Raw genomic sequence first — 51,413 nt, 5'->3', positions numbered from 1 at the left:
AGAACGCCCACTCATCGTCCGACATCAGGTCTCGTGCCAAGCTGGTCTCCATCGCAGATACCAGCTTGAATCATGATCAGGCGTCCGTGTGAATCCCTTTTGTCAACAGGCCCTAGACTTCGTTTGGCTGCATGACTGCTATGGGCTCGAACCCGCCCTTCCGACTTCGTCAAAGCCGATGCCGAAAAGCCCTCATTTGGGTTCGGCGGTCCCGAGCGGGCCGGCGTCGATTTGGTGGGGCGTGGCCGGTCTCGTCGGTGGCGCTCGCCGGGCGGCCGGGGCCGCGCGGGTGGGGCGGGGGTCAGACGCTCCTGGCTTGCGCGAGGTAGCGCCGGAGCGGCGCGAGGCTGTCCGAGTCGCCGGCCAGTTCGGCCCGCGCGTGGTCGATGATCGCCACCTCGTGCGCGACGAGCAGGTCGGCGTGGTGCCTGAGGGCTTCGGGCGCGCCGGCGCGGACCACCTCGAACTCCGCGACATAGGCGCCGTAGTCGTCGCGCATGTCGGTGAGGAGGTCGTGCCAGCTCTGGCCCGCGAGCTCTTGTGCCTCGGCGCGGCCTTCTTCGAGAAGCGCCGAACGGTCCGCGGGGCGCACATCCGCGGCTTCGAGCAGCGGCTCGAGCGCCCGCGCCGTCGCCCGCTCCATTTCCGCCATGAGCGTGAGGGCGTCGCGGGCGCGGCCCGATTGCATCGCGGCGAGTGCTGCGAAATAGGCTTCGCCCGACACCTCTTCTTCGTAGGCGGACAGCAGCGCTGCCGCATAGTCGGGAAACGCGCGGGCTTGCAGGGTCATGTGGTCCTCCGGCTCGTGACCCGCTCACTCTGCCGCGTCCGGTCTCGGTTCGGCAAGCGTCACGATGCCGGGCGTGGTCCGGTTCGGGGGGGCTATTCGGCGCCGCCCACCCGGTTCCAGCGCCCCTCGTCCCAGGTCAGCGCGACGACGCAGCGGTTGAGATTGGTCCCGCCGCATTCGGAGCCGTGGATCTGCGCCAGAAGCACCGGGCCGGTGTTCATCAAGGCGAGATCCCAGCCCTTGTTGAGGAGCGTCATGACGCTGTCGCCGACCTTGAAGGTCGTGGTGCAGCCGCCGGTGCCGCAAAAGAGGCTCGCCGCCGTCGAGCAACTGAGCAGGTATTCGTCGAGCGCCCAGTCGGGTTTGAAGTCACCGTCGAGATCGGGCCGCGACACCGCGCCCCAGTCGACCGAGAGCACGCCGTTGTCGAAGCCGGCGCAGTCGGCGCGCGCGGCCTCGATCCGGTCGCGGAATTCGGGCGGCAGGTCGGCGAGGTCCTGCGCGGTGGCGGGAAGGGCGCTGACAAGCGCGGCGAGGCAGGCAGCAGGGGCGGAAAACGAGCGCATGGAAACCTCCGGAGCAATGCAGTCGTTTTCCGTCAGGCCGCCGCCGAAGGCAATCCTCGCGTCGCGTCAGGCCGGGCTCGGCGTCACTCAGCCGCGACCGCCTTCGGCTCGGCGAGCGCCACGATGTCGAACATGATCCGGTTCAGCTCGAAGTCCTTCGGCGTATAGACCCGCGCAACGCCCATCTCGCGAAGCCGCGCGGCATCCTCCTCGGGGATGATCCCGCCGACGACGACCGGGACATGCGCGAGACCCGCCGCGCGCATCCGCTCCATCACCTCGGCCATCAGCGGCAGGTGCGAGCCCGAGAGCACTGACAGGCCGACCACATGCGCCTCGGCCTCGGCCGCCGCCGCGACGATCTCGGCGGGGGTGAGGCGGATGCCCTCGTAGCTGATGTCCATGCCGCAGTCGCGCGCCCGAGCCGCGATCTGCTCGGCGCCGTTCGAATGGCCGTCGAGCCCCGGCTTGCCGACGAGGAACTTCAGCCGCCGCCCGAGTTGCTTCGACACCGCATCCACCGCGTCGCGGATCTCGTCGAGGCCCTCGGTGCGGTTCGACGGGCTCTTCGAGACGCCGGTCGGGCCTCGGTACTCGCCGTGGACCTGGCGCATCACGCCGGCCCATTCGCCGGTGGTGACGCCGGCTTTCGCGCAGGCAACCGAGGCGGGCATGACGTTTTCCCCCACAGTCGCTGCGGCGCGGAGCGCGGCCAGCGCTGCGGCCACCGCGCCCGCGTCGCGCGCAGCGCGCCAGGCGTTCAGCCGCGCCACCTGGTCGACCTCGACCGCCGGGTCGACGGTCAGGATCGCGCCGTCGCCGGCCGTCAGCGGCGAGGCCTCGCCCTCGCGCCAGCGGTTGACGCCGACGACCACGGTCTCGCCCGCCTCGATCCGGGTGAGACGGGCGGCATTCGACTCCACCAGCCGCGACTTCATGTATTCGATCGCCGCGATCGCGCCGCCCATGCCGTCGAGCGTCTTCAGCTCGTCGCGCGCGCCGACCTTCAGCGCCTCGACCTTCGCGGTGATCGCCGGGTTGCCGTCGAAGAGGTCGCCGTATTCGAGAAGGTCGGTCTCGTAGGCGAGGATCTGCTGCATCCGCAAGGACCATTGCTGGTCCCAGGGGCGGGGCAGGCCGAGCGCCTCGTTCCAGGCGGGAAGCTGCACCGCGCGGGCGCGGGCGTTCTTCGAGAGCGTCACCGCGAGCATTTCGAGGAGGATGCGGTAGACGTTGTTCTCCGGCTGCTGCTCGGTGAGGCCGAGCGAGTTCACCTGCACGCCGTAGCGGAAGCGGCGGTATTTCTCCTCCGCGATGCCGTAGCGCTCGAGGCAGATCTCGTCCCAGAGCTCGGTGAAGGCGCGCATCTTGCACAGCTCGGTGACGAAGCGGATGCCGGCGTTGACGAAGAACGAGATGCGGCCGACCATCGCCGGGAAGGCGTCCGGTGCCACCTTGCCCTTGAGATCGTCGAGCACCGCGATGCCGGTCGCAAGCGCGAAGGCCAGCTCCTGCTCCGGCGTGGCACCCGCTTCCTGCAGGTGATAGGAGCAGACGTTCATCGGGTTCCACTTCGGCAGGTGCTCCGCCGTGTAGGCCGCGACATCGGTGATCATCTTCAAGGATGGCTTCGGCGGGCAGATGTAGGTGCCGCGCGAGAGGTATTCCTTGATGATGTCGTTCTGCACCGTGCCCTGCAGCGCGGCGACATCCGCCCCCTGCTCCTCGGCCACCGCGATATAAAGCGCAAGCAGCCACGGCGCGGTGGCGTTGATCGTCATCGAGGTGTTCATCTGGTCAAGGGGAATGTCCTCGAACAGGGTCCGCATGTCGCCGAGGTGGCAGACCGGCACGCCGACCTTGCCGACCTCGCCCTTCGCCAGCTCGTGGTCGCTGTCGTAGCCGGTCTGGGTCGGCAGGTCGAAGGCGACCGAGAGCCCGGTCTGGCCCTTGGCGAGATTCGCCCGGTAGAGCGCGTTCGACTTTTCCGCCGTCGAATGGCCGGCATAGGTGCGGAACAGCCAGGGCCGGTCGCGCTCGGGTTGGTCGGACATGGGCGTCACCTCGCGGGGTAATATAGTTCTTCGCCCGGCAACCTATGCGGAATAAAGTTGCGCGTCCAGATGCTGCAGTGCAAAAAAATCGGGCCGGAAAATGCTGCACCGGCCCAATCGGGGCTCAGTTCACGGCGAAGCAGTAGAGAAGCCCGTCGCCGCCGGTGCCGCGCAGCGCGTCGAGGCCGCAGCCGCCGCGCGAGGAATGCGACGAGTTCCACGACTTCGCCGCGTCCGAATCGTCGAGCCCCATCCGGTCGTGGTGCCCGACCATCCCGGCGGCGTCCTCGGCGTCCGAGGTCCAGTCGGCGCAGGTCATGCCCTCGGCGACCGTGCCGTCGGGCATCGAGCCGGTGAGGATGTCGTGCCGGTTCGGCTCGTCGCCGCGGCCGTTCACCACCGCGCCGGTCTCGTCGAGCCCGGTCTCCTTGGTGAGGTTGTTGGCGGCGCTGTGAAGCTCGTCGACGCTCGCGGCGATGGTGACGCCGGCGGCGTTGACCCAGGGGCCGGCGCCGATCCGGTCGCGGGCGTTCTCGGCGCTCGTGGAGAGATAGGCGTGCCAGGTCTTGCCGGTCACGCCGGCCGCCTCGGCGAGTGCGGCGCAATGGGCGTCCGCCCCCTCGATCCCGCCGAAATTGCCGCCGGTGCCGGGGTTCTGGCTGGTCACGAAGAAACTCATCGTGCCGTCCTGCGCGAAGGCCGCCGTCGCGGCGAGCGTGATGGCAATGGCGCCCGCTGTCTTTAAGAACATTCTGAATACCTCCCGTTGTCCCGCTCAAATATCGGCAAGAGCCAGAACGCTACCACGGTTCAGCGGCCCGGTCCCTCACGCATGCGTGATGGGGGGCGAGCCGGTGCTGCCGACGACCGGTGCGCCGCGATTGCCGGTTCGGTCGCACCGGTGTCGACGCACGCCCGGCCCGCGTGCGGAAACGCTTCCTTTCTATGGGCTTGCGGCTAAGCTCCTCTTGCGGAGCGGCGTGGATCCTCGCGCCGCGCGGGGAGGGCGACGGGGTGTTCAACCTTTTGGAACTGATGGCAAAGAGCCAAATCCTGTTCATGGTCATACTGACCGTATTTCTTGTGACGATGAACGAGTTCGGCAGGCGGGTCGGCAACCGCCAGCGCACGAGCGAAGCCGCAGGCGATGACACGACCGGCCTGGTCATCGGCAGCGTTCTCGGCCTGCTGGCCTTCGTTCTGGCCTTCAACCTTTCGGCGGCGACGTCGCGCAACGCGGACCGGCTCGCATCCGCGATGGGCGAGGCCAACGCGATCGGCACCGCCTGGCTTCAGGCGAAGGCGATTGGCGGGGCGGACGGGGAGGCCGTGGCGTCGGCGCTTGGCGATTATCTCGGGGCACGGCAGATCTTTGCGGGGTCGCGCAGGCACGATCCGGCCATCGATGAGGCAGACGCCCGCACCAACGAGCTTCAGACGGTGATCTGGGACCATGTGAGCACCATCGTCGCGGAGCGGAAGGACCCCGCGGCGGCCTCGCTCATGAATGCGGTCAACAACACGTTCGATGCGACAACCGAGATGCGGTTCGCGATGGGATTCATCATGCCGCCCCAGCTCGTCTGGCTGCTTCTGGGCATGAACCTCGTCGGCATGGGCGCGGTCGGTTACAAGTTCGGACTTGCCGGTCGCTCCAACCGGCTCGTTGCGGTGTCGCTCAGCATTCTCTGGTGTGTCGTCACCACCGAGATCATCGATCTCGGCTCGGGCCGCATCTGGTCTTTCCGCACCGATGTCCGCACGTATATATGGGCGCTCGAAAGTATCGGCCAGAAACCGACGGACCTGCCGGGCTGATGGCGCCGGCGCGGCGGAGCCGGACCGAAAGGCATGAACGGCATGATGGCGACCGTTGAAATTCCGATCTGGCTGCTGGTCGTGGTTCTCGTGTTCGCGTCCATGTCGTTCTTCTCGCATTTCCTCGTTCCGTCCGTTCGCTGGTTCTTCCGCAAACGGATGGAACGGGTGGTGGCGCGGCTGAACGCGAAGCTCGACCGGCCGATCCAGCCCTTCAAGCTGATGGCGCGGCCCGACATGATCGTGCGGCTCGTCCACGATCCCCAGGTCGCCGAGGCGATCGCCGCCGAGGCCGCCCTGACCGGCGAGCCGGAGACCGTCGTCCACCAGCGTGCCCGCCGCTATGCGCGCGAGATCGTTCCGGCCTTCTCGGCCACGGTCTATTTCGGTTTCGCCGCGCGGGCGACGAAATGGCTCGCCCGGCTCGTCTACCGTGTCCACATCGGCCGGTTCGACGAGGGCGCGTTCGGCGCGATCGACAAGAAGGCGACGGTGGTCTTCGTGATGAACCACCGCTCGAACATGGATTACATCCTCGTCACCCATCTCGCGGCGAGCCGCTCGGCGCTGTCCTACGCGGTCGGGGAATGGGCGCGGATCTGGCCCTTATCCGGGCTGATCCGGGCTTCGGGCGCCTATTTCATCCGCCGCCGCTCGGGCAACCTGCTCTACCGTCGGGTGCTCGCCCGCTATGTGCAGATGGCAACGGCCGAGGGCGTGACCCAGGCGATCTTCCCCGAGGGCGGGCTCAGCCTCGACGGGCGCGTCGGGCGGCCGAAGCTCGGCCTGCTCGGTTACATCGTCTCGGGCTATGAGGAGGGCGGGCCGGATGTGGTCTTCGTGCCGGTCTCGCTCGCCTATGACCGGATCATCGAGGACCGCGTGCTGGTCGCCGCCCATGCCGCCGGCGTGCGCCGGTTCCGTGGCTCGGTCTGGTCGGGCGCGCAGTTTGTCGGCCGCCAGCTCCGGCGCATGCTGACCCGGCGGTTCCGCAAATACGGCATCGCCTCCGTCAGCTTCGGCGCGCCCCTGTCGCTGGCCGAGTTCCTGAAGGCGCCGCACGAGGACGCCACCGCCGAGATCGCCGAGGCGCTGATGGCGCGGATCGCCCGCAACGTCCCGGTGCTGCCGGTGCCGCTCGTTACCGCGGCGCTTGGCGAGGAGACCGAGATCGCCCGGGACGCGCTTATGCACCGCGCCGAGGCGCTCGCGGCCGAATTGCGCGCCATCGACGTCCATCTCGAGCTTCCGGACGGCTCGGTGCCCAAGGCCGTCGAGACCGCGCTGGCGATCCTTTCGCTGCGCAAGATCGTCCGCAGTGCCAAGGGCAGGGTCACCGTGCTGCCGAAGGACCGCGCGCTCATCGGCTTCTACGCCGCCCCGGTCCGACAGCATCTTGCTGCAAGTGCGGCATCGGAAATGGGCGACTTTCGCCCATCGGCCCGGATTCGAAATCGGTCGGGACATAAAATTACAAAATAGGGCTGCGCGACTATTGCAATGTTGCTGCGCCAATCATATTCCATGACGTGAGCACGCGTTGATTCTGCAATGCGGCGAGAGCATCAGGAGAGGTAGATGGCCTTGGATACGCAGACCGAAATCGCGCCCTACGACGCGCCCGAAAAAGACCTCTACGAGATCGGAGAGATGCCGCCGCTCGGCCATGTGCCGAAGCAGATGTATGCCTGGGCGATCCGCCGCGAGCGTCACGGCGAGCCTGAAACCGCGATGCAGGTCGAGGTGGTCGATACCTGGAAGCTGGACAGCAACGAGGTGCTGGTTCTGGTGATGGCCGCCGGCGTCAACTACAACGGCGTCTGGGCGAGCCGCGGTGAGCCGATCAGCCCCTTTGACGTCCACAAGCAGGACTACCACATCGCCGGATCGGATGCCTCGGGCATCGTCTGGGCCGTGGGCGAGAAGGTCAAGCGCTGGAAGGTCGGCGACGAGGTCGTGGTGCATTGCAACCAGGACGATGGCGACGACGAATACTGCAATGGCGGCGACCCGATGTATTCGCCCAGCCAGCGGATCTGGGGCTACGAGACCGGCGACGGGTCGTTTGCCCAGTTCGCCCGTGTGCAGGCGCAGCAGTTGATGCCGCGGCCGAAGCATCTGACCTGGGAAGAGGCCGCCTGCTACACGCTGACGCTGGCCACGGCCTACCGGATGCTGTTCGGCCATGCGCCGCACGATCTGCAGCCGGGCCAGAACGTGCTGGTCTGGGGGGCTTCTGGCGGTCTGGGCTCCTACGCGATCCAGCTCATCAACACCGCGGGCGGCAACGCGATCGGGGTGATCAGCGACGAATCCAAGCGCGACTTCGTCATGGGGCTGGGCGCCAAAGGCGTTATCAACCGCAACGATTTCAAGTGCTGGGGCCAGCTGCCCAAGGTCAACAGCGAGGAATATAATGCCTGGCTGAAAGAGGCGCGCAAGTTCGGCAAGGCGATCTGGGACATCACCGGCAAGGGCGTCAATGTCGACATGGTGTTCGAGCATCCCGGCGAGGCGACCTTCCCGGTCTCGTCGCTGGTGTGCAAGAAGGGCGGCATGGTCGTGATCTGCGCCGGCACCACGGGCTTCAACTGCACCTTCGACGTGCGCTACATGTGGATGCACCAGAAGCGCCTGCAGGGCTCGCATTTCGCGCATCTGGCGCAAGCCTCTGCCGCGAACAAGCTGATGCTCGAGCGCCGGCTCGATCCCTGCATGTCCGAGGTCTTCCCCTGGGCCGAGATCCCGGCCGCGCATATGAAGATGCGCCGCAACGAGCACAAGCCGGGCAACATGGCGGTGCTGGTCCAGGCGCCGCGGACGGGCCTGCGCACCTTCGAGGACGCGCTCGAGGCCGGCCGCAAGGCCTGAGCCCGGCGCAAGACGTGATCCGCGCCCGCGCCGTGACACCACGGCGCGGGCGTTTCCGATTCGTCCCAAGCGAAATCAACGGGTTGCCCGAATCACCCCCGTCAATATCGGGGAGTTGATCGTAAGGATTCGATAAGGAAGACTCTGCATGCTGTGGTTGAGTGTCCGCCAGTAAATCCGCTTGCGCGAGAGTGAAAATGCAATACGAATGGATCCTAGACGTGCTGACCGATCTCAAGGCCTTCGCCAAGGGCAACGGGTTGTCGGCCCTGGCCGAGCAGCTTGACGACGCATCGCTTGTGGCAGCCGCCGAGATCGCTCAGGTCGCGGGCAACATGGCCGGAGGCGTGGCTCTGGATGCAAACAAGGCTGGCAGGCGGTATTGCGGCGCTTCAGCAAGCGACAACGCTTGAGGAGCTGCGCGCCGCCGTCAGCGGCCTGCGCGACCAGTACGAGGTCGAGCATTTCGTCTACCACTCGGTCAATTCGACCGGCCAGCAATACGCGGTCCTGACCTACGCGGCCGATTGGGTCGACCGCTACATCGAGCAGGACTACGCCCGCATCGACCCGGTGGTCCAGGGCTGTTTCCGCCGCTTTCACCCCGTCGACTGGAAGCTTCTCGACTGGTCGGGGCGCCCGGCCCGCGCCTTCCTCTCCGAGGCGATCGACGCGGGCGTTGGCAACCAGGGCTTCTCGGTGCCGATCCGCGGCCCGAACGGCCAGTTCGCCATGTTCACGGTTTCCGACCGCTCCGGCGATGCCCGCTGGCGAAACTTCACCGCCGAACATGTCGCGGACCTGATCCTCATCGCGCATTTCATCAACCTGAAGGCGCTCGAGATCGAACGCGGGACCGACTACCGCGCCCTGCACAGCCTCAGCCCGCGCGAGGTCGACGCCCTGACCAAGCTCGCGATGGGGCTGAACCGCGCCCAGGCCGCCGACAGCCTCGCGATCTCGGAACATACCTTGCGCGCCTATGTCGAGAGCGCGCGGTTCAAGCTCGGCGCGGCCAACACCACCCAGGCGGTCGCGCGGGCGATCGCCGAGGGCTTCGTGCTGATCTGAGATCCGTCCGGCTAGGCCGGTATTAACCAAGCTTCGCTAAGCCGTTCTCCATCTTGATGGAGGGCAGAATGCTACGATTCCTGACTGGCGAAGAACTTACCGACTATCCGCTCCTGCGCGACACGATGTTTGCAGACCGCGCGAAACAGTTCCGGGAACGGCTCGGCTGGGCCGTGCGCGTGGACGCCCAGGGCTTCGAGCGGGACGAATACGACGCGCTCAACCCGACCTACGTGCTCTGGCAAAGGCCGGACGGCCGCCACGGCGGCTCGATGCGGTTCATGCCGACGCTCGGCCGCTGCATGGTGAACGAGCATTTCTCGGCCCTCGCGGGCGGGCGGCGCTTCGCGCATCCGAAGGTCTGGGAATGCACCCGCTTCTGTCTGGGAGAACAGGCGCCGGCGATGGTGTCGGCCGCGCTGATGCTCGGCGGCGCGCAGCTCGGCGTCGGGCTCGGCCTCTCGCGCGCGGTCGGCGTCTTCGACGCGCGCATGGTCCGCATCTACCGCCTGCTCGGCTGGCAGCCGACGGTGCTCGGCTCGACGGGCGAGGGGTCGGACGCGATCAGCCTCGGCCTGTGGGAGTTCTCCGAGGAGGTCCGCCGCCGGGTGGCGCGCAAGGCCGGCATCGCGCCGGAGCTGGCGCAGGCCTGGTTCGAGCGCGACACCGATGGCCGCAGGGCGCTGCCGGCCGCGATCTAAACCTGCTGGCGTCGGCGGGGGCGGGACGCTAGGGTCGCGCCGATGTCGGCGCCCGCGCTCACCTTTTCCGATGACCAGGCTGAGGCCTGGGACCGCGTCGCCGAACTTCTCGGCGGCGCGGGGATCGACCTCATCGAGGGAACGCTCACCGCGGCGGCGGCGGGAAGGCCCTCGGTCCTCGCGGTGATCGGCAAGGCCGGCTCGGGCAAGACCATGCTGCTCGCGGCGCTGACGAAGGCGCTGGCCGAGGCCGGGGTCGACACGATCTCGGGCGATTACGAGGGCAAGCGCCGCAAGGAGCGGCGCACGCTCGCGATCCTTGCGCCAACCAACAAGGCGGCGAGCGTGCTGCGCAATCGCGGCGTGCCGGCGACGACGATCCACCGTATCCTCTACACCCCGGTCTACGACCCCGAATATGAGAAGATCGCCGAATGGCTGATCGGCAACGGCGAGCGCCCGGTGATCGAGGGGCTGACCGACACCGCGCTCGACCGCGCCAAGGCGTTCCACGACCAGGTGAAGTCGATCCCCGGCGCGCTCGCTGCCGCGGGCCTGCGCGGCTCCGACTTCATCCGTGGCTGGAAGCGGCGCGAGGATGCGCTCGACATCGGCTTCGTCGACGAGGCCTCGATGCTCGACGAACGCCAGCTAGAGGATCTGAAGGAGATCTTCCCGACGCTCGTGCTCTTCGGCGATCCCGCCCAGCTCGCCCCGGTCGGCCAGTCCGGCGAGATGGTCTTCGACAAGCTGCCGGAGCGGAAGAAGCTGACGCTGCACCGGATTCACCGCCAGGCGGACGACAACCCGATCCTCGACCTCGCCCATGCGCTCGCCGACCCCGACCTGACCTTCGAGAGCTTCGAGCGTATGGTCGCCGAGGCCGCCCGCCGCGACGACCGCGTGCGCTGGGCGGAGCGGGTGGACTCGGGGCTTATGGCGCGCTCGCCGGTGCTCGTCTGGCGCAACCAGACCCGGATCCGGCTGATCCAGGCCTTCCGCGCCGCGTATGGCGCGCCGCCCGACGCGCTCCTGCCCGGCGAGCCGCTGATCTGCGACGGCATCGAACTACCCTTGAAGCACCGCAAGAAGCGCATCGACCTCGAGGCGCGCGGGCTGATCAAGGGCGCGCAGGTGATCTATCTCGGCCCCGGCAAGAAACCGGGATTCGCGAAGCTCCATGTCATCGGCGCCGAGGATCCGCAGGTCTCCGCCGCCTCGATCATCAAGATCGAGCTGCCCGACGAGGAGGAGCCCTTCATCCCCGCCGCCGCGACGATGGGCGCGGCCTTCCTGCACGGCGCGGCGGTCACGATCCACAAGGCGCAGGGCTCGCAATGGCCCGAGGTCCAGGTCTTCGCCCCCGACCTCTTCGTCGCCGCCCGCACCGGGCGGATGGAGGCCGGCATTCCGCTCTGGAAACGCCTCGCCTATGTCGCCATCACCCGTGCCGAGACGCGGCTCCACTGGGTGGTCCGCAACCGCCTCGCCCGCCCGGCCGACCCCCTGACGACCGCCGACCTGCCGAAGGCCGCGACGCCGCTCTCGCTGGTCTCCGAGAGCGACAGCTGACCCCTTCATCGTGCCAAAAATATCCCCGCCGGAGGCATCCGCCGCTTTCGGCGCGCGACCGGCCGCCGTCCGCTTCCCATCGCGCATCCCCGCCGCTAGTGTCACAGCAAAGAGAGGTGAGCCCATGCGCTGCGTTTTCGTCCAGTTCCGCTGCCAACCCGGCAAGACCTACGAGGTCGCCAACGAGATCTACGACCGCGAGGTTGTGTCCGAGCTCTATTCCACCTCGGGCGACTACGATCTCATCGCCAAGATCTACATCCCCGAGACCGAGGATGTCGGCCACTGGCTGACCGAGAAGCTCTTCGACATTCCCGGCATCAGCCGCACGCTGACCACGATGACCTTCCGGGCGTTCTGACATGGCCGCCACGCTCGTCGTCACCGGCGCCTCGGCGGGGATCGGCCGGGCGGTCGCGGAACGCTTTCTCGACGGCGGCTGGAATGTTGCGATGCTCGCCCGCCGCAAGGCGGTGCTCGACGGGATCGCGAAAGGACGCGGCAACGCGCTGGCGCTCGGCTGCGACGTCAGGGATGCCGCGGCCGTCGATGCTGCCTTCGATGCCGCCGCCGCGCGGTTCGGGCGGATCGACGTGCTCTTCAACAACGCGGGCATCATGCGGCAAGGCGGCCTCATCGACGAGATTCCGCTCGAAACCTGGTCGGACATGCTCGCGGTGAACCTTACCGGCATGTTCCTCTCCGCTCGCGCAGCGTTCCGGCAGATGCGGGCCCAGATGCCGCAGGGCGGACGGATCATCAACAACGGCTCGATCTCGGCCCATGCGCCGCGGCCGGGCTCGGTCTGCTACACGACAACGAAGCACGCGGTTACGGGGCTCACGAAGACGCTGGCGCTCGACGGGCGGTCCTATGGTATCGCCTGCGGCCAGATCGACATCGGCAACGCCGCGACCGAGCTCGCGGCAAAGATCGCCGAGGGCGTGCCGCAGGCCGACGGCTCGGTCCGGGCCGAACCTATGATGGCGGTCGCGGACGTGGCCGAGACGGTCTGGTCGATGGCGACGCTGCCCCCTGGCACGAACATGCTCTCGGTGACGGTGATGGCGACGAACATGCCGTTCGTCGGCCGCGGATAGCGGTCCGCACAGCCCGCCGTCAGCCCTTGAAGTACCGGAACACCGCCGACGCGATCCAGCCCGCGGCGATGGCGATGACGATCGACAGTATCCCGTAGATCAGCGGCTGCTGGTGCGCGAGGTTGTAGAGCCAGCGTTCCATCCCGACCTTCTGCACCGCGAGATTGGTCGTGTAGCTCGTCACCACCTGCTTGTTGCGGGTCAGGTAGAGCGTCACCTTGTAGGTGCCCTCGGTCAGGTTGGCGGGCAGCGTGACCGAGGTCTTGAACAGCGTCTGGTCGAAGAAGGCGATGGTGTTCGGCCGGAACTGGTAGTCGCCCCGGTTGGCGCGGATGCGGATCAGTGCCTCGGTGAAGGACGGGGCGTCCTGGATCGTCATCGGCGCCCCGACCGATCGGATCGCCTGCGGAATCGAGATCTTGTAGCGCAGATCCTCGGTCGCAGACAGGATCTGGTTGAACGGCCGCGAAGTGGCGACCGCGTAGAACGAGGGCGCGAGGTCGACCTCCACCGCGTCGGTGTTCACCCAGATCCCCGCCACCCGCTCCTTGCGGCGCACGACGATCGGCCGCGATGGACCGGCGACGGTGATGATGACCGACAGCGGCTCGGTGATCGAGATCGGCGTCTCGCGCTTGACCGCGCCGAAGAGGATCAGCTCCGACCCGTCGAAATCGGCGGTGATCGGCACCTGGCGCTGGCTCAGATCGGCGACGATCTGTTCTTCGGCGGCAGCCGCCGGGCGCAGGAAGGCCGCGAGCAGGGCGGCGAGGAGGGCGAACCGGGCGATCATGCGTGCCCCACCGGTCCGAGCGAGTAGATCTCGGACGGCGTCAGCAGGAGATCGAGCGCCAGCTTGGCGCAGACCGCAAGCACCATCACCGCGAGCAGGATCCGAAGCTGTTCGGCCTTGAGCCTTGTGCCGATCATCGCACCGAACTGCGCGCCGACCACGCCACCGACGAGCAGAAGCACGGCGAGCGGAAGATCGACCGTGTAGTTCATCGTCGCATGGAGAAGCGTCGTGAAGCCGGTGACGAAGATGATCTGGAAGAGCGAGGTGCCGACCACGACCTTGGTCGGCATGCCGAGGAGGTAGATCATCGCCGGCACCATGATGAAGCCGCCGCCCACGCCCATGATTGCCGCGAGGACGCCCACGAGCACGCCGACGATGAGCGGCGGGATGACCGAGATATAAAGGCCCGAGGTGCGGAACTTCATCTTCAGCGGCAGGTTATGAATCCAGTTGTGCTTCTTGCGCGCCGGCGCGGTGCCGGTCTTCTTGGCACGGCGGATCGCGCGCAGGCTCTCGACGAACATCAGAAGCCCGATGATGCCGAGGAAGACGACGTAGCAGAGCTTCACCAGGAGATCGACCTGGCCGAGGCTACGCAGCATCGCGAAGACCTGTACCCCAACGGCCGCGCCGACAAGGCCGCCGACGAGGAGCACGGTACCCATCCTCAGGTCCACCGTCTTGCGCTTGAGATGCGCGAGCACGCCGGAAAACGAGGAGGCGACGATCTGGTTCGCCTCGGTCGCCACCGCGACGGCGGGCGGGATGCCGATGAAGAACAGGAGCGGCGTCATCAGGAAGCCGCCGCCGACCCCGAACATGCCCGACAGCATGCCGACAATGCCGCCCAGCCCCAGAAGCAGGAACGCGTTGACGGATACCTCGGCGATGGGCAGATAGATCTGCATTGGGATGCCGCTGTTGCCGGTGAAAACCCTAGTCAAGTCATGCCCCTATGCGGGGGCGGTGTCAAACCCTCGAAGACCCTCGGTTCGCGCCAGATCGCACGCTCCGGTAAGTCCAGCGCCCCGGCGCCCTAGCGTTCCTTGACATAGGGCTCGCCGCCCGCGCGTGGCGGGATGGCGCGGCCGACGAAACCGGCGAGGATCACCACGGTCAGGATATAGGGCAGGGCCTGCATGAACTGGACCGGCAGCACGACGGCGCCGAGGTCGATGTTCTGGTAGCGGTTGGCGATGGCTTCGAGGAGGCCGAAGAGCATCGTGGCGCCGAGCGCGTACCACGGCCGCCACTTCGCGAAGATGAGCGCGGCAAGCGCGATGTAGCCGCGCCCCGCCGTCATCTCCTTCACGAAGCCGGCCGAGAGCCCGGTCGCGAGATAGGCGCCGGCGAGCCCGCAGAGAAGCCCGCAGATCGCCACCGCCGCGTAGCGCATCCTGACGACCGAGATCCCGGCGGTGTCGACCGCCGCCGGGTTCTCGCCCACCGCCCGGAGCCTGAGGCCGAAGCGCGAGCGGTAGAGCACCCACCAGGCGGCTGGCACCGCGGCGAAGGCGACGTAGACGAGGACCGAATGGCCGGAGATGAGCTCGCGGTAGAGGGGGCCGGCCACGGGGACGGGCAGCAGCACCTCGGCGAACGGCAACTCGATGGGCGCGAAGCGCGCGGCGCCTTCGAGGGAGGGCGTCCGCCCGCCAAGCGCGAACCACTTCTGGCCGATGAGCACGGTGAGCCCCGAGGCGAGGAAGTTGATCGCGACGCCCGAGATGAGCTGGTTGCCGCGGAAGGTGATGGAGGCAAGCCCGTGCAAAAGCGCCAGCGCGAGGGAGGCGCAGAGCCCCGCCGCGACGCCGATCCAGACCGAGCCGCTCACCGCCGCGATGGCGGCGGCGGCGAAGCCCGCCATCAGCATCTTGCCCTCGAGCCCGATGTCGAAGATGCCCGCGCGCTCGGAAAAAAGCCCGGCGAGGCAGGCCAGGAGCAGGGGCGTGCCGAGCCGCACCGTGGAGTCGAGGATCTGGAGGATGGTGGCGTAGTCCATGGCTCAGCTCCTCGACGTGGCCAGCGTGAAGGCGGCGAAGGTGAAGACGCCGCCGAGCCCGGCCTCGATCCAGCGGCGGGCGCGCCCATAGGCGGCGCGGACCGGGCGGGAGGACAGAAGGAGCGCATAGGCGGCGTGGCCGGCGAAGGAATTGACGAAGGTTCCGACCACGAAGAAGGCGATGACGGGCAGGGGCGCGTCGCCGACGCCGCCGGCGGAGGCGATCGCGAGCCAGAAGAGGATCGCCTTGGGGTTCGAGACCTGAAGCAGGAACCCCGCGAGCGCGGTGCGGGTGAGGCTTTTCGGCGGGGTCGCCGTGAGATCGAGCGGCACGGGGTTCAGCGCCTTGCCGAAGGCGCGCCAGGCGAGCCAGAGGAGGTAGCCCGCGCCGATCGCGCGGATGAGCGTCATCAGCTCCGCCACCTGCGCAAAGAGGGCCGCAATCCCGATCACGGTCGCGAGCGACAGGATGATCGAGCCGCAGGCGACGCCGAAGGCGGTGGTGACGGCGGGCATCCGGCCGCGGCTGGTCGCGACGCCGAGGATCAGCGCGACCGACGGGCCGGGGGAGGCGATGCCGACGGCCTGGATCGACCAGGCGAGGAGAAGCTGCGGCAGGTACTCGGTCATCGCCGCGCCTCCCCGTCGGGGCGCCTGAGCGCGAGGAAGAGGCGTTCGAGCGGCATCCGCACCATGTTGTCGAGCGCGCCGGTGAAGAGGATCACCAGCGCCTGGATCACGGTGATGAGCTCGCGCGGGATCGTCGTCCAGAGCGCGAGCTCGGCCCCGCCCTGGAAGAGGAAGCCGAAGAGAAGGGCGGCGAGGAACACTCCGAACGGATGCGAGCGGCCCATCAGCGCAACCGCGATGCCGATGAAGCCCGCGCCCTCGACCGCGTTGAGGATGAGCCGCTTCTGCTCGCCCATCGTCGCGTTGATCGCCATCATCCCCGCGAGCGCGCCGGAGATGAGGAGCGCGTACATGGTGATCTTGACCGGCGAGATCCCGGCGTAGACGGCGGCCGGCTCCGACCGGCCGAAGGCGCGGATCATGTAGCCGAGCCGCGTGCGCCAGATGAGAAGCCAGACCGCGACGCAGGCGGCGAGCGCGATGAAGAGCGTGACGTTGACGGGCGTGCTCTTGAAGAGGGGCATGCCGAGGGCCGAGGTCATGTCGAAGAGCGTGGGCAGCTTCGCGCCCGCCGGGAACCGCGCGGTCGCGGGATCCATCGAGCCCACCGGCCGCATCACGTTGACCAGGAGGTAGTTCAGCAGTGAGGCGCCGATGAAGTTGAACATGATCGTGGTGATCACGATATGGCTGCCGCGCTTGGCCTGAAGCCAGGCTGGCACCGCCGCCCAGGCGGCGCCGAAAACCGCCGCGCCCACCGTCGCTGCGGCGAGCGCCAGCGTCCAGTGCGGCCAGTCGAAGGCGAGGCAGACCACCGCGACGCCGAGGCCGCCCAAGGTCGCCTGCCCCTCGCCGCCGATGTTGAACTGGCTGGCGTGGAAGGCGACCGCCACGGCGAGCCCGGTGAACATGAAGTTGGTGGCATAGTAGAGCGTGTAGCCCCAGCCATAGGCCGAGCCGAGCGCGCCGGTGAGCATGATCTGCAAGGCTTCCACCGGGTTTTCGCCGATGGCGAGGATCACGAGCGCCGAGATCACGAAGGCGAGGACCACGCTGATCAGGGGCACGAGGACCACATCGGCCCAGTCGGGAAGTCGCTTCATGTCGCCTCCGTCTTCACGATCTCGGATTTCCTGTAGCTGCCCTTCCAGAGCGCGAGAACCAGCGCGGCGCTGTCGTCGGTATCCATCGAATGGGTCTCGTAGGGCGCGTGATGGCGGAGCGCACCCGGGCCGAGCCGGGTGCGGGGCGAGCGGTCGGAACTGAAGACGGCGTTGCCGGCCAGCACGGCATATAGCTCCTCGGGCTCGTGGCGGTGAGGCGGGTAGTGCAGGCGCGGCCCGATATGCATGATGCAGACCAGGCCGGATGGAATGACAAGCGGCCCGTCCGGCGCGGCGATCGGCGCCCAGGCATAGCCGGTGGCGAAGGCGCCGACATCGGCGGTCGTGTAGCTCGACCGCCAGCTCAGGCGCGCCGCCTCTGCGGCTATGGCGGCGCAGAGCGCGCGGGTCTCGGCCGGGGCGGTATCGGCGAGCCGGTCGAGCTCGTTGGGCACAGGGCGAGCGAACCCGTCGGCCGGCGGCGGCGCCGGGCGCTCCTGCGGTTCCCGTGGCAGCCCGTCGAGAAACTCCGCCGCCGGGGCGTCGCAGCCGCGCAGATGGGCGAGGACCGCCGGCCAGAGGTCCCTTGCGCTCATGCCGCTGCCCCGCTCACGCCGGCCATCAGGAGGCCAAGTTCGCGCTCGTCGGTCTTTTCGGGCAGGCGCTCGCCCATGATGCGGCCGTCGAACATGACGGCGATGCGGTCACTGAGGCTCATGATCTCGTCGAGCTCGACGCTGACCAAGAGCACCGCCTTGCCCGCATCGCGCAGCTCCACGATGCGCTTGTGGATGAACTCGATGGCGCCGATGTCGACGCCGCGGGTCGGCTGGCCGACGAGGAGGAGGTCGGGGTTCCGCTCGATCTCGCGGGCGAGGATGATCTTCTGCTGGTTGCCGCCGGAAAAGCTCTTGGCGGCAAGCGTCGGGATCGGCGGGCGGACGTCGAAGCGTTCCATCTTGCCCGCCGTGTCGGCGAGGATCGCGTCGTTGTCCATCAGAAGGCCGTTCTTCTGGTAGGCCGGGTCGTGGTGGTAGCCGAAGGCCACGTTCTCCCACGCGGTGAAATCCATGATCATGCCGAGATGCTGGCGATCCTCCGGCACATGGGCGATGCTGTTCGCGCGCCGTGACTGACCGTCGGAATGGTTGCCGGTGAGGTCAAGCTCCTTGCCGTTCAGCCGGACCGAGCCGGTGCCGCGGGCGATGCCGCCGAGGACGGCCAGAAGCTCGGACTGGCCGTTGCCGGCGACCCCGGCGATGCCGAGGATCTCGCCCGCGTGGATCTTGAGCGAGATGCCCTTGAGCCGCTCCACCCCGTCCTCGTCGGTGACGCGCAGGTTGTCGATCTCCAGCACCGTCTGGCCGGGATGCGCCGGTCCCTTGGGCACGTTGAGGAGCACCTTGCGCCCGACCATCAGCTCGGCGAGCTGCTCGGGATTGGTGTCGGCGGTCATCACCGTCGCGGTCATCTCGCCGCGGCGCATCACGCTGACGGTGTCGGTGATCTCCATGATCTCACGGAGCTTGTGGGTGATCAGGATGATCGTCTTGCCCTGCTCCTTGAGGTTTTTCAGGATGCGGAAGAGGTGATCGGCCTCGGCGGGGGTCAGGACCCCGGTCGGTTCGTCGAGGATGAGGATGTCGGCGTGGCGGTAGAGCGCCTTGAGGATCTCCACCCGCTGCTGGTGGCCGACGCTCAGTTCCTCGATCATCGCATCGGGGTCGACGTCGAGCTCGTATTCCTCGGCAAGTTCGCCAAGCACCTTGCGCGCCTTGGCGAGCGAGGGGGTCAGGAGCGCCCCGTCCTCGGCGCCGAGGATGACATTTTCAAGGACGGTGAAGTTCTGCACCAGCTTGAAATGCTGGAAGACCATGCCGATCCCGGCGCGGATCGCGGCCTGGCTGTCGGGGATCTGCGTCGCGCGGCCGTCGATGAGAATCTCGCCGCGATCGGCTTTGTAGAAGCCGTAGAGGATCGACATCAGCGTCGACTTGCCGGCGCCGTTCTCGCCGATGATGCCGTGGATCGTGCCCTTCTCGACGCGGATCGAGATGTCCCTGTTCGCCTGGACCGGGCCGAAGGCCTTCGAGATCCCGCGAAGCTCGATGGCGGGAGCGGCAGTCGCCTGCCGCTCCGTCTGGAGGCGCTGAGCCATGCCGGGGCTCAGCTCACCGGGCAGGTGTTGTCGGACATGTAGTCGTGGACCGAGATCTCGCCCGACTTGATCTTCTCGGCCGCCGCATCCACGGCCGCCTTCATCTCGTCGGTGACGAGGGCCGCGTTGTTGTCGTCGAGCGAGTAGCCGACGCCCTCGGCGGTGAGGTCCATCACGTTGATCCCGGTTTCAAGGTCGGGACCGGCCTTGAAGGCCTCGTAGACCGCGTTGTCGACGCGTTTCATCATGGAGGTCAGCACCTTGCCCGGATGCAGGTGGTTCTGGTTCGAGTCGACGCCGATCGAGAGGATGCCCTCGTCGGCGGCGGCCTGCAGCACGCCGATCCCGGTGCCGCCGGCGGCGGCGTAGATCACGTCGGCACCTTGCGCCTTCTGCGCCTTGGCGAGCTCGGCGCCCTTCACCGGGTCGTTCCAGGCGGCGGGCGTGGTGCCGGTCATGTTCTCGATCACGGTGGCGTCCGGGTTGGCGGCCTTCACGCCCTGCACATAGCCGCAGGCGAACTTGCGAATGAGCGGGATGTCCATGCCGCCGATGAAGCCCACGGTGCCGGTCTTCGAGGCCATCGCCGCCATCATGCCGACGAGGTAGGATCCCTGCTCCTCGGTGAAGACGACGGAGCGGACGTTGGGCTGCTCGACCACCATGTCGATGATCGCGAACTTGGTGTCGGGGAAGTCGGGGGCCACGGTGTTGAGGACGTCGCCAAAGGCGAAGCCGGTCATAACCACCGGGTTGGCGCCGGTCTCGGCGAGCCGGCGCAGCGCCTGTTCGCGCTGGGCCTCGGACTGCATCTCGAGTTCCTTGTAGGTGCCGCCGGTCTCTTCCTTCCAGCGTTCGGCGCCGGCGAAGGCGGCCTCGTTGAACGACTTGTCGAACTTGCCGCCGAGATCGAAGATCAGGGCCGGGTCGGCCAGCGCGGCGCCGGAGGTCAGCGCCAGCGTCGCGGCCGCGCCGAGGAATGTCTGCTTGAGGGTCATGGATCGCTCCCGGTTATTGCTTTGCGCATCCGCGTCCGCGGTCGCGTCCCGATGACGGCCGGTCACGCGCGGATTGCATCGATTAGGGCGAATGCACCGAAGCCGGTCAATAGCTATTTGGGGCTGACGGGGCGGAAGTTTGACTCTTTGGTCAAGGTCGCGCCGCCATCAGCACCGCATCGACGCGGCTGCCGCCCGGCGTGAGGTAGTAGCCGCGCCGCCGCGCGGTTTCGGCGAAGCCATGCCCCGCGTAAAGCGCGAGCGCGGCCGCATTGTCGGCGGCAACCTCGAGGAAGGCGGTCTCGGCGCCCGCCGCGCGGGCGGCGTCGAGGAACCCGGCAAGCAGCCTTGCGCCGATGCCCTGCCGCCGCGCGGCGGGGGCGACGGCGACGGTGAGCAGTTCGGCCTCGCCGGCGATGGCGCGACCGATGAGGAAACCCCTGTCCTCGACGATCAGGAAGGCGCCCGGCGTGGTCAGGAGCGCGGCGATCTCGGTGGCCGACCACGGCCGGGGATGGGAAAAGGCGGCCCTGTGGATCGCGGCCAGCCGCTCGGGATCGGCGGTCACGGCAGGATCGCGGGGCCGGTGTCGCGCGCGGGCGCGGCATCGGCGGGGCGGAGGTAGAGCGGGGCGGGGCGCGGCGTCGCGCCCTGCCAGCGGGTTGCGGCAACGCGGGCGATGTGGACGGCAAGCCGGTCTGCCGGCACGGCATCGAGCCGCAGGACCGGCGCGTCGAGCGATGCGAGCGCGGTGTCGGGCAGGATTTCCGGTGCGCTTGGCGCATCCCCGCGGCGCTGGGCGTAGACCGTGCCGCGCGGTCCGGGGATCACCGCCCAGAACGGCGCCGCGCGGTCCGGGTCGGCGGCCTCGAAGCCGGAGACGCCCACCGCGGGGATGCCGAGCGCGAGTGCCAGCCCGCGCGCGGCGGCGACGGAGATGCGGATGCCGGTGAAGTTGCCCGGCCCGATGCCGACGCCGAGCGCGTCGAGGTCGCGCCAGCCGTGGCCCGCCGCCGCGAGAAGTTCCTCGAGCATCGGCATCAGCCGCTCGGCCTGGCCGCGGCCCATCTCCTCGGCGCGGGCAGCGAGAACCGTGTCGCCGGAAACGAGCGCGGCCGCGCAATGCGCGGCCGAGGTGTCGAAAGCCAGGATCAGCGGGCCGGCCATGCGTCAGGCGGCGACCGGACGGACCTCGGTCACTTCCGGGATGTAGTGGCGCAGAAGGTTCTCGATCCCCATTTTCAGGGTCAGCGTCGAGGACGGGCAGCCGGCGCAGGCGCCCTGCATGTGCAGGTAGACGACGCCGCGGTCGAAGCCGTGGAAGGTGATGTCGCCGCCGTCCTGCGCCACGGCCGGGCGCACACGGGTGTCGAGCAGCTCCTTGATCTGGCGCACGATCTCGGCATCCGGGCCGTCATGGGCGGCATGGCCCGAGGCCACCTGCTCGCCCTCGATCACCGGTTGGCCGGACTGGAAATGCTCCATGATCGCGCCGAGGATCGCCGGCTTGACATGTTCCCAGAGCACCGCCTCGGCCTTGGTCACGGTGACGAAATCTGTGCCGAGGAAGACCCCGGTCACGCCCTCGACCGCGAAGATCCGCCGCGCGAGCGGCGAGTTCGCCGCGGCATCGGGCTGCGGGAAGTCCGCGGTGCCGGTCTCCAGCACCGTCTGGCCCGGCAGGAACTTGAGCGTGGCGGGGTTCGGCGTGGATTCGGTCTGGATGAACATGTCGGGGCCTCCGTTGCGCATTGGATATGCGCCCGGGGCCGGGGCGAGTCAAGGAATGGAACGATTCTAAGATGAGCCGCCGTCCGGCTTGGGATAGTGCGAACGCCAGTCTTGGCGTCGAGGCTCAGGAGCGGGTGTGATGATACGCATAAGACGCAGGCGGTCAGCGGTTCGCGTTGCAATGGTTACTCGACAAAGCCTTCGCGCTTGAAACGTACCTTTGCCTCGGGGCCGCGTTCGTCGAGATCATAGAGCGCTGTCCGCTTCGACAGGTATGCACGCCATGTACGCTCAGGTGCTTGGCTGATGCGCACACCATGCATAATGTGCATCTTTGGTCCAAGCTCGGTAATGCGCATGCCGCTGCCGTTTGTGCTGTTGGCGGCGATCAACTTCCTGATGTTGCGGTCAAGCTCCGTGACGCCGGGTGAGGTCGGTGAGGTTGTCGGGACGGGAGCGCTGATCGCGCTACGGAGCAGCGCAAAGGTGGTGCAGGCCGAACGAAACCCCGGGGGCGCCTTCGTCTCGCCCGCGCCGACGACTTTGAGGCCGCGCTCGCGCAGGCGGGTGGCCAGATGGGTGAAGTCGCCGTCCGAACTGGCAATGACGAATGTCGTGAAAGATTGGGTCAGCGCGATTTCCATCGCGTCTATTGAAAGCAGGAGGTCGGCCGCGTTCTTGCCGGTGCCGGCGTGGATGAGACGGTAGCCCCGAGCCTGGTGCCAGTCGCTGTTGCGGCTCGCGTCCGTATAGACCCGCATGACATCCACAACGCCCGAACGCTCCGCAACTTCGCGGATGGGAAGGGCAAATGTCGCATTGATATTGTCGCCATCAACAAACACCGCGACGCGGTCACCCATGACGAACTCCGTTCAAATAGCTGACAAACAACGAAAACGAACATTGCCGTGAACGAACGCTGCGTCAATATCGTAGAGCGATTGCCTGCCCGGATTAAGCAACCATTAATTGTGTTCATTGCGCCGGATGAGCCCGGCGTTTCAGTCGTGAAAGCCCGGACGCCCGTATTCGGGGATGAACTGCTGGGCGATGCCGGCGAGGAGGAGGTAGAGCGAGGTGATCGCGAGGCCCCAGTGCGCCAGTTCCCCGGGCGCGAAGTCGACCCAGGCGGCGCGGGCGGCAAAGCCCACCCAGGCGAGCGCCATCGGTAGGGTGATCCAGCGCCAGCGTTCGGTGCGGACCGGGTGGACGAATTTCAAGTTGGTGAACATCGAGACGGCGAGCGCGACGATGATCGCGGTCATCAGGTAGAAGTTCGGCTCCAGCGCGAAGAGGACGAGCACGACCATGTTCCAGCAGGCCGGGAAGCCCGCGAAGGAATTGTCCTTGGTCTTCATCCTCGTGTCGACGAAGTAGATCGCGCTCCCGTAGGTGATGACGATGATCGCGAGCCAGCCGGTCCAGCCCGGCAGGAGCCCGGACTGGAAGAGCGCGAAGGCCGGGATGAAGACGTAGGTCAGGTAGTCGATGATGAGGTCGAGAAGCACCCCGTCATAGGTCGGCCAGTTGGTCTTGACGTGGTAGTGGCGCGCGAGCGGGCCGTCGATGCCGTCGACGATGAAGGCGACGACGAGCCAGAGGAACATCAGGCTCCACTTGCCCTGGACGGCGGCGAGCATGGCCAGCATCGACAGGACCGCGCCAGTGGCGGTGAAGAGGTGGACGGCAAGGGCCTTGATCTGCGGCGTCATCGGGTCACCCCTTCGATTGGACGGTGGCGGCGCGGGGGTGCGCCCGGTCATAGATCTCCATCAGCCGGGCCGTGTCGACCGCCGTATAGGTCTGGGTCGTGGAGAGCGAGGCGTGGCCGAGCAGTTCCTGGATGGCGCGGAGATCGCCGCCGGCGGCCAGGAGATGGGTGGCGAAGCTGTGGCGCAGCGCGTGCGGCGTCGCGGTGGCGGGCAGGCCGAGCCCGGCGCGGGCCGATTCCATCGCCCGCGAGATCAGCCGCGGGTTCAAGGGGCCGCCGCGGGCGCCGCGGAAGAGCGCCGCCCCGGGCTCGTCGGCGACCGGGAAGGGGCAGAGCCGGACGTAATCGGCCACCGCCCGCCGCGCCACCGGCAGCGTCGGCACGACGCGCTCCTTGCCGCCCTTGCCGAGGATCCGGAGCGTCTCGGGCAGCGGGCTTGCGGCGCCGGTGAGGCCGAGCGCCTCGGAGATCCGGAGCCCGCAGCCGTAAAGCAGCGTCACCACCGCCGCGTCGCGGGCGGCGATCCATTCCTCGCGCGGCTGGGTGCCGATCTGGCCGATCACCTCGCGCGCCGCGTCCTCGGACAGCGGGCGCGGCAGCTTGCGCTGGAACTTGGGGCTGCGCGCGGCGAGGATCGCGGTCGGGTCGAAGCCCTCGCGCTCGGCGAGCCAGCGGGTGAAGCTCTTGACCGCCGAGAGGTTGCGGGCGAGCGAGCGGGCCTGGGTGCCGCGGGAGCGTTCATGCGCCATCCAGGCGCGCATGTCGGTCTGGGTCACGCGGCCAAGCCGCGCGGGGCCGATGCTTTCGCCCCCGTGGGCGGCGAGGAAGCCGAGGAAGCCCGCGACATCGGTGCGGTAGGCGCGCAAGGTGTTCTCCGCCGCGCCTTCGAGGGCCGAGAGATGGTCGAGCCACGTCGACAGCGCGTCGCGCAGGGCGTCAGAAAGCGCCAGGCTCATCGCCCCGCGCTCAGCCCAGCCAGCGCCGCATCGCGCGTTCGAAGACTGCCGCGAGGAAGGCGAGAAGGTCGGTGCCCTGGTTGGCGCGGAACTGGTGCGGATCCTCGGCGCCAAGCGCCAGCATGCCGGGCAGGCGGCCCGGCCCGAGATCGAGCCGCAGCGCCGCCTCGGAGCGGATCCAGTCGCCGGACTTGCCGTAGATCGTCGCAAGCTCCGGCAAGGCCGGGCGCAGCACGACGGGGCGGCTCGCGGTCGGCCGGCCGCCGGCGAGATAGTTGTCGACGAAGCCCGGTTCGGCGACGCAGAGCACGTCGCCCAGCCGGTCGAGCGCCTGTTCGCGCTCGGCCTGCCTGGTCTCGAGCACGAGCCGCACGGAATCGACGCGCAGGATCTGCGCCACCTCGCCGCCGAGGTCGCGGACGAACTCCTCGAAATTGATCGGATCGAGTATACGCAGGATCGCGCGGTGGATCTGGTTGGTGCCGGCGAGGTTCTCGTAAGCGGCGGCAATGACCGAGCGGTGCGTGTCCTCGAGCCGGTCGAGCCGGGCCTCGAGCCTCTCCATCGCGATGCCGCGGAGGTCGACGATATTGGCGCCCATCGCGCGTTCGTTGGCCCCGATCAGGGCCCGCATCAGGTCGCGATCCTCAAGGATGACCTCGGGTTCGGCGAGGAGCCGGTCCCTGACTTCTGCCGCGATGTTTGCCCTCTCGCCCATCTCCGCCCTCATCTCGATTTCTGGTTTTGAAGGAACTCTAACAGGCCCTTAGCCGGATTGCCTCAACTTTTTGTCGTCACGGCGACGCGGCGGATCAACCGTGCCGGTCGGGTCCGCCGCGCGCTGCGAAGGTTCAGAGAATCTTCTGCCCGGTCTTGGCCCAGTCCTTGAGGAACTGATCGAGGCCCTTGTCGGTCAGGACATGGTTGGCCATCGCCTTGATCACCGCGGGCGGGGCGGTCATCACGTCGGCGCCGATCTTGGCGCATTCGATGACATGGTTCACCGAGCGGATCGAGGCGGCTAGGATCTCGGTCTTGAAGTCGTAGTTGTCGTAGATCGTACGGATGTCGTGAATCAGCTCCACCCCGTCGAGATGGATGTCGTCGAGCCGGCCGATGAAGGGCGAGATGAAGCTCGCGCCGGCCTTCGCCGCGAGGATCGCCTGCGCGGACGAGAAGCAGAGTGTCACGTTGACCATGTGGCCTTCGGATGCGAAAGCCTTGCAGGCGGTTAGGCCGTCCCAGGTGAGCGGCACCTTGATCGCGATGTTCGGGGCGATCTTGGCAAGCTTCATGCCTTCGGCAATCATCTCCTTGGCCTCGGTGGCCACGACTTCGGCGGAAACGGGGCCCGAGACCATGTCGCAGATCTCTTTCGTGACCTCGACGATGTCACGGCCCGCCTTGAGGATGAGCGAGGGGTTGGTGGTGACCCCGTCGACCATGCCGAGATCGGCGAGTTCACGGATGGCGGCGGTGTCGGCGGTATCGACGAAAAATTTCATGGGCGGCGTTCCCGGATTGAGGCTTGCGTTCGGGCGTCCTTCTAGCGCAAGCGCGGCCGGGCCGGAACCCGTCATCGGGGGGCGGCTTGGCTGATCTCTCCTTCTTTGACGGCGGCGCGCTGGTTTCGGTGCTGACGACCGAGCCTTTGGGCCGCGCGCTCGACTACCGCGCGCCGGAGGGGGGCTGCTTTCTCGGCGCCTTCGTCGAGGTGCCTTTGGGCCCGCGCCGGGTTCTCGGCGTGGTCTGGGGGGCGGGCGAGGGCGGCTATGACCTAGCCAAGGTGCGCCCGGTGACGCGGGTTCTCGATGCGGCGCCGATGAGCGAGGCGATGCGAGCCTTCCTGGTCCGCGTGGCCGACTACACGCTGACGCCGATGCCGGCGATGCTGCGGCTCGCGACCCGTGCGCCCGGTCTTGCCGATCCGCCGGGGCCGCGCCGGGTCTACCGCAAGGGCTGGGCCGAGCCCGACCGGATGACCGAGGCGCGGGGGCGGGTGCTCGATGTGCTCGACGAATATGGTGGGGCGGCCTTCACGCTCGGCGAGTTGGCCGGGCTTGCCGGGGTGTCCTCGGGCGTTGTGAAGGGGCTGGTGAAGCAGGGTGCGGTGGCTGAGGAAGAGGCGCCGCGCGACCTGCCCTATCCGTCTCTCGATCCCGATCTTCAGGGCAAGGCGCTGGCGGACGATCAGGCGGCGGCGGCGGGGCGGCTCTGCGCGGGCATCCGTGCCGGGCGCTACGGGACGACGCTCCTGAAGGGCGTGACCGGCTCGGGCAAGACCGAGGTCTATCTGGAGGCGGTGGCCGAATGCCTGCGGGCGGGCCGGCAGGCGCTGGTGCTGCTGCCGGAAATCGCGCTGACGGCGGAGTTCCTGACGCGCGTCGAGGCGCGGTTCGGCGCGATGCCCGGCGAGTGGCATTCCGGCGTGACCCAGACCGAGCGGCGGCGGCTCTGGCGGATGGCGGGCGAGGGCGGTGTCGGTCTGGTCGTCGGCGCGCGCTCGGCGCTCTTTCTGCCCTTCCGTGATCTCGGGCTCATCGTCGTCGATGAGGAGCACGACACCTCCTACAAGCAGGAGGACGGGGTGCTCTACAATGCCCGCGACATGGCGGTGCTGAGGGCATCCTTTTGCGACGCGCAGGTGGTGCTGGCCTCGGCGACGCCCTGTCTCGAGACCTGGGCCAATGCCGAGGCGGGCAAGTATGCGCGCATCGACCTCACCTCGCGCTTCGGCGTGGCGGAGATGCCGGAACTCATGGCGGTCGACATGCGCGCCGAGGCGCTGGAGCCCAACCGCTGGATCGGGCCGACGCTGGTCCGGGCGGTGACGGCGCGGATCGCGGCCGGGGAGCAGGCATTGCTGTTCCTCAACCGACGCGGCTATGCGCCGGTCACGATCTGCCGCGCCTGCGGCCACCAGATCGGTTGCGAGCATTGCGACGCGCGGATGGTCGAGCACCGGTTCCTGAAGCGCCTCGTCTGCCACCAGTGCGGCGAGACGAAGCCGATGCCCGCGGCCTGCCCCTCCTGCGGCGTCGAGGGGCGGCTCGCGCCGGTGGGGCCGGGGGTGGAGCGGCTCGCCGAGGAGGTGGCGGAACGAATCCCGGAGGCGCGGGTGGCGGTGCTCTCGTCGGACCTCTTCGGCTCGGCCCGCGCGCTGAAGGAGAAGATCGCCGAGATCGCGGGCGGCGGGGCCGACATCATCATCGGAACGCAACTGGTGGCCAAGGGTCACAACTTTCCCTTGCTGACGCTTGTCGGCGTGATCGATGCCGATCTCGGGCTGCAAGGGTCGGATCTGAGGGCGGCGGAGCGGACCTTCCAGCTCATGCGCCAGGTCTCGGGCCGGGCGGGCCGGGGGGCGCGGCCGGGCGTGGCGATGCTGCAGACCTGCCAGCCGGACCACGCGGTGATCCGGGCGATCCTCTCGGGTGACGAGGAGGCGTTCTGGCAGGCCGAGGCGGGCGAGCGGCAGGCGGCGGGGATGCCGCCCTATGGCAGGCTCGCCGGGATCGTGCTGTCGTCGCCCGACGTTCAGACGGTCTTCGACTTCGGCGCCGAGCTTGCGCGCCGTGACGCGCCGCTGAGGCGGATCGGGGCGCAGGTCTTCGGCCCGGCGCCGGCGCCGGTGGCGCGGGTCAGGGGGCGGCACAGGGTGCGGCTTCTGGTGAAGGCGGCGAAGGGGGTGGCGTTGCAGGCGGCTTTGGCGGAGTGGGTCGGGCAGTTGCGGGTGCCGAACAATCTCAGGCTCGCGATCGATATCGACCCGCAGAGCTTCTACTGAGGCGCCGGGGGCGCTGCCCCCGGACCCCCGGGATATTTGTGAAAAGAAGAAGCCGGATGCGTGTGTCGCGGCCAGTTCAGATCAGCTGGTCGTAGGCAGCGAGCGCGATGGCGCGGAGCCGGTCGCGGTCGATGTCGCCGATCACGGCGTAGCTGAGACCGGCATCGTGCCAGTAGAAGCCCTGCGCGGCGCCGGAGGAGAGGAACTGGAAGGCGCTGTTCTCCGCGCCGCCCTCGGGCAGGACATGGAGGGTGAGGCGGCGCCCGGTGTCGTCCTCGTACATGAAGAGGGCCGCGGGGCTCGTGTCGCCGGGCAGGAGCCGGCCGCCCATCAGGCGGAAGCCCTCGGCGGCGAAATCGGGGGCCTTGACCGGGTGGCCGAGGCGTTTGGAGAGCCATTGCACGAGGTGGTCGGCCTGGTCGGAGGCAACCTCGACCGGATGCGCGATCTCGGCGACAAAGGTGACATGGGCGCGAAGCGCGCTGTCGGCGAGGCGGAAGGCGGGGGCGTCGGGCTGGGTGGAGCGGGCGGCGAACCAGCCGGAGGCGGCGCCGATGGCGAGGAGCGCGAGGGCGGCGGCGAGCGCATGGGCGGGGTGGCGGCGCGCCGGCGTCTCGGCGGCGGCGGCGGCGTCTCGGCGGCGGCGGCGAGCCGGGCGCGGAGCGGCGCGGGCAAGGGCTCCTCGGCCACGGGGCCGTAGAGGGCCGCGAGGGCCGCGTCCTGGCGGTCCCATTCGGCGAGCGTTGCCTGTGCCGCGGGATCGGCGGCGATGCGGGCGGCGAGCGCGCTGCGGGCCGCGTCGGTCAGGGCACCGGAGTGGAAGGCGATGAGGTCTTCCTCGCGGATCGGTTCCGGACCGGTCATGTCCTGCCCTCCTTCTTCGCGGGTCGCGGCCCGGCGCGGCCGGTCATCTCGCGCAACGTGGCCCGTGCCCGGCCGAGCCGCGAGACGAGCGTGCCTTCGGGGATGTCGAGGATACTGGCGGCCTCGACGAGGCTCATGCCCTCGAGCGCGACGAGAAGAAGCGCCCGGCGCTGGTCGGCGGGCAGGCGGGCGATCGCCGCCTGCACTTCGCGCAAGTCCATGTGCGCCTCCTGCCGGGCAGGGCCCGAGGGCTCCGCCGGCAGCGTCTCCACCGCGACGAGGTGGCGGCCCTGTGACCGCCGGACCCCGTCGCGGTGGATGTTCAGGAGGATGCGGAACATCCAGGCCCGGACCGGGCCGTCGCCGCGCCAGTGGTGGCGCCGGGCGAGCGCCCGTTCGAGACAGTCCTGGACGAGATCCTCGGCCGCGTCGCGGTCCCGCATCAGCGCATGCGCGTAGCGGCGCAAGCCCGGGATGGCGGCCTCGATCTCGTCCAGAAGGCTCATCGCGTGTCCGATCAGGGTTTGGCGGCGTGCCAGACTTCCTTGACGCCGTCGCCGGTCACGTCGCCCGGGGCGGCATCCTTGACCCAGGTGTAGAGCGGCATGCCCTTGTAGGTCCACTGCATCGTGCCGTCGGTCCGTTCAGTCAGGCCGTAGTCGCCCTCGGCGGCGGCACCTTCGGCGGCCATCAGCGGCGGCCAGTTGGTGGCGCAGTCGTCGTAGCAGGCCGAGGCGCCGCCCTCGTCCTTGTCGAAGGTGTAGAGCGTCATGCCATCGGCATTGGTCAGGACCGCGCCGAGTGTGCTCTCGCCGGTCTTGATGCCGGTCTCGGCGACGGCGGCGGTGCCGGCGATCAGCAGGGCGGCGAGGGTGAGGGGGAAGCGGGGCGAACGGATGGTCATCGGTCTCTCCTCTAGGCCCGGGGATCGGGCCTGGTTGGGGCGCCCGTCGCGGGGACACCTGAGGCAATGACGCGGCGGGGGCGAAATCCATCCCGTGCCGCCGGTACGATCACGGAGACGTGAAGGACGGGTGTCCGCGTAGGTGCACAGGGGCCGCGCGCCGCGGTACTTTTCTTTTCGCCTGGGCGCGCGTATTGGCGGGTCATGAAGCTCGTCCCGCTCGTCGAGGCCAAGTCCCTGCCACGCTGGCGCCAGCCGGCGTTCCTGCTGTTCCTGATGGCGGCGGCGATGCCGATCGCGTTTTCGACCTGGTCGGCGCTTCTCAACAATTTCGTCAAGGAGGCGGCAGGTTTCTCCGGGGTCGAGATCGGCTGGCTACACACGGTGCGCGAGATCCCGGGATTTCTCGCCATCGGCGTGATCGTCCTTTTGTGGGTGCTGCGCGAGCAGGTGCTGGCGCTTCTGGCGCTCGGGCTCCTCGGCGCGGCGACGGCGGTGACCGCCTGGTTCCCGACCTTGGGCGGGATCCTGACGATCACGCTCCTGTCCTCGATCGGGTTCCACTATTTCGAGACGGTCAACCAGTCGCTGCAGCTCCAGTGGATCGACAAGAAGCGGGCGCCGCAGACGATCGGCTGGATCGTGGCTATCGGCTCGGGCGCCTCGATGGTGGCCTACGGGCTGATCGTGGTGACCTGGAAGGCCTTCGATCTGAGCTACAACCTCGTCTACCTCGCCTCCGGCGGGCTGACGCTCGCCATCGCGGTCTTCGCCGCCTTCGCCTATCCGCAGTTCGAGGCGCCGGACCCGCAGCTCAAGCATTTCGTGCTGAGGAAGCGCTACTGGCTCTACTACGTCATGCAGTTCATGGCCGGCGCCCGGCGGCAGATCTTCGTCGTCTTCGCCGCCTTCATGATGGTCGAGCGCTTCGGCTTCGAGGTGCATGAGGTCACGGCACTCTTCCTCATCAACTACCTCGTCAACATGATTGCGGCGCCCTTCATGGGCCATGCGGTGGCGAAGTTCGGGGAGCGCGCGGCGCTGGTCGTCGAGCATGGCGGGCTGATGCTCGTCTTTCTCGCCTACGGCGGGCTCTATTGGTTCGGCTGGGGCGTCGTGCTGGCGGCGGCGCTCTATGTCATCGACCACCTCTTCTTCTCGCTCGCCTTCGCGCTGAAGACCTATTTCCAGAAGATCGCCGATCCCGGCGACATCGCGCCGACGGCGGCCGTTGCCTTCACCATCAACCATATCGCGGCGGTCTTCCTGCCGGCGGCCTTGGGCTACCTCTGGGTGATCTCGCCCGGCGCGGTCTTCGGCCTCGCGGCGGCGATGGCCGGCATCTCGCTCCTGCTCGCGCTCCTGATCCCGCGTCACCCGGAGCCGGGCAACGAGACGATCTTTTCGCGCGGCCTGCCGCTGGTGGCGGAATGAGGGTGGAGCGCGGCAGGTTCGTCACCGGCAGCCTGATGCGGCATGTCGTGGTAATGGCGCTTTCCGGGGCGCTGGGGCTGTCCTTCACTTTCCTCATCGACTTTCTGGCACTCTGGTGGATCTCGCGGCTCGGCGACGAGGCGATGATCGCGGCCGTGGGCATGGCCGGGACGATCCAGTTCGTGGTGATCTCGGTCGGCATCGGCATGATGATCGGGGCCGTGGCGCTGGTGTCGCGCACGATCGGGCAGGGCGAGGCTTCTCGTGCGCGGCGGATCGCGACGGTCGCGGTCCTCCTGACCGTGGCGGTGCAGGCGACGCTGGCGGCCCTGATCTGGGTCTTCCGGGAACCGCTTCTCGCGGCGACCGGGGCCGAGGGCGCGGTCATGGACCACGCGCGGACCTTCCTCGGCATCACGCTGCCGTCGATGCCGCTGATGGCGGCGGGGATCGTGTCGTCGTCGATCCTGCGCGCGGCGGGCGATGCCTGGCGCTCGATGGCGGTGACGATGGTCGCCGGGGCGGTCGCGGCGGTGCTCGATCCGGTGCTCATCGTCTGGTCAGGCTGGGGTGTGGCCGGGGCGGGCGCGTCGATCTTCGCGGCGAGGGCCGCGATGTGCGGCCTCGGGCTATTCTTCGTGATCCGGGTCCACGACCTGCTGGCGCGCCCGGCGCGCGAGGATATCCGGACCTTCCTGCGCCCCTATCTCGCGATCGCGCTGCCGGCCGTCGCCACCCAGGTCTCGGCCCCCTTCGGCAGCTGGATCCTGACCCGCGAGGTGGCCGAGTTCGGCGAGAGCGCGGTGGCCGGCTGGGGCGTCGTCATGCGGCTCACGATCCTCGCCTTCGGTGGCATCTTCGCACTTTCGGGCGCAATTGGCGGCATCATCGGCCAGAATTACGGCGCCGGGCGGCCGGACCGGGTGGCGGGCGCCTACTGGGCGGCGCTGAAGTTCTGTGCCGTCTACACGATGGTCACCTGGGCGCTGATGGCGGGGCTGACGGGACCGATCGTCGCGTCGTTCGGCCTCTCGTCGGAGGGCGAGGCGATCGTGCGCGCCTTCACACATTACGCCGCCGGCGCCTTCATCTTCACCGGGGCGCTCTTCGTCGCCAACGCGACCTTCAACAACCTCGCGCGGCCGCTGTGGTCCACCGGCGCCAACTGGTTTCGCGACGGCGTGCTGATGCTGCCCCTGGGCGTGGCCTTCACGGCCGCCACCGGCGCGGTCGGCGTGATCTGGGCGAACGCGCTCGCCAATGTGATCGCCGGCGGCGTGGCGGCTTTCCTCGCCTGGCGCTATATTCGGTCGCTGAACCGGACGGAGGCCGTCGCCGCCGCTGCGGAATAGGAGTGTCCCATGCTGCGCGCCCATTTCGGACGGAATCTGAACGCGACGATTGCGACTGCGGCCTGAGCATGGCCCGGTCGCCGCGCGAGATCATGGCAAGCGGGGAATGGTATTCGTGCCTCGGCGCGGAATATGCGGAACTGCGCCGTGCCGCGCGGCGGGCCTGCCATGAACACGCGACGATGGAGCCGGATGGACGCGGTGCCTGCGGGCCGCTGTTGGCGAGGTTGATCGCGATGGGCCGGGATTGCTGGATCGAGGCGCCGTTCCATTGCTCCTACGGGTTCAATATCCGCCTCGGCGAACGGGCCTATCTCAATGCCGGCTGCGTGGTGCTGGATTCGGCGCCGGTTTCCATCGGGGCGCATTCGATGCTCGGGCCGGGCGTGCAGATCTACTGCGCCGATCACCACCGCGACCCTTCAAAGCGGCGGGAGGGGATCGAGCGGGCGCTGCCGGTCAGCATCGGGGCCGATGTCTGGATCGGCGGCGGCGCGATCCTCCTGCCCGGCGTCACTATCGGCGACGGCGCGATCGTCGCGGCGGGGGCGGTCGTGGCGCGCGACGTTCCGGCCGGTGTGCGGGTCGCGGGCGTCCCGGCGCGCCCGATCTGAGCCTGAGGGTCACTCTCGGGCGCGTGTCCTGTGCTGCGCCTCGGCCTCTTCCTCCATCCGGTCAAGGAGGACATTGAGGCCGTGGTCGTACATCGCCTTGTGATGTTCCGCCCCGAAGTAGCGGCCCACTGCCATGATCGCAGGGTAGGCCGCGCGCGCCTCGTCGGGCGGAACCGGCTCGACGGCGCTCGGGCCATGCGCGTAGCCGAGCGCCTCGTCGATTCCCGCGCCCATGAGGTAGTAGCCGATGGTACGGAAATGCCGGGCGCAGGCCTCGGTGTCGAGGCCGCTGGCCTCGAACACCCGCACGATCCCGTCTATGTGCCGCAGGCCCGAGGCGTTGTTCATGCGGAAGGTGACGAAGTAGAGGAAGAAGCCGGGATGGCGCAGCGCCGTCCGGCGATAGGCCTGCCCGATCTCGTAGATACGGTCCCGCCAGTTGAGGCCCGGATCCGGTAGCGGCGTCTCGGCGATGCAGAGGTCGATCAGTGCCTCGAAGAGATGCGCCTTGGACGGATAGTAATGGTAAAGGCTCATTGCCTGGCAGCCGAGCCGGGCTGCGAGATTGCGGAAGCTGAACCCGTCGAGCCCGGCCTCGTCGATGAGTTTCATCGCCTCCTCGGCGATCCGCTCGGCGCTGAGCGGCTGGCGCTTGCCGCGCGGCTTTTTCGCGGTCGGCTCGGTCATGTCGTCATCCCGAATGGCAATGGACCCGGCGCACCCCTGGGAACGCCGGGTCGGGCGGCGGGGCGGTCAGCTGCCGCCAAGCTCTTTCTTGAACGTGTCGAAGTCAACCTGCAGCCCGTGAAAGATCGTGCTCCAGTTGCGGGTCATACCGGCCATCGCGACGGCCTCGCCGATCTCCTGGTCGGTGGCGCCGGCCTGTCGCGCGGTGTTGGTGTCCATCCAGATGCAGTAATCGCAGGGGATCTGCGAGGCCACGGCGAGCGAGATCAGCGCCTTGGTCTTGGTGTCGAGCGCTGTCTCATCCGACATTTCGAGCATCTTGAGCTCGGTCCAAAGGCCGGGCAGAGCCGCGTCCGGCACCTGGTTGATGAAGGTCGGCACCGCGCCGAAGGCGGCGGCGATCTCGTCGCGCGCCGTCTGGGCGGCATCCTCGGCACGCAGCGACGCCGGGAGTGCCGCGGCAACGGCACTGATCGAAAGCGAAAGGAAAAGGCACTTGAGGGCGGGCATTGTCATCTCCTTCGAAACGTTAGCCTTACATTGTAAGTCATATAATATTTCTAATCTTACTATGTACGAAATCAAGTCACGAACGCGTGAAGAGGTGCTTGCAGCCGATGCGGCGGGAAACCTCCCGGCGCTTCGGCCGTGCCTTGACGCCGGTTCCGGCCCGGACTAAGGCCCGCCCGACCGCGATGCGCCCCGGGAGGACGCCATGCCCACCTATTCCGCCCTCACGACCCTGCCGGCCAAAGAACCCGCCGAGGCGCTCGCTGAAGCGATGGAGAACTTTCTGCCGGAACCGACCGGAATCGGCGTGTTCGAGATCGAGGACGGTTCGGGCGATTTCGAGGTCGGCGTCTATTTCGAGGAAGAGCCGGACGCGATCGAGCTGGCGCTGCTGGCGGCGATCTACGGCGCCAAGCCCTTCGTCGTGTCGGAAGTGCCGCAGACCGACTGGGTCGCCCACGTGAAGCGTGAACTGCAGCCCGTGGAAGCCGGGCGCTTCTTCGTCTACGGCAGCCACGACGCCGAGCGCGTGCCGGCGGACCGCGTGGCGCTTCTGATCGAGGCCGCGATGGCCTTCGGCACCGGCCATCACGGCACCACCAAGGGCTGCCTCCTGGCGCTCGACCGGCTCGACCGGGCCGGATTCCGCGGCCGCCGCGTTGCCGATATCGGCTGCGGCACCGCGGTCCTCGCCATGGCCGCGGCGTCGATCTGGCCGGAGCCGGTCATCGCCTCCGACATCGATGCCGTCGCGGTCGAGGTCGCAAAGGCCAATGTCGAGGCGAACGGCCTCGGCGATCGCGTCACCTGCGTCGAGGCGGCGGGATTCGATCACCCCGAGCTCGCGGCAAGGGCGCCCTACGATCTGGTCTTCGCCAATATCCTCAAGGGGCCGCTGATCCAGCTGGCGCCGGAGATGGCGTCGGCGATCGCTCCGGACGGCTATGCGATTCTGTCGGGACTGCTGACGACACAGGCCGACGAGGTCATCGCCGCCTACAAAACCGCCGGCTTTGTTCTCGTTTCGCGCGACGAAATCGCCGAATGGGCGACATTGGTTCTAAAACGGCGACAAATTAAATAGACGCGCGCCCCGCCGCATTTACGCCGCATTTTTTCCCAATCCTTGTCGGATCGGGGGCGCGCAAGTGTTGGAGGATCGGCATGGTCGATCGGAACATGGCGAATTTCAACGGCCGTCTCGGGCGCATCGAACGTATCCGCCAGGCGGGCGGCGGGTTCGAAGCCCAGGGAACGCTTGGACGATCTTTTTTCAGCGAGCAGCAGCGCCCGCGCCGGCTTCGGCGCGGACTATTCGCGCCGTTCGTGCTCGTGCTGCTTACAATCGTCGCGCTGAAGTCGACCGTCTATGCCTCGATCGGGGCGGAGGCCTACGGCGAACGCATCGCGGCCCTCAAGGCGGGCGGGATTGCGGACCAGATCGGCGCCTATGTCCTACAGGCCGATCCGCTCACGATCACCACGGCCGCACAAATCGGCAAGTATCTTAACTGAGCAGGAACGACAAAAGTCGTCAAAAAAAGAAAGGCCGTGTCGGGAGCTTCCCGGCACGGCCTTTGGCGACATCCGTCGCACGCAGAACGTCAGGCGGCGGTTCAGCCGCGCATCGCGATCGCGTCGATGTCACCGCGGCAGAGGCCGATATCGTCCAGCTCGCGGTCCGAGAGCTTGGACAGCGCATTGCGGGTGACGCGCGCGTCGTTCCACGCCGCGACGGTCGCGACGAAGAGGTTGAAGATGCCGGACGTGCCGGTGACGGGGCGATGGGCTTCGTAGACAGCCATGGTCGTTTCCTCGATATCGCGGACCTCACCGTGAGGATCCCGCGTTCGAGACTGGAAATAGACCTCGTGTGCGGGTGCAGCAATAGACGCCGCTGCAGGGCCGACATGCACGCATTGCATGGGTCGAAACTCTCATAACATCCTGTAAAGAAACCGTTTCTGCAAGTGCAAAATGCGTCGATTCCGGTCGACATCATGTCGATTTTGAGCCACGGCGCGGGTGCGTCCGGTGCGGGCAGGGTCGCGACATTCTCCCTTTGCGATGTTCGCGTTTCGTGCTAGTCGTGGGAAAAAAGCAACAGATGAGGGGCAGATGCGCGTTCTCGGGATCGATCCGGGCCTACGGAACCTCGGCTGGGGGGTGATCGAGGCGGTGGGATCGCGACTCAGCCACGTCGCCAACGGCGTCATCCATTCCGAAGGCACGGACCTCGCGGCACGGCTTCTCTCGCTGCACGCGGCGTTGACCCGGATCGTCGCGGAGCATGCCCCGGACGCCGCGGCGGTGGAGCAGACCTTCGTCAACAAGGACGGCGCGGGCACGCTGAAGCTCGGCCAGGCGCGCGGCATCGCCATGCTGGTGCCGGCGCAGGCGGGGCTCGCGGTCGGTGAGTATTCCCCGAACGCGGTGAAGAAGGCGGTGGTCGGTGTCGGCCATGCCGACAAGGGCCAGATCGCCCATATGGTGCGCTACCAGCTGCCGAGGGTGGAGCTTGCGGGCGCCGATGCGGCAGACGCGCTGGCGATCGCGATCTGCCATGCCCACCACCTCCAGAGCGCGGGCCGCATGGCCGCGGCGATGCGGGGCGTGGCATGATCGGGCGGATTGCCGGGGTGATCCTGCACCGGGCGTCCGACCACGTCCTGATCGACGTGCGCGGCGTCGGCTATGTCGTCCATGTCTCGCAACGCACCGCCGCCGCGCTGCCGCCCGCGGGCGAGGCTTGCGCGCTCTATACCGAGCTTCTGGTGCGCGAGGACCTCCTGCAGCTTTTCGGCTTCCCGACGCTTCTGGAGAAGGAGTGGCACCGGCTCTTGACCACGGTGCAGGGGGTCGGCGCCAAGGCCTCGATGGCGATCCTCGGCACGCTCGGAGCCGAGGGCGTCGGCCGCGCCATCGCGCTCGGCGACTGGTCGGCGATCAAGGCCGCGCCCGGCGTCGGTCCGAAGCTCGCGCAACGCGTGGTGATGGAGCTGAAGGACAAGGCGCCGGCGGTCATGGCGCTCGGCGGCGCGCTGACCGTCGATGTCGGGACCGCAGCACCCGATGACGCGGTGATCGAGGCGCCTGCTGCGCGTAAGGTGGCACAACCGGCGCCGGCCCAAACGGCAAGCGCGACCGCCGACGCCCTCTCGGCGCTGATCAATCTCGGCTACGGCCAGGGCGAGGCCGCGGCCGCCGTCGCCGAGGCGGCGGGTGCAGACGGCTCGGCCGCCGCTCCGGCGCTTATCCGGGCGAGCCTACGGCTCCTCGCACCGAAAGGGTAAGGCATGGATCCCGATCCCACGCTCCGTGCCGCGCCCCAGCCCGGGGATGCTGACCGCGCGATGCGGCCCCAGGCGCTGACCGAGTTCGTCGGCCAGGCCGAGGCGCGGGCCAACCTGCGCGTCTTTATCGAAAGCGCCCGGATGCGCGGCGAGGCGATGGACCACACGCTCTTCCACGGCCCTCCCGGCCTCGGCAAGACGACGCTCGCGCAGATCATGGCCAAGGAGCTCGGCGTCAATTTCCGCATGACCTCCGGCCCGGTCCTCGCGCGCGCCGGCGACCTCGCCGCGATCCTCACCAACCTCGAGGCGCGCGACGTCCTCTTCATCGACGAGATCCACCGGCTCAACCCGGTCGTCGAGGAGGTGCTCTACCCGGCGATGGAGGATTTCGAGCTTGACCTCGTGATCGGCGAGGGGCCGGCGGCCCGGACGGTCCGGATCGAGCTTCAACCCTTCACGCTCGTCGGCGCCACGACCCGGCTCGGGTTGCTGACGACGCCGCTGCGGGATCGTTTCGGCATCCCGACGCGGCTCCAGTTCTACACGGTCGACGAGCTCGACCATATCGTGTCGCGGGGCGCGCGCCTCATGGGCATTTCCGCCGAATCCGAGGGCACGCGCGAGATCGCGAAACGCGCGCGCGGCACGCCGCGGATCGCCGGGCGGCTCCTGCGTCGCGTGGTCGATTTCGCGCTCGTCGAGGGCGACGGACGGCTCACGCGGGAGATTGCGGACGGCGCGCTGACCCGGCTCGGGGTCGACCACCTCGGGCTCGACGGGGCGGACCGGCGCTATCTCGGGCTGATCGCCGAGAACTACGGCGGCGGCCCGGTCGGGGTCGAGACGATCTCGGCCGCGCTCAGCGAAAGCCGTGATGCGATCGAGGAGGTGATCGAGCCCTATCTCCTGCAGCAGGGGCTGATCCAGCGCACCCCGCGCGGCCGGATGTTGGCGGCGAAAGCCTGGGCGCATCTCGGCCTCGCGGTGCCAAAAGCGCCTGGCCAGGGCGAGCTTTTCGGCAAGTGAACCGCCACCCGGAGGCTGCCTTTCACGGACGGGCGGAGAGCCGGCGAGGGTTGAGGGCCGCGGTCAAACCTCTTAAGCCTTCCGCCACGACATAGGCAGCAAGACGAAGGCGGGACCGTGCGGCCAGAGGAAATCGAGACGCTCTTCACCCGGAACACGGGGGAGTACCTGTTCGCCCGCTGGGGCCGGCCGATCGCGCCGGTTGTGTTCGGCGTCGATGATGCGACACTCGCCACCGTCAAGGGTGCGGTCGAGGCGGTCGTGACGCTCGCCGGCCACCGGATGGCCGAGACCGATCCCGAGCAGGGCGCCAACCTGATGGTCTTCTTCTTCCGAGACTGGGCGGAGCTTCTGGACGTGCCGGACCTCGACCGGCTGGTCGAGGGGCTGGGGCCGCTCGTCGCACGTCTCGACGCGGAGGGCGCGAACCAGTACCGGCATTTCCGTTTCGAGGAGGGCGGCGCGATCCGTGCCTGCATCGCTTTCCTGCGCATGGATGCAGCGCTGTCGCAGGTGCCCGCCGAGACGCTGGCGCTCTCGCTTGCGGCGCAGGTGATCCTGCTTTGGTCGGATCGCGCCTTCCGCGACCGCTCGCCGCTGGCGCAGGCCGGAGGAACGGTGTTTCTCGGCCCTGAAATCGCTGCCGCCATTCGCGCGGCCTACGATCCGGCCATGCCCGAGGTGGCGCGCGATCCGAGCCATGCCTTGCGGCTTGCCGCCCGGATCGGCTGAGGCTCAGGGCCAGGTCGCGGTGAAGAGGTTGACCCGGGCCGGGACGCTGACCCCGCCCGGTCCCGCGAAGGGCGAGAGGGCGCGCGCGAGCTCGGCTGCTATCGCAAGCCTGTCGTCCTCGGTGCCGCCATGCTCGGCCATGATCCGTGACACCGGTCCGATCAGCGTGGCAAGCTCGGCGGCCTCGGCTGTCGTGGCGCCGGCGCGCAGGTGCGTGTCGAGCGTCGCGCTGGTGATCCCGGTAAAGCCGGCGGCGGTGAGGATATCCTCGACATAGCCGAGTTCGGCGAAAGCGAACTGGCCGGGCACGCGCGGGCCGTCGACCGGCACCGGGCCGAGCCGGGCGACCGCTGCGGCGCGCGACAGGTGGCTCCAGGGATTGCGCTCGGCCGCGTCCCAGCTCATCAGCACCGCCCGTCCGCCGGGACGCAGGGCGCGGCCGATATTGGCGTGGGCCGCCACCGGATCGGCGAAGAACATGCAGCCGAAGCGCGACAGGACGAGGTCGAACGCCCCGGGCGGGAAGGCATGGGTCTGGGCGTCGGCGAGGCGGAAGCAGACGGTGTCGCGCCCGGCCGCGCGGGCCCGCGCTTCGCCGAGCAGCGTCTCAGAGATGTCGACGCCCTCGACCCGGCCGGACGGGCCTGCGTGGTCGGCAGCGACCAGCGTCGTCGCACCAGCGCCGCAGCCGATGTCGAGCACCGACTCTCCCGGCGCGATCGCCGCCCGCGCGAGCAGCATCTCGGTGATCTCTGCGAAGAGGGCGTCGAGCCGGTCGCGGTGGCGCGCCCATTTCTGGCCCGGCGCCGCGTTCCAGAATTCGGCCTGGCCGGCATTCGCGCCGGCCGCCGGATCGGTGTCCTGCATCGGAAGTCCTCCCGCGGCGATTACACCACGGGGCCGGTGATCGGGCAATCGGCGTCGGGCGGCTCAGCCGCCGGTGATCTGCACCTTGCCAACGAGCCGGGCGCCCTTTTCGGAGCTGAGCGTCTGGGCGGTCACGTCGGCCTTCACCTCCGCGTGCTGGTCAAGCGACAGCTCGGAGCAGTTGATGCTGCCCGACTGCTTGCCCTGGATGCGCACCGTCTCGGCCGAGATCGAGCCCTTGACCTCGCCGCCGGTATGGATCTCGACCGAGCGCGAGGCGATATCGCCCGAGACGCGGCCCTTGACCTCGACATCGCCCTCCTTCGAGGCGACGTTGCCCTCGATGATGAGGTCCTCCTCGATAACCGATCGCGTCATTTGGTTCCCCCACATTGCGCAGCCGAGGGGCCGAACGCTCGCTCCGGCCCTTGACCTTGGCTACAGAAACGGCGCGGTCCTGCCAAGTCGCGATCGCAAAATGGGCGGGAAGGCGCGGATCGGGGTGTCTTGCGGATGACACGCGCCCGCGCTAGGTCGAAGGCATTCTGCCGCCACGGGACCTTGACGATGAGCCACGATTTCCCGATCCGCGTCTATTACGAGGACACCGACCTCGCCGGCATCGTCTACTACGCCAACTACCTGAAGTTCATCGAACGTGCCCGCACCGAATGGGTGCGCGGGCTCGGCATCGACCAGGGCCGGCTCAGGGACGAGACCGGGATCGTCTTCGCGGTGCGCCGGATCGAGGCGGACTACCTGCGCCCGGCGACCTTCGACGACGAGCTGGTCGTGACCACGCGGATGCAGGGCACGACGGGGGCGCGGCTGATGCTCGAACAGGTGGTGTCGCGTGGGGCGGAACGGCTGTTTCATGCCGTGGTGACGCTCGTGTGCCTGACCGAGACCGGCCAGCCCGCGCGGTTTCCGGCGGAAATCCGCCGCCTGCTCGGGGTCGCGCTGCACTGAAGCCGGCCGGGGAGCGCGATTGCGGCACGGTCTGACGCGGTTGTGTTGGCATTCCCTCTAAAACCCGGATAGAATCACATGTAAGAGAGCCGCGAAAACGTGGCCCAACCGGCGAGCAGAGACCCATGGAAACCGAAACCCTTGCCCTCGCGCAGGAGATGGACTTCTCCTTGCTTGCGCTGTTCTGGCGCGCCTCCTTCATCGTCCAGCTGGTGATGATCATGCTGACCGTGGCCAGCTTCTGGTCGTGGTCGATCATCGTTCAGAAGTTCATCTCCTTCCGCCAGGCGCGGCAGGAGGCGGCGGTTTTCGACCGCGCCTTCTGGTCGGGCGAGCCTCTGGACGAGCTTTTCGAGAAGATCGGCTCGCAGCCCGACGGGGCGTCCGAGAAGATCTTCGCCTCCGGTATGGTCGAGTGGCGCCGCTCGCACCGGCAGGACGGTGAACTGATCGCCGGCGCCCAGGCGCGGATCGACCGATCGATGGATGTCGCCATCGTCAAGGCGACCGAGAACCTGACGCGCGGCCTGCCGTTCCTCGCTACCGTCGGCTCCACCGCGCCATTCGTCGGCCTCTTCGGCACCGTCTGGGGCATCAAGGTCGCCTTCGAGCAGATCGCGATCAGTCAGAACACCTCGCTCGCGGTCGTCGCGCCGGGGATCGCGGAGGCGCTCGTCGCCACCGCGCTCGGCCTCGTCGCGGCTATCCCGGCGGTGATCTTCTACAACAAGCTCTCGACCGACAGCGACCGGATCATCTCGGGCTACGAGGCCTTCGCCGACGAATTCGCCACGATCCTCTCGCGCCAGCTGGACGGCTGATCCGATGGGCGCGGGGGTGATGAAATCGGGCGGTGGCGGCGGCAGGCACCGCCGCCGCGGCGGGCGCGGCAAGGCCGGCGTGATGAGCGAGATCAACGTCACGCCCTTCGTGGACGTGATGCTGGTGCTCTTGATCATCTTCATGGTCGCGGCGCCGCTGCTGACCGTGGGCGTCCCCTTGGAACTGCCGAAGACCGCCGCGCAGGCGGTGGCGACCGAGCAGGAGGAGCCGCTCACGATCTCGGTCCAGGACGACGGCACGATCTCGATCCAGAACGAGCCGATCGCCGAGGACCAGCTCATCGGCAAGCTCCAGGCGATCTCGGCCGAGCGGACCGACGACAAGCTCTATCTGCGCGCCGACGGCAAGATCCCCTACGAGCGGGTCGTGCAGGTCATGGGCGCGCTGAACTCGGGCGGCTTCGCCAAATTCGTGCTCGTCACCGATGCCGGGGGGCCGAGCTTCGACGGCCAGGCGTCGGGCGGGCAGGCGGGGAACTAGGGCGCTGCCCATGGAGAGGTCCGAACGCACAGGCATGATCGTCTCAGGGGGCGCGCATCTTGGCGCGATCCTGTGGCTCATCCTGGGCGGCATCTTCTTTTCCCACGACCTGCCGCCGCCGGTGCAGACTTCGGAAGTGACGCTGATGTCCTCGGCCGAGTTCGCCGCCCTGCAGGCCGCCGCGCCGACAGCCGCGACCGAAGCACCGCCACAGCCGTCGTTGCCCGAGCCCGCCGAGGCGACCCCGCCGCCGCCGAAGCCCGAGCCGAAGCCCGAGCCGCAGCCCGAGCCCGCGCCCGAACCGCAGCCCGAGCCCGATCCGGCGCCGGACGTGACCGAGATCACGCCGCCCGAGACGGTGGTCGAGGACACGCCGCCGACGCCGCCCGCGCCGCCGACCGAGATCCCGGCGGAGACCCAGCTCTCCGATATCCAGCCCGATCCCAAGGCCGCCCCGCGCGTCGCGCCCGACCCGACCGAGGCGCCGGCCGAGAATGTCGACACCGCCCCCGAGGCGGTGACGGAAACCTCGCCCGAGCCGGCCGAGGAGGCTGTCCCCGAGGAGCCCGTCGAGGCTGCCGCCCCGCCGGAAGCCGGCGAGGTGCTGGAGACCGAGGCCAACAAGGACCAGACCGAGCTCGCCTCGGCCGCGCCGGCGTCCTCCGTCCGGCCCCGCACCAAGCCCGAGAAACCGGCGCCCGCGCCGGAGCCCGAACCGGCGGCGGAACCCGCGCCCGAGCCTGAGCCGACCCCGACCGAAACCGCTGCGGCCGAGGCTCCCGAACCGGAGGCCCCCTCGCAGGACGCTGTCGCCGACGCGCTGGCCGAGGCGCTGGCGGGCGAGGCGTCCGAGGAACCGGCACCGGGCACCGGCACCGCGCCCTCAGGTCCGCCCATGACCGGGGGCGAGAAGGACGCGCTGGTGATCGCCGTGAAGCAATGCTGGAACGTCGGCGCGCTTTCGACGGACGCGTTGCGCACCGTCGTGACCGTCGGCGTCACCATGGAGCAGTCTGGCAAGCCCGTGACCGGATCGATCCGCATGATCGGCTTCGAAGGCGGCACCGAGGCCTCCGCGCAGCAGGCCTACGAGGCGGGCCGGCGCGCGATCATCCGTTGCGGCCAGAACGGCTTCCCGTTGCCGGCCGAGAAATACGAACAGTGGCAAGAGGTCGAGATCGTCTTCAATCCCGAAAAGATGAGGATGAAGTGACCCCGCGCCGCGACACCATGAATCCGACCCTAGCAAAAGGGAAAGCCATGACCTTCATCCGGACCCTCTGCGTCTCTCTCGCATTCGCCGGCATCGCCGCGCCGATGGTGGCGGCCGAACCGCTCAGGATCGTCATCGACGAGGGCATGATCGAGCCCTTGCCCTTCGCCGCGCCGAGCTTCGTGGCCGAGAACCCCGGCGCGGCCGAGGTCGCGGCGGCGATGACAGAGGTCATCGTGGCGGACCTCGCCGGCACCGGGCTCTTCCGAGAGATCCCCTCGTCGGCCTTCATCAGCCAGGTGACGAGCTTCGATGCGCCGGTCTCCTATGCCGACTGGAAGGCGATCAACGCCCAGGCGCTGGTCACCGGTGCGGTCGCGGCGACGTCGGACGGGCGCATCAACGTCAAGTTCCGGCTCTATGACGTCTTCTCCGACGCGCCGCTTGGCGACGGGTTGCAGTTCGGCGGCGGTCAGGGCGACTGGCGGCGCATCGCCCACAAGGTCGCGGACCAGATCTACGCCCGCATCACCGGCGAAAGCGCCTATTTCGACAGCCGTGTCGTCTATGTCTCGGAAAGCGGTCCGAAGGACCAGCGTCTGAAGCGGCTGGCGATCATGGATTACGACGGCGCCAACGTGCAGTACCTGACGGACTCGTCCACCATCGTGCTCGCGCCGCGTTTCTCTCCCGCCGGCGACCGGGTGCTCTACACCTCGTTCGAGACGGGCTTCCCGCGCATCAAGCTGATGGACATCGCCACCGTCTCCTCGCGTGCGCTCGCGGAACTCTCCGGCAACATGACCTTCGCGCCGCGCTTCTCTCCGGACGGCGGCACCGTGGTCTTTTCGCTGGAGCAGGGCGGCAATACCGACCTCTATTCGATGCAGCTCTCCTCGGGCCAGGTCAGCCAGCTCACGAATGCGCCCTCGATCGAGACCGCGCCCTCGTTCTCGCCCGACGGCAGCCAGATCGTGTTCGAAAGCGACCGGTCCGGGAACCAGCAGCTCTACGTCATGTCCGCGGGCGGCGGCGAGCCGACGCGGATCAGCTTCGGCGAGGGCCGCTACGGCACGCCGGTCTGGTCGCCGCGCGGCGACCTCGTGGCCTTCACCAAGCAGCACGCCGGGCGTTTCCACATCGGCGTTATGCGGACCGACGGCAGCGAGGAGCGGCTTCTCACGGCCTCGTTCCTCGACGAGGGCCCGACCTGGGCACCGAACGGGCGGGTGATCATGTTCACCCGCGAGACCTCTGGCGCGGGCGGCGCCGCGCAGCTTTATTCGGTGGACATCTCTGGGCGGAACCTGCGCAAGGTGCCGATGGAAGGGGCGGCTTCGGACCCGGCTTGGTCTCCGCTCCTGCCGTGAGAACGGCGGATTCCCAAGTTCAAGACACAGTGTTATGGTAGCGGCCATCGAGCCAAGAACAAAGGCGGTAAACCCGATGTACAAAGTCTCCTCCCTCCTTCTCCTCGTTGGCGCGCTGGCGCTGTCGGCCTGTAACAACCCCGACCGCTACGGCGCCGGCGCTGGTGGCGCGGGCGGTGCGGGCGGCGCCGGCGGCTACGGCGCGGGCGGCATCACCGCGGGCGGCCTCGGCGACCCGAACGACCCGAACTCGCTGGCCTATTTCCAGCAGCGGATCGGCGACCGGGTGCTCTTCGCGGTCGACCAGTCGACGCTGACGCCGGAGGCGCAGGCGACGCTGTCGAGCCAGGCCACGTGGCTGAACCAGCACGCGACCGCGACCGCCATCATCGAGGGCCATGCCGACGAGCAGGGTACGCGCGAATACAACCTAGCGCTCGGCGCGCGCCGCGCCTCGGCGGTGCAACAGTACCTGATCGCGCAGGGCGTCGCCGCCAACCGGCTCCAGACCGTGTCCTATGGCAAGGAACGCCCGCTCGCCGTCTGCTCGGACGAGGCCTGCTACTCGCAGAACCGCCGCGCCGTCACGGTGATCGGCGCCGGCGCGGGCGCCTGAGGCTGCGCGCATGATCCGGTCGTTCGTGACTTCCCTGGCGGCGGCGGCGGTTCTCGCCGCCCCCGCCTTCGCCCAGGACCGGGCGCAGACGCTCGCCGACATCCGGGCCGAACTCTCGGCGCTCGCGGGGCAAATCCAGGCGCTCCGGGGCGAACTCGTCTCGGGCGGGGCCGCCGCGATGCAGGCCGCGGGCGGCGCCTCGGCGCTCGACCGGATGAACGCGATGGAGGCGGAGCTGTCGCGGCTCACCTCCCAGACCGAAGCCCTGCAGAACCAGGTCAACCGCGTGGTCGCCGACGGCTCGAACCGGATCGGCGACCTCGAGTTCCGGATCTGCGAGCTCGAGGAAGGCTGCGACCCGGCCAACCTGCCCATCACCCAGAGCCTCGGAGGCGCGCCCGCCGGCGCCGTCGCGGCGGCCCCGGCCACGCCCGTCACCCCGCTGCCCGTTCCGGGCACCGGCGGTTCGGCGGAGCTTGCGGTCAGCGAACAGGCGGATTTCGATCGAGCGAAGGCGGCGCTCGATTCCGGTGACTTTCAAGGCGCCGCTCAGCAGTTTGCGACCTTTACCGAAGCCTATACGGGCGGCCCCCTGACCGGCGAGGCGCACTACCTGCGCGGCGAGGCGCTGCGCCAGTCCGGCGATACGTCGAACGCGGCGCGGGCCTATCTGCAGGCCTTCTCCGGCCAGCCCGACGGGCCTCGGGCGCCCGCGGCGCTCCTGAAGCTCGGCGCCTCGCTTGGCCTCCTTGGCCAGACCCAGGAGGCCTGCGTGACGCTTGGCGAGGTCGGCGTGCGCTTCCCGACCGCGCCCGAGGCGGTCGAGGCGACGACCGCGATGCAGGCGCTCGGCTGCCAGTGACGGCGGGCGACCTCCAGAACTTCCTTGAAAAGGCATTCACGCCGGGCCCGCCAGACGGGCTCGGCGTCGCCGTTTCCGGGGGCGGCGATTCGATGGCGCTCCTCCATCTCGCGGTGGACTGGGCGCGCGAGGGCGGTCCCAAAGTCGCGGCGGTGACGGTCGATCACCGGCTGAGGCCCGAGGCCGCCGAGGAGGCGCGGTTCGTGGCCGAGACCTGCACGCGGCTTGGCGTCGCCCATGACACGCTGGTATGGGATCACGGCGACATCGACGGCAACTTGCAGGATCAGGCGCGGCGCGCGCGCTACCGGCTCATCGGCGACTGGGCGCGGGGGCGGGGGCTCTCGCATGTCGCGCTCGGCCATACCGCCGACGATCAGGCCGAGACCTTCCTCATGGAACTGGCGCGCAAGGCCGGGCTCGACGGGCTTTCCGGCATGCGCGGCAGCTGGATCGAGGGCGGCATCCGCTGGACACGGCCGCTCCTTGCCGTCTCGCGCCGGGACCTGCGCGCTGTCCTTACCGCGCGCGGCGCCTCCTGGGTCGAGGACCCGTCGAATCGTGACGATCGCTTCACCCGCGTGAAGGCGCGCCGCGTTCTCGAGGCGCTGGCGCCGCTCGGGATCACCGCTGATACGCTCTGCACGGTTGCCGAGCGGCTGGGGCAGGCGCGGGCGGCGCTGGTGCAGGTGACGGCCGAGGCGGCCGCGGCCCATGCCCGGACCGCGGCGGGCGCCGTTCGCATCCCCCGCGAGGTTTTTCTTCGCGGCCTTTCCCCCGAGGTCGCGCGGCGTTTTCTGGTCGGCGCGCTGCTCTGGGTGGCGCGGGCCGACTATCCGCCACGGTCAGAAGCGGTCGACCGCGTTCTCTGCGCGATTCGCGACCTGAACGCTGTAACGCTTGGTGGGTGCAGCATCCGGGTCACCGAGGACGAGATCGCCGTCACCCGCGAACCGAGAGCGATCGCCGGGCTCGAGTCGGGAACCGACGGGCTCTGGGATGGCCGCTGGCGGATGCGGGGGCCGCACGAATCCGGTCTGACCGTGCGGGCACTTGGCGCCGAAGGGCTCGCGCAATGCCCGGATTGGCGCGAAACCGGGCATTCGCGCGCGGCGCTCGTGGTCACGCCGGCGATCTGGCGCGGCGACACGCTCGTCGCGGCGCCGCTGGCCGGGCGCGCTGAGGGCTGGACGGCGGAAATCGTCATAAGCTTCGGCTCTTTCCTCATCGCGCATTGAACCCGGCCCGCATATCTCTATTTTAGAAGCAAGTCCGCGCCGCCCGCCGTCGCGGTCGGAATTCGTTTGGAGGATCTCCCCTTGGGTAACGCGAGAAACATCGCCTTCTGGGTCGTGCTGTTTTTGTTGATCCTGGCGCTGTTCAACCTGTTCGGTAACGGCCAGACCACGATGAACTCGCGCACGCTGAGCTATTCGGACTTCATCCAGAAGGTCGATTCCGGCGAGGTCGGTGCCGTCGTCATCGATGGCGAGCAGGTGCAGGTGCAGACCCGCGACGGTCAGAACTGGGTGACGATCAAGCCCGAGGGCGAGGTCCTGAACGAGACCCTGATCGACACGCTGATCGCCAAGGGCGTGAGCGTGAAGGCCGAGCGCCAGCAGCAGTCGGGTTTCTTCTCGGTGCTGTCGCTGTGGCTACCGTTCCTCGTCCTCATCGGCATCTGGATCTTCTTCATGAACCGGATGCAGGGCGGTGGTCGCGGCGGTGCGATGGGTTTCGGCAAGTCGCGCGCCAAGCTCCTGACCGAAAAGCACGGCCGCGTGACCTTCGACGACGTCGCCGGCATCGACGAGGCCAAGGAGGAGCTCGAGGAGATCGTCGAGTTCCTGCGCAACCCGCAAAAGTTCTCGCGCCTCGGCGGCAAGATTCCGAAAGGCGCGCTGCTGGTCGGCCCTCCGGGCACCGGTAAGACGCTGCTGGCCCGCGCCATCGCGGGTGAGGCGGGCGTGCCCTTCTTCACCATCTCGGGGTCCGACTTTGTCGAGATGTTCGTGGGCGTCGGCGCGAGCCGCGTGCGCGACATGTTCGAACAGGCCAAGAAGAACGCGCCCTGCATCGTCTTCATCGACGAGATCGACGCCGTGGGCCGCAGCCGTGGCGTCGGTTATGGCGGCGGTAACGACGAACGCGAGCAGACGCTGAACCAGCTGCTGGTCGAGATGGACGGGTTCGAGGCCAATGAAGGCATCATCATCGTCGCGGCCACCAACCGGCCCGACGTTCTCGATCCCGCACTTCTGCGTCCGGGCCGCTTCGACCGTCAGGTTCAGGTGCCGAACCCCGACATCAAGGGCCGCGAGAAGATCCTTGGCGTCCATGCCCGAAAGGTGCCGCTGGGCCCCGATGTCGACCTGCGCATCATCGCGCGCGGCACGCCCGGCTTCTCGGGCGCGGACCTCGCCAACCTCGTGAACGAGGCGGCACTCCTGGCCGCCCGGATTGGCAAGCGCTTCGTGACGCTCGACGATTTCGAGAAGGCCAAGGACAAGGTCATGATGGGCCCCGAGCGGCGGTCCATGGTCATGACCGAAGACGAGAAGAAGCTGACCGCCTATCACGAGGCTGGCCACGCGATCGTCGGCATCCATGTGCCGCAGCATGATCCGGTTCACAAGGTGACGATCATCCCGCGCGGCCGCGCGCTCGGCGTGACCTTCTACCTGCCGGAGCGCGACAAGCTCTCGCTGACGCGCGAGGCGGCGCTGTCGAAGCTCGCCTCGGCGATGGGCGGCAAGGCGGCGGAGGAACTGGTCTTCGGTCCCGAGAACGTCACCAACGGCGCCTATTCGGACATCCAGCACGTCACCAACCTCGCCACCGCGATGGTCAGCCAGTGGGGCATGTCCGACAAGCTCGGCAACATCAATTACACCTCGACCCAGGAGAGCTTCCTCGGCAGCCAGTCGCATTTCAACGCCTCCGAGGAGAGCCGCGAGATCATCGATCAGGAGGTTCGGCGGCTGGTGGACGAGGCCTATGACCGGGCCAAGACGATCCTCAAGGACAACTGGCAGGAGATGGAAAACCTCGCCCAGGGGCTTCTGGAATACGAGACGCTGACCGGTGAGGACATGATGCGGGTGATCCGCGGCGATGCGCCGAAGACCGGCGACGACGACGATGACAGTTCCGACAAGGGCAGCGCGGTGCCGTCCCTGACGGCGATTCCGAAGACGAAGAAGCCGAAGGAGCCGAAAGGCGGACTTGAGCCGGAACCCTCGGCCTGAGGCGACGGGAGCGGCGCGCGCGGAGGAGGCCACCATGCCAGGGCGCAGCGACTGGAACCCGGAAGCCTACGCGCAGTTCGGTGACCTGCGCCTGAGGCCCGCGCTCGACCTTCTGGCGCAGGTCCGCGATCTGCCCGCGGGCGACATCGTCGATCTCGGCTGCGGCAGCGGCGCCGCCGGCGCGGCGCTGGCCGCGCGCTTCGGTGACCGCCGGCGTATCCACGGTGTCGACGCCTCGCCGGCGATGCTCAAGGCGGCGCGGGGCGCGGGCTGCTACGACCGGCTGATCGAGGTCGACGCGGCCGTGTGGTCGCCGGAGACGCCGCCGGCGCTGATCTTCTCGAACGCCGCGCTGCACTGGCTGCCGGGTCACGATGCGCTCATGCCGCGCCTCGCGGCCTGCCTCGCGCCGAGGGGCATGCTCGCTGTCCAGATGCCACGCCAGTACGGCGCGCCGTCGCACCGATTCCTGCGCGACTTCGCCGCCGAGATGTTTCCCGACCGCTTCGACCTCGCCTCCTGGAAGGCGCCGGTGGGGCCGCCGGTCGAGTATCACCGCATGCTCTCGGAACTCGGCCGGGTCGATGTCTGGGAAACCGATTATGTCCAGCGCCTCGATCCCGCGCCGGAGGGCCATCCCGTCCGCCGCTTCACACAGGCGACCGCGATGCGGCCCTATCTCGAGGCGCTGAGTGCCACCGAGGCCGAGAATTTCATCCGCCGCTACGACCAGGGGCTTGCCGCCGCCTATCCGGTCGAGTCCGACGGCTCGGTCCTGTTCCCGTTCCGTCGGCTTTTCTTCACGCTGACGCGCTGAGCCGGCTGCGGCGCCACCGCGCAAAGTGTCCCATTGCATGCCGAAGTTTCCGATGAGAAACAGACGCGGGCCGGCGCTGGCGATTCCGGCGGAGGATTGGTCGCAATCGGTCCGTTTCGTATCGGCCCTCGCCGCTATAGCCGGGGCGACGTCCCGACCCGGGCCCGAAGGAGAGACAGAGAAGATGGCGTTCAAGACGGATATTGAGATTGCGCGCGAGGCGCAGAAGCGTCCGATCATGGAGATTGGAGAGAAGCTGGGGATCCCGGCGGAGCATCTTCTGCCGTA

The 51,413-nt window shown here is 68.4% G+C and carries 57 protein-coding genes; 29 read left to right on the top strand and 28 right to left on the bottom strand.

Annotated elements, in window-relative coordinates:
• Positions 1–301 precede the first annotated feature (301 nt).
• From OM960_RS20905 to OM960_RS20890, 4 genes are all read right to left on the bottom strand, one after another.
• Positions 302–790, bottom strand: coding sequence for a hypothetical protein (locus tag OM960_RS20905; RefSeq protein WP_264773337.1), 489 nt, complete (start codon positions 788–790; stop codon positions 302–304).
• Between the two features lie 92 nt (positions 791–882).
• Complete coding sequence (locus OM960_RS20900) at positions 883–1,356, bottom strand: hypothetical protein (RefSeq protein ID WP_263333870.1); 474 nt, start codon at positions 1,354–1,356, stop codon at positions 883–885.
• Between the two features lie 83 nt (positions 1,357–1,439).
• Positions 1,440–3,410 carry a methylmalonyl-CoA mutase family protein gene (locus tag OM960_RS20895; RefSeq protein ID WP_264773336.1) on the bottom strand — a complete coding sequence of 657 codons (1,971 nt, stop codon included), beginning with the start codon at positions 3,408–3,410 and terminating at the stop codon, positions 1,440–1,442.
• 124 nt (positions 3,411–3,534) lie between these two features.
• Positions 3,535–4,161, bottom strand: coding sequence for a hypothetical protein (locus OM960_RS20890; protein WP_264773335.1), 627 nt, complete (start codon positions 4,159–4,161; stop codon positions 3,535–3,537).
• A gap of 284 nt (positions 4,162–4,445) precedes the next feature.
• Between OM960_RS20890 and OM960_RS20885 the strand changes: the two genes are divergently transcribed.
• The 9 genes from OM960_RS20885 to OM960_RS20845 all read left to right on the top strand — a co-directional run bounded on the left by OM960_RS20885 (position 4,446) and on the right by OM960_RS20845 (position 12,543).
• Positions 4,446–5,228, top strand: coding sequence for a hypothetical protein (locus tag OM960_RS20885; protein ID WP_264773334.1), 783 nt, complete (start codon positions 4,446–4,448; stop codon positions 5,226–5,228).
• A gap of 33 nt (positions 5,229–5,261) precedes the next feature.
• A complete protein-coding gene (locus OM960_RS20880) occupies positions 5,262–6,710 on the top strand; it encodes a 1-acyl-sn-glycerol-3-phosphate acyltransferase (protein ID WP_354003569.1) in 1,449 nt (482 codons plus the stop codon).
• Between the two features lie 96 nt (positions 6,711–6,806).
• On the top strand, positions 6,807–8,099 hold the full coding sequence (gene ccrA / locus OM960_RS20875) for a crotonyl-CoA carboxylase/reductase (protein ID WP_263333864.1): 1,293 nt from the start codon (positions 6,807–6,809) through the stop codon (positions 8,097–8,099).
• A gap of 197 nt (positions 8,100–8,296) precedes the next feature.
• Complete coding sequence (locus tag OM960_RS20870; protein ID WP_263333862.1) at positions 8,297–8,512, top strand: hypothetical protein; 216 nt, start codon at positions 8,297–8,299, stop codon at positions 8,510–8,512.
• Positions 8,457–9,170 carry a helix-turn-helix transcriptional regulator gene (locus OM960_RS20865; RefSeq protein WP_264773333.1) on the top strand — a complete coding sequence of 238 codons (714 nt, stop codon included), beginning with the start codon at positions 8,457–8,459 and terminating at the stop codon, positions 9,168–9,170. Before OM960_RS20870 ends, OM960_RS20865 begins: the two co-directional genes overlap by 56 nt.
• Positions 9,171–9,238: 68 nt before the next feature.
• Entirely contained in the window at positions 9,239–9,871 is a 633-nt protein-coding gene (locus OM960_RS20860; protein ID WP_264773332.1) for an acyl-homoserine-lactone synthase, read from the top strand.
• Between the two features lie 42 nt (positions 9,872–9,913).
• Positions 9,914–11,443 (top strand): ATP-dependent DNA helicase, encoded by a 1,530-nt coding sequence (locus tag OM960_RS20855; RefSeq protein WP_264773331.1) that lies wholly within the window; start codon positions 9,914–9,916, stop codon positions 11,441–11,443.
• 124 nt (positions 11,444–11,567) lie between these two features.
• Positions 11,568–11,804 (top strand): Lrp/AsnC family transcriptional regulator, encoded by a 237-nt coding sequence (locus OM960_RS20850; RefSeq protein ID WP_263333855.1) that lies wholly within the window; start codon positions 11,568–11,570, stop codon positions 11,802–11,804.
• Position 11,805: 1 nt separating this feature from the next.
• Positions 11,806–12,543 carry an SDR family oxidoreductase gene (locus OM960_RS20845; protein WP_264773330.1) on the top strand — a complete coding sequence of 246 codons (738 nt, stop codon included), beginning with the start codon at positions 11,806–11,808 and terminating at the stop codon, positions 12,541–12,543.
• Positions 12,544–12,562: 19 nt separating this feature from the next.
• Here OM960_RS20845 and OM960_RS20840 read toward each other — a convergent pair whose 3' ends face one another.
• The 16 genes from OM960_RS20840 to fsa all read right to left on the bottom strand — a co-directional run bounded on the left by OM960_RS20840 (position 12,563) and on the right by fsa (position 26,139).
• Entirely contained in the window at positions 12,563–13,336 is a 774-nt protein-coding gene (locus OM960_RS20840; RefSeq protein WP_263333851.1) for a TIGR02186 family protein, read from the bottom strand.
• The gene (locus tag OM960_RS20835) at positions 13,333–14,250 is read right to left on the bottom strand and encodes a sulfite exporter TauE/SafE family protein (protein WP_263333850.1); all 918 of its coding nucleotides are present in this window, start codon (positions 14,248–14,250) and stop codon (positions 13,333–13,335) included. Before OM960_RS20835 ends, OM960_RS20840 begins: the two co-directional genes overlap by 4 nt.
• A 128-nt stretch (positions 14,251–14,378) precedes the next feature.
• Positions 14,379–15,344 carry an ABC transporter permease gene (locus tag OM960_RS20830; protein ID WP_263333848.1) on the bottom strand — a complete coding sequence of 322 codons (966 nt, stop codon included), beginning with the start codon at positions 15,342–15,344 and terminating at the stop codon, positions 14,379–14,381.
• A 3-nt stretch (positions 15,345–15,347) separates the two neighbouring features.
• On the bottom strand, positions 15,348–15,974 hold the full coding sequence (locus tag OM960_RS20825) for a LysE family translocator (RefSeq protein WP_264773329.1): 627 nt from the start codon (positions 15,972–15,974) through the stop codon (positions 15,348–15,350).
• Entirely contained in the window at positions 15,971–17,077 is a 1,107-nt protein-coding gene (locus OM960_RS20820) for an ABC transporter permease (protein ID WP_263333845.1), read from the bottom strand. Before OM960_RS20820 ends, OM960_RS20825 begins: the two co-directional genes overlap by 4 nt.
• On the bottom strand, positions 17,074–17,673 hold the full coding sequence (locus OM960_RS20815; RefSeq protein ID WP_264773328.1) for a dimethylsulfonioproprionate lyase family protein: 600 nt from the start codon (positions 17,671–17,673) through the stop codon (positions 17,074–17,076). Before OM960_RS20815 ends, OM960_RS20820 begins: the two co-directional genes overlap by 4 nt.
• A complete protein-coding gene (locus tag OM960_RS20810) occupies positions 17,670–19,235 on the bottom strand; it encodes an ABC transporter ATP-binding protein (protein WP_263333840.1) in 1,566 nt (521 codons plus the stop codon). The genes OM960_RS20815 and OM960_RS20810 overlap by 4 nt, the downstream gene beginning before the upstream one ends.
• A gap of 8 nt (positions 19,236–19,243) precedes the next feature.
• Positions 19,244–20,233 carry a BMP family lipoprotein gene (locus OM960_RS20805; protein ID WP_263333839.1) on the bottom strand — a complete coding sequence of 330 codons (990 nt, stop codon included), beginning with the start codon at positions 20,231–20,233 and terminating at the stop codon, positions 19,244–19,246.
• A gap of 151 nt (positions 20,234–20,384) precedes the next feature.
• The gene (rimI, locus tag OM960_RS20800; RefSeq protein WP_264773327.1) at positions 20,385–20,801 is read right to left on the bottom strand and encodes a ribosomal protein S18-alanine N-acetyltransferase; all 417 of its coding nucleotides are present in this window, start codon (positions 20,799–20,801) and stop codon (positions 20,385–20,387) included.
• A complete protein-coding gene (gene tsaB / locus OM960_RS20795; RefSeq protein WP_264773326.1) occupies positions 20,798–21,400 on the bottom strand; it encodes a tRNA (adenosine(37)-N6)-threonylcarbamoyltransferase complex dimerization subunit type 1 TsaB in 603 nt (200 codons plus the stop codon). Before tsaB ends, rimI begins: the two co-directional genes overlap by 4 nt.
• Positions 21,401–21,403: 3 nt before the next feature.
• Entirely contained in the window at positions 21,404–21,964 is a 561-nt protein-coding gene (locus tag OM960_RS20790; protein WP_263333834.1) for a NifU family protein, read from the bottom strand.
• Positions 21,965–22,149: 185 nt separating this feature from the next.
• Positions 22,150–22,827 (bottom strand): NYN domain-containing protein, encoded by a 678-nt coding sequence (locus OM960_RS20785; protein WP_263333832.1) that lies wholly within the window; start codon positions 22,825–22,827, stop codon positions 22,150–22,152.
• A gap of 141 nt (positions 22,828–22,968) precedes the next feature.
• Positions 22,969–23,679: a CDP-alcohol phosphatidyltransferase family protein gene (locus OM960_RS20780; protein WP_263333830.1), complete on the bottom strand. Its 711-nt coding sequence runs from the start codon at positions 23,677–23,679 to the stop codon at positions 22,969–22,971.
• A gap of 4 nt (positions 23,680–23,683) precedes the next feature.
• Entirely contained in the window at positions 23,684–24,634 is a 951-nt protein-coding gene (locus tag OM960_RS20775) for a tyrosine recombinase XerC (RefSeq protein WP_264773324.1), read from the bottom strand.
• Between the two features lie 10 nt (positions 24,635–24,644).
• Positions 24,645–25,352 carry a DUF484 family protein gene (locus OM960_RS20770; RefSeq protein ID WP_263333826.1) on the bottom strand — a complete coding sequence of 236 codons (708 nt, stop codon included), beginning with the start codon at positions 25,350–25,352 and terminating at the stop codon, positions 24,645–24,647.
• Positions 25,353–25,485: 133 nt separating this feature from the next.
• The gene (gene fsa / locus OM960_RS20765) at positions 25,486–26,139 is read right to left on the bottom strand and encodes a fructose-6-phosphate aldolase (RefSeq protein ID WP_263333825.1); all 654 of its coding nucleotides are present in this window, start codon (positions 26,137–26,139) and stop codon (positions 25,486–25,488) included.
• An 86-nt stretch (positions 26,140–26,225) separates the two neighbouring features.
• Between fsa and OM960_RS20760 the strand changes: the two genes are divergently transcribed.
• A complete protein-coding gene (locus OM960_RS20760) occupies positions 26,226–28,421 on the top strand; it encodes a primosomal protein N' (protein WP_264773323.1) in 2,196 nt (731 codons plus the stop codon).
• A 76-nt stretch (positions 28,422–28,497) separates the two neighbouring features.
• Here OM960_RS20760 and OM960_RS20755 read toward each other — a convergent pair whose 3' ends face one another.
• From OM960_RS20755 to OM960_RS20745, 3 genes are all read right to left on the bottom strand, one after another.
• On the bottom strand, positions 28,498–29,154 hold the full coding sequence (locus OM960_RS20755; RefSeq protein WP_264773322.1) for an anti-sigma factor family protein: 657 nt from the start codon (positions 29,152–29,154) through the stop codon (positions 28,498–28,500).
• 127 nt (positions 29,155–29,281) lie between these two features.
• Complete coding sequence (locus OM960_RS20750; RefSeq protein WP_264773321.1) at positions 29,282–29,791, bottom strand: sigma-70 family RNA polymerase sigma factor; 510 nt, start codon at positions 29,789–29,791, stop codon at positions 29,282–29,284.
• Positions 29,792–29,802: 11 nt separating this feature from the next.
• Complete coding sequence (locus OM960_RS20745; RefSeq protein WP_263333817.1) at positions 29,803–30,189, bottom strand: COG4315 family predicted lipoprotein; 387 nt, start codon at positions 30,187–30,189, stop codon at positions 29,803–29,805.
• 204 nt (positions 30,190–30,393) lie between these two features.
• Here OM960_RS20745 and OM960_RS20740 point away from each other — a divergent pair, with 204 nt between their 5' ends.
• The 3 genes from OM960_RS20740 to OM960_RS20730 all read left to right on the top strand — a co-directional run bounded on the left by OM960_RS20740 (position 30,394) and on the right by OM960_RS20730 (position 33,589).
• Positions 30,394–31,623, top strand: a complete 1,230-nt coding sequence (locus tag OM960_RS20740) for an MFS transporter (RefSeq protein ID WP_264773320.1) — start codon at positions 30,394–30,396, stop codon at positions 31,621–31,623.
• Positions 31,620–32,975 carry an MATE family efflux transporter gene (locus OM960_RS20735; RefSeq protein ID WP_264773319.1) on the top strand — a complete coding sequence of 452 codons (1,356 nt, stop codon included), beginning with the start codon at positions 31,620–31,622 and terminating at the stop codon, positions 32,973–32,975. The genes OM960_RS20740 and OM960_RS20735 overlap by 4 nt, the downstream gene beginning before the upstream one ends.
• A 68-nt stretch (positions 32,976–33,043) precedes the next feature.
• Positions 33,044–33,589, top strand: a complete 546-nt coding sequence (locus tag OM960_RS20730) for a sugar O-acetyltransferase (protein WP_263333812.1) — start codon at positions 33,044–33,046, stop codon at positions 33,587–33,589.
• 9 nt (positions 33,590–33,598) lie between these two features.
• Here OM960_RS20730 and OM960_RS20725 read toward each other — a convergent pair whose 3' ends face one another.
• Both OM960_RS20725 and OM960_RS20720 read right to left on the bottom strand, forming a co-directional pair.
• A complete protein-coding gene (locus tag OM960_RS20725) occupies positions 33,599–34,276 on the bottom strand; it encodes a TetR/AcrR family transcriptional regulator (protein WP_263333810.1) in 678 nt (225 codons plus the stop codon).
• 66 nt (positions 34,277–34,342) lie between these two features.
• On the bottom strand, positions 34,343–34,786 hold the full coding sequence (locus OM960_RS20720; RefSeq protein WP_263333808.1) for a carboxymuconolactone decarboxylase family protein: 444 nt from the start codon (positions 34,784–34,786) through the stop codon (positions 34,343–34,345).
• 205 nt (positions 34,787–34,991) lie between these two features.
• On the opposite strand from OM960_RS20720, the gene OM960_RS20715 reads away from it, so the two are divergent.
• Both OM960_RS20715 and OM960_RS20710 read left to right on the top strand, forming a co-directional pair.
• Entirely contained in the window at positions 34,992–35,870 is an 879-nt protein-coding gene (locus OM960_RS20715) for a 50S ribosomal protein L11 methyltransferase (RefSeq protein WP_263333807.1), read from the top strand.
• 80 nt (positions 35,871–35,950) lie between these two features.
• Entirely contained in the window at positions 35,951–36,301 is a 351-nt protein-coding gene (locus OM960_RS20710; RefSeq protein WP_263333805.1) for a hypothetical protein, read from the top strand.
• A gap of 101 nt (positions 36,302–36,402) precedes the next feature.
• On the opposite strand, the gene OM960_RS20705 is transcribed toward OM960_RS20710, so the two are convergent.
• A complete protein-coding gene (locus tag OM960_RS20705; RefSeq protein ID WP_263333804.1) occupies positions 36,403–36,591 on the bottom strand; it encodes a DUF1127 domain-containing protein in 189 nt (62 codons plus the stop codon).
• 313 nt (positions 36,592–36,904) lie between these two features.
• Here OM960_RS20705 and ruvC point away from each other — a divergent pair, with 313 nt between their 5' ends.
• The 4 genes from ruvC (at position 36,905) to OM960_RS20685 (ending at position 39,840) form a co-directional block, all read left to right on the top strand.
• Positions 36,905–37,408, top strand: a complete 504-nt coding sequence (gene ruvC, locus OM960_RS20700; RefSeq protein WP_264773318.1) for a crossover junction endodeoxyribonuclease RuvC — start codon at positions 36,905–36,907, stop codon at positions 37,406–37,408.
• On the top strand, positions 37,405–38,079 hold the full coding sequence (ruvA, locus tag OM960_RS20695) for a Holliday junction branch migration protein RuvA (protein WP_264773317.1): 675 nt from the start codon (positions 37,405–37,407) through the stop codon (positions 38,077–38,079). The genes ruvC and ruvA overlap by 4 nt, the downstream gene beginning before the upstream one ends.
• Before the next feature lie 3 nt (positions 38,080–38,082).
• Positions 38,083–39,108, top strand: coding sequence for a Holliday junction branch migration DNA helicase RuvB (gene ruvB, locus OM960_RS20690; protein WP_263333798.1), 1,026 nt, complete (start codon positions 38,083–38,085; stop codon positions 39,106–39,108).
• Between the two features lie 117 nt (positions 39,109–39,225).
• Positions 39,226–39,840: a hypothetical protein gene (locus OM960_RS20685; protein WP_263333796.1), complete on the top strand. Its 615-nt coding sequence runs from the start codon at positions 39,226–39,228 to the stop codon at positions 39,838–39,840.
• A 3-nt stretch (positions 39,841–39,843) separates the two neighbouring features.
• Here OM960_RS20685 and OM960_RS20680 read toward each other — a convergent pair whose 3' ends face one another.
• Both OM960_RS20680 and OM960_RS20675 read right to left on the bottom strand, forming a co-directional pair.
• Positions 39,844–40,707 carry a class I SAM-dependent methyltransferase gene (locus OM960_RS20680; protein ID WP_264773316.1) on the bottom strand — a complete coding sequence of 288 codons (864 nt, stop codon included), beginning with the start codon at positions 40,705–40,707 and terminating at the stop codon, positions 39,844–39,846.
• A gap of 63 nt (positions 40,708–40,770) precedes the next feature.
• The gene (locus OM960_RS20675) at positions 40,771–41,085 is read right to left on the bottom strand and encodes a bactofilin family protein (RefSeq protein ID WP_264773315.1); all 315 of its coding nucleotides are present in this window, start codon (positions 41,083–41,085) and stop codon (positions 40,771–40,773) included.
• A gap of 189 nt (positions 41,086–41,274) precedes the next feature.
• Between OM960_RS20675 and ybgC the strand changes: the two genes are divergently transcribed.
• From ybgC to OM960_RS20625, 10 genes are all read left to right on the top strand, one after another.
• The gene (gene ybgC / locus OM960_RS20670) at positions 41,275–41,676 is read left to right on the top strand and encodes a tol-pal system-associated acyl-CoA thioesterase (RefSeq protein WP_263333791.1); all 402 of its coding nucleotides are present in this window, start codon (positions 41,275–41,277) and stop codon (positions 41,674–41,676) included.
• A 125-nt stretch (positions 41,677–41,801) separates the two neighbouring features.
• Positions 41,802–42,497 carry a protein TolQ gene (tolQ, locus tag OM960_RS20665; RefSeq protein ID WP_263333789.1) on the top strand — a complete coding sequence of 232 codons (696 nt, stop codon included), beginning with the start codon at positions 41,802–41,804 and terminating at the stop codon, positions 42,495–42,497.
• A 4-nt stretch (positions 42,498–42,501) separates the two neighbouring features.
• Positions 42,502–42,999 (top strand): protein TolR, encoded by a 498-nt coding sequence (gene tolR / locus OM960_RS20660; protein ID WP_264773314.1) that lies wholly within the window; start codon positions 42,502–42,504, stop codon positions 42,997–42,999.
• A gap of 34 nt (positions 43,000–43,033) precedes the next feature.
• Positions 43,034–44,212 carry a hypothetical protein gene (locus OM960_RS20655; protein WP_264773313.1) on the top strand — a complete coding sequence of 393 codons (1,179 nt, stop codon included), beginning with the start codon at positions 43,034–43,036 and terminating at the stop codon, positions 44,210–44,212.
• A 47-nt stretch (positions 44,213–44,259) separates the two neighbouring features.
• Positions 44,260–45,582, top strand: a complete 1,323-nt coding sequence (gene tolB / locus OM960_RS20650) for a Tol-Pal system beta propeller repeat protein TolB (RefSeq protein WP_263333782.1) — start codon at positions 44,260–44,262, stop codon at positions 45,580–45,582.
• Positions 45,583–45,658: 76 nt separating this feature from the next.
• Complete coding sequence (pal, locus tag OM960_RS20645; RefSeq protein WP_263333781.1) at positions 45,659–46,198, top strand: peptidoglycan-associated lipoprotein Pal; 540 nt, start codon at positions 45,659–45,661, stop codon at positions 46,196–46,198.
• Between the two features lie 10 nt (positions 46,199–46,208).
• Positions 46,209–47,060, top strand: coding sequence for a tol-pal system protein YbgF (gene ybgF / locus OM960_RS20640; protein ID WP_264773312.1), 852 nt, complete (start codon positions 46,209–46,211; stop codon positions 47,058–47,060).
• Positions 47,057–48,298, top strand: coding sequence for a tRNA lysidine(34) synthetase TilS (gene tilS, locus OM960_RS20635; protein WP_263333777.1), 1,242 nt, complete (start codon positions 47,057–47,059; stop codon positions 48,296–48,298). Before ybgF ends, tilS begins: the two co-directional genes overlap by 4 nt.
• An 81-nt stretch (positions 48,299–48,379) precedes the next feature.
• Entirely contained in the window at positions 48,380–50,308 is a 1,929-nt protein-coding gene (gene ftsH / locus OM960_RS20630) for an ATP-dependent zinc metalloprotease FtsH (protein WP_264773311.1), read from the top strand.
• Between the two features lie 34 nt (positions 50,309–50,342).
• Positions 50,343–51,125, top strand: a complete 783-nt coding sequence (locus OM960_RS20625; protein ID WP_264773310.1) for a methyltransferase domain-containing protein — start codon at positions 50,343–50,345, stop codon at positions 51,123–51,125.
• Positions 51,126–51,413 lie beyond the last annotated feature (288 nt).

The sequence above is a fragment of the Defluviimonas salinarum genome (assembly GCF_026013545.1).
GTDB lineage: Bacteria > Pseudomonadota > Alphaproteobacteria > Rhodobacterales > Rhodobacteraceae > Albidovulum > Albidovulum salinarum.
Note: the sequence above shows the minus strand (reverse complement) of the source record. Positions and strands in the feature narration are given on the sequence as shown.

Excerpts from the sequence above, each read along its gene's own strand:
- OM960_RS20905 (WP_264773337.1), bottom strand. The coding sequence starts at position 790 with ATGACCCTGCAAGCCCGCGCGTTTCCCGACTATGCGGCAGCGCTGCTG.
- OM960_RS20900 (WP_263333870.1), bottom strand. The coding sequence starts at position 1,356 with ATGCGCTCGTTTTCCGCCCCTGCTGCCTGCCTCGCCGCGCTTGTCAGC.
- OM960_RS20895 (WP_264773336.1), bottom strand. The coding sequence starts at position 3,410 with ATGTCCGACCAACCCGAGCGCGACCGGCCCTGGCTGTTCCGCACCTAT.
- OM960_RS20890 (WP_264773335.1), bottom strand. The coding sequence starts at position 4,161 with ATGTTCTTAAAGACAGCGGGCGCCATTGCCATCACGCTCGCCGCGACG.
- OM960_RS20885 (WP_264773334.1), top strand. The coding sequence starts at position 4,446 with ATGGCAAAGAGCCAAATCCTGTTCATGGTCATACTGACCGTATTTCTT.
- OM960_RS20880 (WP_354003569.1), top strand. The coding sequence starts at position 5,262 with ATGAACGGCATGATGGCGACCGTTGAAATTCCGATCTGGCTGCTGGTC.
- ccrA (WP_263333864.1), top strand. The coding sequence starts at position 6,807 with ATGGCCTTGGATACGCAGACCGAAATCGCGCCCTACGACGCGCCCGAA.
- OM960_RS20870 (WP_263333862.1), top strand. The coding sequence starts at position 8,297 with ATGCAATACGAATGGATCCTAGACGTGCTGACCGATCTCAAGGCCTTC.
- OM960_RS20865 (WP_264773333.1), top strand. The coding sequence starts at position 8,457 with ATGCAAACAAGGCTGGCAGGCGGTATTGCGGCGCTTCAGCAAGCGACA.
- OM960_RS20860 (WP_264773332.1), top strand. The coding sequence starts at position 9,239 with ATGCTACGATTCCTGACTGGCGAAGAACTTACCGACTATCCGCTCCTG.
- OM960_RS20855 (WP_264773331.1), top strand. The coding sequence starts at position 9,914 with ATGTCGGCGCCCGCGCTCACCTTTTCCGATGACCAGGCTGAGGCCTGG.
- OM960_RS20850 (WP_263333855.1), top strand. The coding sequence starts at position 11,568 with ATGCGCTGCGTTTTCGTCCAGTTCCGCTGCCAACCCGGCAAGACCTAC.
- OM960_RS20845 (WP_264773330.1), top strand. The coding sequence starts at position 11,806 with ATGGCCGCCACGCTCGTCGTCACCGGCGCCTCGGCGGGGATCGGCCGG.
- OM960_RS20840 (WP_263333851.1), bottom strand. The coding sequence starts at position 13,336 with ATGATCGCCCGGTTCGCCCTCCTCGCCGCCCTGCTCGCGGCCTTCCTG.
- OM960_RS20835 (WP_263333850.1), bottom strand. The coding sequence starts at position 14,250 with ATGCAGATCTATCTGCCCATCGCCGAGGTATCCGTCAACGCGTTCCTG.
- OM960_RS20830 (WP_263333848.1), bottom strand. The coding sequence starts at position 15,344 with ATGGACTACGCCACCATCCTCCAGATCCTCGACTCCACGGTGCGGCTC.
- OM960_RS20825 (WP_264773329.1), bottom strand. The coding sequence starts at position 15,974 with ATGACCGAGTACCTGCCGCAGCTTCTCCTCGCCTGGTCGATCCAGGCC.
- OM960_RS20820 (WP_263333845.1), bottom strand. The coding sequence starts at position 17,077 with ATGAAGCGACTTCCCGACTGGGCCGATGTGGTCCTCGTGCCCCTGATC.
- OM960_RS20815 (WP_264773328.1), bottom strand. The coding sequence starts at position 17,673 with ATGAGCGCAAGGGACCTCTGGCCGGCGGTCCTCGCCCATCTGCGCGGC.
- OM960_RS20810 (WP_263333840.1), bottom strand. The coding sequence starts at position 19,235 with ATGGCTCAGCGCCTCCAGACGGAGCGGCAGGCGACTGCCGCTCCCGCC.
- OM960_RS20805 (WP_263333839.1), bottom strand. The coding sequence starts at position 20,233 with ATGACCCTCAAGCAGACATTCCTCGGCGCGGCCGCGACGCTGGCGCTG.
- tsaB (WP_264773326.1), bottom strand. The coding sequence starts at position 21,400 with ATGGCCGGCCCGCTGATCCTGGCTTTCGACACCTCGGCCGCGCATTGC.
- OM960_RS20790 (WP_263333834.1), bottom strand. The coding sequence starts at position 21,964 with ATGTTCATCCAGACCGAATCCACGCCGAACCCCGCCACGCTCAAGTTC.
- OM960_RS20785 (WP_263333832.1), bottom strand. The coding sequence starts at position 22,827 with ATGGGTGACCGCGTCGCGGTGTTTGTTGATGGCGACAATATCAATGCG.
- OM960_RS20780 (WP_263333830.1), bottom strand. The coding sequence starts at position 23,679 with ATGACGCCGCAGATCAAGGCCCTTGCCGTCCACCTCTTCACCGCCACT.
- OM960_RS20775 (WP_264773324.1), bottom strand. The coding sequence starts at position 24,634 with ATGAGCCTGGCGCTTTCTGACGCCCTGCGCGACGCGCTGTCGACGTGG.
- OM960_RS20770 (WP_263333826.1), bottom strand. The coding sequence starts at position 25,352 with ATGGGCGAGAGGGCAAACATCGCGGCAGAAGTCAGGGACCGGCTCCTC.
- fsa (WP_263333825.1), bottom strand. The coding sequence starts at position 26,139 with ATGAAATTTTTCGTCGATACCGCCGACACCGCCGCCATCCGTGAACTC.
- OM960_RS20755 (WP_264773322.1), bottom strand. The coding sequence starts at position 29,154 with ATGGGACCGCCAGGACGCGGCCCTCGCGGCCCTCTACGGCCCCGTGGC.
- OM960_RS20750 (WP_264773321.1), bottom strand. The coding sequence starts at position 29,791 with ATGAGCCTTCTGGACGAGATCGAGGCCGCCATCCCGGGCTTGCGCCGC.
- OM960_RS20745 (WP_263333817.1), bottom strand. The coding sequence starts at position 30,189 with ATGACCATCCGTTCGCCCCGCTTCCCCCTCACCCTCGCCGCCCTGCTG.
- OM960_RS20740 (WP_264773320.1), top strand. The coding sequence starts at position 30,394 with ATGAAGCTCGTCCCGCTCGTCGAGGCCAAGTCCCTGCCACGCTGGCGC.
- OM960_RS20735 (WP_264773319.1), top strand. The coding sequence starts at position 31,620 with ATGAGGGTGGAGCGCGGCAGGTTCGTCACCGGCAGCCTGATGCGGCAT.
- OM960_RS20730 (WP_263333812.1), top strand. The coding sequence starts at position 33,044 with ATGGCCCGGTCGCCGCGCGAGATCATGGCAAGCGGGGAATGGTATTCG.
- OM960_RS20725 (WP_263333810.1), bottom strand. The coding sequence starts at position 34,276 with ATGACCGAGCCGACCGCGAAAAAGCCGCGCGGCAAGCGCCAGCCGCTC.
- OM960_RS20720 (WP_263333808.1), bottom strand. The coding sequence starts at position 34,786 with ATGCCCGCCCTCAAGTGCCTTTTCCTTTCGCTTTCGATCAGTGCCGTT.
- OM960_RS20715 (WP_263333807.1), top strand. The coding sequence starts at position 34,992 with ATGCCCACCTATTCCGCCCTCACGACCCTGCCGGCCAAAGAACCCGCC.
- OM960_RS20710 (WP_263333805.1), top strand. The coding sequence starts at position 35,951 with ATGGTCGATCGGAACATGGCGAATTTCAACGGCCGTCTCGGGCGCATC.
- OM960_RS20705 (WP_263333804.1), bottom strand. The coding sequence starts at position 36,591 with ATGGCTGTCTACGAAGCCCATCGCCCCGTCACCGGCACGTCCGGCATC.
- ruvC (WP_264773318.1), top strand. The coding sequence starts at position 36,905 with ATGCGCGTTCTCGGGATCGATCCGGGCCTACGGAACCTCGGCTGGGGG.
- ruvA (WP_264773317.1), top strand. The coding sequence starts at position 37,405 with ATGATCGGGCGGATTGCCGGGGTGATCCTGCACCGGGCGTCCGACCAC.
- ruvB (WP_263333798.1), top strand. The coding sequence starts at position 38,083 with ATGGATCCCGATCCCACGCTCCGTGCCGCGCCCCAGCCCGGGGATGCT.
- OM960_RS20680 (WP_264773316.1), bottom strand. The coding sequence starts at position 40,707 with ATGCAGGACACCGATCCGGCGGCCGGCGCGAATGCCGGCCAGGCCGAA.
- OM960_RS20675 (WP_264773315.1), bottom strand. The coding sequence starts at position 41,085 with ATGACGCGATCGGTTATCGAGGAGGACCTCATCATCGAGGGCAACGTC.
- ybgC (WP_263333791.1), top strand. The coding sequence starts at position 41,275 with ATGAGCCACGATTTCCCGATCCGCGTCTATTACGAGGACACCGACCTC.
- tolQ (WP_263333789.1), top strand. The coding sequence starts at position 41,802 with ATGGAAACCGAAACCCTTGCCCTCGCGCAGGAGATGGACTTCTCCTTG.
- tolR (WP_264773314.1), top strand. The coding sequence starts at position 42,502 with ATGGGCGCGGGGGTGATGAAATCGGGCGGTGGCGGCGGCAGGCACCGC.
- OM960_RS20655 (WP_264773313.1), top strand. The coding sequence starts at position 43,034 with ATGATCGTCTCAGGGGGCGCGCATCTTGGCGCGATCCTGTGGCTCATC.
- tolB (WP_263333782.1), top strand. The coding sequence starts at position 44,260 with ATGACCTTCATCCGGACCCTCTGCGTCTCTCTCGCATTCGCCGGCATC.
- pal (WP_263333781.1), top strand. The coding sequence starts at position 45,659 with ATGTACAAAGTCTCCTCCCTCCTTCTCCTCGTTGGCGCGCTGGCGCTG.
- ybgF (WP_264773312.1), top strand. The coding sequence starts at position 46,209 with ATGATCCGGTCGTTCGTGACTTCCCTGGCGGCGGCGGCGGTTCTCGCC.
- OM960_RS20625 (WP_264773310.1), top strand. The coding sequence starts at position 50,343 with ATGCCAGGGCGCAGCGACTGGAACCCGGAAGCCTACGCGCAGTTCGGT.